Annotated in this window: 52 protein-coding genes (2 of these 52 running past the window's edge); 17 read left to right on the top strand and 35 right to left on the bottom strand. The window is 50.1% G+C overall.

The features are described from left to right. From secA2 to CMUST_RS07665, 5 genes are all read left to right on the top strand, one after another. Nucleotides 1-1,203 carry the 3' portion of an accessory Sec system translocase SecA2 gene (gene secA2, locus CMUST_RS07645; RefSeq protein ID WP_047262017.1) on the top strand. It extends 1,089 nt beyond the left edge of the window, so the window shows 1,203 of its 2,292 coding nt (coding positions 1,090-2,292); its start codon lies off the left edge, out of view; the stop codon is at nucleotides 1,201-1,203. A 238-nt stretch (nucleotides 1,204-1,441) separates the two neighbouring features. Then, complete coding sequence (odhI, locus tag CMUST_RS07650; protein WP_047262018.1) at nucleotides 1,442-1,873, top strand: oxoglutarate dehydrogenase inhibitor Odhl; 432 nt, start codon at nucleotides 1,442-1,444, stop codon at nucleotides 1,871-1,873. Between the two features lie 180 nt (nucleotides 1,874-2,053). Next, nucleotides 2,054-2,803: a transcriptional regulator FtsR gene (gene ftsR / locus CMUST_RS07655; protein WP_047262019.1), complete on the top strand. Its 750-nt coding sequence runs from the start codon at nucleotides 2,054-2,056 to the stop codon at nucleotides 2,801-2,803. A 24-nt stretch (nucleotides 2,804-2,827) separates the two neighbouring features. Further along, the gene (locus CMUST_RS07660) at nucleotides 2,828-3,415 is read left to right on the top strand and encodes a bifunctional nuclease family protein (RefSeq protein ID WP_047262020.1); all 588 of its coding nucleotides are present in this window, start codon (nucleotides 2,828-2,830) and stop codon (nucleotides 3,413-3,415) included. A 215-nt stretch (nucleotides 3,416-3,630) separates the two neighbouring features. Next, on the top strand, nucleotides 3,631-4,179 hold the full coding sequence (locus tag CMUST_RS07665; protein ID WP_047262021.1) for a MerR family transcriptional regulator: 549 nt from the start codon (nucleotides 3,631-3,633) through the stop codon (nucleotides 4,177-4,179). Nucleotides 4,180-4,290: 111 nt separating this feature from the next. On the opposite strand, the gene CMUST_RS07670 is transcribed toward CMUST_RS07665, so the two are convergent. The 6 genes from CMUST_RS07670 to gndA form a co-directional block, all read right to left on the bottom strand. Then, a complete protein-coding gene (locus tag CMUST_RS07670; protein ID WP_047262022.1) occupies nucleotides 4,291-5,742 on the bottom strand; it encodes a vWA domain-containing protein in 1,452 nt (483 codons plus the stop codon). A 68-nt stretch (nucleotides 5,743-5,810) separates the two neighbouring features. Next, nucleotides 5,811-6,674, bottom strand: coding sequence for a hypothetical protein (locus CMUST_RS07675; protein WP_047262023.1), 864 nt, complete (start codon nucleotides 6,672-6,674; stop codon nucleotides 5,811-5,813). Beyond that, entirely contained in the window at nucleotides 6,671-7,744 is a 1,074-nt protein-coding gene (locus CMUST_RS07680) for a hemolysin family protein (RefSeq protein WP_047262024.1), read from the bottom strand. Before CMUST_RS07680 ends, CMUST_RS07675 begins: the two co-directional genes overlap by 4 nt. Next, the gene (locus CMUST_RS07685; protein WP_047262025.1) at nucleotides 7,744-9,150 is read right to left on the bottom strand and encodes a hemolysin family protein; all 1,407 of its coding nucleotides are present in this window, start codon (nucleotides 9,148-9,150) and stop codon (nucleotides 7,744-7,746) included. The genes CMUST_RS07680 and CMUST_RS07685 overlap by 1 nt, the downstream gene beginning before the upstream one ends. Nucleotides 9,151-9,236: 86 nt before the next feature. Continuing rightward, nucleotides 9,237-10,586, bottom strand: coding sequence for a DEAD/DEAH box helicase (locus tag CMUST_RS07690; protein WP_047262026.1), 1,350 nt, complete (start codon nucleotides 10,584-10,586; stop codon nucleotides 9,237-9,239). Nucleotides 10,587-10,882: 296 nt separating this feature from the next. Next, entirely contained in the window at nucleotides 10,883-12,337 is a 1,455-nt protein-coding gene (gndA, locus tag CMUST_RS07695) for an NADP-dependent phosphogluconate dehydrogenase (protein ID WP_047262027.1), read from the bottom strand. Nucleotides 12,338-12,481: 144 nt separating this feature from the next. Between gndA and CMUST_RS07700 the strand changes: the two genes are divergently transcribed. Continuing rightward, complete coding sequence (locus CMUST_RS07700) at nucleotides 12,482-12,967, top strand: PaaI family thioesterase (RefSeq protein WP_236690183.1); 486 nt, start codon at nucleotides 12,482-12,484, stop codon at nucleotides 12,965-12,967. 80 nt (nucleotides 12,968-13,047) lie between these two features. On the opposite strand, the gene CMUST_RS07705 is transcribed toward CMUST_RS07700, so the two are convergent. Further along, entirely contained in the window at nucleotides 13,048-14,160 is a 1,113-nt protein-coding gene (locus CMUST_RS07705; protein WP_052844588.1) for a magnesium and cobalt transport protein CorA, read from the bottom strand. A gap of 50 nt (nucleotides 14,161-14,210) precedes the next feature. Here CMUST_RS07705 and CMUST_RS07710 point away from each other — a divergent pair, with 50 nt between their 5' ends. Continuing rightward, on the top strand, nucleotides 14,211-14,792 hold the full coding sequence (locus CMUST_RS07710; protein ID WP_047262028.1) for a class I SAM-dependent methyltransferase: 582 nt from the start codon (nucleotides 14,211-14,213) through the stop codon (nucleotides 14,790-14,792). A gap of 220 nt (nucleotides 14,793-15,012) precedes the next feature. Here the strand turns inward: CMUST_RS07710 and CMUST_RS07715 are convergent, their stop codons facing one another. After that, the gene (locus CMUST_RS07715; RefSeq protein WP_047262029.1) at nucleotides 15,013-16,428 is read right to left on the bottom strand and encodes an NAD(P)/FAD-dependent oxidoreductase; all 1,416 of its coding nucleotides are present in this window, start codon (nucleotides 16,426-16,428) and stop codon (nucleotides 15,013-15,015) included. 436 nt (nucleotides 16,429-16,864) lie between these two features. Between CMUST_RS07715 and CMUST_RS07720 the strand changes: the two genes are divergently transcribed. After that, nucleotides 16,865-18,088, top strand: coding sequence for a class I SAM-dependent methyltransferase (locus tag CMUST_RS07720; RefSeq protein WP_083987717.1), 1,224 nt, complete (start codon nucleotides 16,865-16,867; stop codon nucleotides 18,086-18,088). 139 nt (nucleotides 18,089-18,227) lie between these two features. Further along, nucleotides 18,228-18,533: a hypothetical protein gene (locus tag CMUST_RS07725; protein WP_144414151.1), complete on the top strand. Its 306-nt coding sequence runs from the start codon at nucleotides 18,228-18,230 to the stop codon at nucleotides 18,531-18,533. Between the two features lie 505 nt (nucleotides 18,534-19,038). Here CMUST_RS07725 and CMUST_RS07730 read toward each other — a convergent pair. Genes CMUST_RS07730 through CMUST_RS07740 form a run of 3 tightly spaced genes read right to left on the bottom strand, consistent with a single transcriptional unit; the run spans nucleotide 19,039 to nucleotide 20,269 of the window. Continuing rightward, nucleotides 19,039-19,227, bottom strand: a complete 189-nt coding sequence (locus CMUST_RS07730; RefSeq protein WP_047262032.1) for a hypothetical protein — start codon at nucleotides 19,225-19,227, stop codon at nucleotides 19,039-19,041. Nucleotides 19,228-19,232: 5 nt separating this feature from the next. Further along, nucleotides 19,233-19,925 carry a YceI family protein gene (locus tag CMUST_RS07735; protein WP_047262033.1) on the bottom strand — a complete coding sequence of 231 codons (693 nt, stop codon included), beginning with the start codon at nucleotides 19,923-19,925 and terminating at the stop codon, nucleotides 19,233-19,235. Between the two features lie 11 nt (nucleotides 19,926-19,936). Then, nucleotides 19,937-20,269, bottom strand: coding sequence for a hypothetical protein (locus CMUST_RS07740; RefSeq protein ID WP_047263478.1), 333 nt, complete (start codon nucleotides 20,267-20,269; stop codon nucleotides 19,937-19,939). A gap of 280 nt (nucleotides 20,270-20,549) precedes the next feature. Between CMUST_RS07740 and CMUST_RS07745 the strand changes: the two genes are divergently transcribed. Beyond that, nucleotides 20,550-20,954, top strand: a complete 405-nt coding sequence (locus CMUST_RS07745) for an RNA polymerase-binding protein RbpA (protein WP_047262034.1) — start codon at nucleotides 20,550-20,552, stop codon at nucleotides 20,952-20,954. A gap of 128 nt (nucleotides 20,955-21,082) precedes the next feature. Here CMUST_RS07745 and CMUST_RS07750 read toward each other — a convergent pair whose 3' ends face one another. The 4 genes from CMUST_RS07750 to cobN form a co-directional block, all read right to left on the bottom strand. Continuing rightward, nucleotides 21,083-21,871 (bottom strand): polyprenol monophosphomannose synthase, encoded by a 789-nt coding sequence (locus tag CMUST_RS07750; protein ID WP_047262035.1) that lies wholly within the window; start codon nucleotides 21,869-21,871, stop codon nucleotides 21,083-21,085. 14 nt (nucleotides 21,872-21,885) lie between these two features. Then, nucleotides 21,886-23,481, bottom strand: coding sequence for an apolipoprotein N-acyltransferase (gene lnt / locus CMUST_RS07755; RefSeq protein WP_052844589.1), 1,596 nt, complete (start codon nucleotides 23,479-23,481; stop codon nucleotides 21,886-21,888). A gap of 36 nt (nucleotides 23,482-23,517) precedes the next feature. Continuing rightward, a complete protein-coding gene (locus CMUST_RS07760; RefSeq protein ID WP_047262036.1) occupies nucleotides 23,518-24,024 on the bottom strand; it encodes an FxsA family protein in 507 nt (168 codons plus the stop codon). A gap of 75 nt (nucleotides 24,025-24,099) precedes the next feature. Next, nucleotides 24,100-27,735, bottom strand: a complete 3,636-nt coding sequence (gene cobN, locus CMUST_RS07765; protein WP_047262037.1) for a cobaltochelatase subunit CobN — start codon at nucleotides 27,733-27,735, stop codon at nucleotides 24,100-24,102. Between the two features lie 395 nt (nucleotides 27,736-28,130). Between cobN and CMUST_RS07770 the strand changes: the two genes are divergently transcribed. The 4 genes from CMUST_RS07770 (at nucleotide 28,131) to CMUST_RS07785 (ending at nucleotide 32,051) form a co-directional block, all read left to right on the top strand. Continuing rightward, on the top strand, nucleotides 28,131-29,315 hold the full coding sequence (locus CMUST_RS07770; RefSeq protein ID WP_047262038.1) for a precorrin-3B synthase: 1,185 nt from the start codon (nucleotides 28,131-28,133) through the stop codon (nucleotides 29,313-29,315). Beyond that, complete coding sequence (locus CMUST_RS07775) at nucleotides 29,312-29,989, top strand: precorrin-8X methylmutase (protein WP_047262039.1); 678 nt, start codon at nucleotides 29,312-29,314, stop codon at nucleotides 29,987-29,989. The genes CMUST_RS07770 and CMUST_RS07775 overlap by 4 nt, the downstream gene beginning before the upstream one ends. Before the next feature lie 37 nt (nucleotides 29,990-30,026). Continuing rightward, the gene (cobJ, locus tag CMUST_RS07780; RefSeq protein WP_047262040.1) at nucleotides 30,027-31,571 is read left to right on the top strand and encodes a precorrin-3B C(17)-methyltransferase; all 1,545 of its coding nucleotides are present in this window, start codon (nucleotides 30,027-30,029) and stop codon (nucleotides 31,569-31,571) included. Nucleotides 31,572-31,640: 69 nt separating this feature from the next. After that, complete coding sequence (locus tag CMUST_RS07785) at nucleotides 31,641-32,051, top strand: hypothetical protein (protein WP_158408211.1); 411 nt, start codon at nucleotides 31,641-31,643, stop codon at nucleotides 32,049-32,051. A gap of 113 nt (nucleotides 32,052-32,164) precedes the next feature. On the opposite strand, the gene CMUST_RS07790 is transcribed toward CMUST_RS07785, so the two are convergent. From CMUST_RS07790 to CMUST_RS07810, 5 genes are read right to left on the bottom strand one after another with little or no spacing between them, the layout of a single operon-like run. Beyond that, nucleotides 32,165-32,890: a cobalt-precorrin-6A reductase gene (locus CMUST_RS07790; RefSeq protein WP_047262042.1), complete on the bottom strand. Its 726-nt coding sequence runs from the start codon at nucleotides 32,888-32,890 to the stop codon at nucleotides 32,165-32,167. Next, nucleotides 32,878-33,651, bottom strand: coding sequence for a precorrin-4 C(11)-methyltransferase (cobM, locus tag CMUST_RS07795; protein WP_047262043.1), 774 nt, complete (start codon nucleotides 33,649-33,651; stop codon nucleotides 32,878-32,880). Before cobM ends, CMUST_RS07790 begins: the two co-directional genes overlap by 13 nt. Further along, nucleotides 33,648-34,940 carry a bifunctional cobalt-precorrin-7 (C(5))-methyltransferase/cobalt-precorrin-6B (C(15))-methyltransferase gene (locus tag CMUST_RS07800; RefSeq protein ID WP_047262044.1) on the bottom strand — a complete coding sequence of 431 codons (1,293 nt, stop codon included), beginning with the start codon at nucleotides 34,938-34,940 and terminating at the stop codon, nucleotides 33,648-33,650. The genes cobM and CMUST_RS07800 overlap by 4 nt, the downstream gene beginning before the upstream one ends. Nucleotides 34,941-34,963: 23 nt before the next feature. After that, nucleotides 34,964-35,761, bottom strand: coding sequence for an SDR family NAD(P)-dependent oxidoreductase (locus tag CMUST_RS07805; RefSeq protein WP_047262045.1), 798 nt, complete (start codon nucleotides 35,759-35,761; stop codon nucleotides 34,964-34,966). After that, entirely contained in the window at nucleotides 35,758-36,891 is a 1,134-nt protein-coding gene (locus CMUST_RS07810; protein ID WP_236690090.1) for a M24 family metallopeptidase, read from the bottom strand. The genes CMUST_RS07805 and CMUST_RS07810 overlap by 4 nt, the downstream gene beginning before the upstream one ends. Nucleotides 36,892-37,054: 163 nt before the next feature. On the opposite strand from CMUST_RS07810, the gene CMUST_RS15975 reads away from it, so the two are divergent. After that, nucleotides 37,055-37,657 (top strand): trypsin-like serine protease, encoded by a 603-nt coding sequence (locus CMUST_RS15975; RefSeq protein ID WP_144414153.1) that lies wholly within the window; start codon nucleotides 37,055-37,057, stop codon nucleotides 37,655-37,657. Here CMUST_RS15975 and CMUST_RS07820 read toward each other — a convergent pair. The 11 genes from CMUST_RS07820 to CMUST_RS07870 form a co-directional block, all read right to left on the bottom strand. Beyond that, the gene (locus tag CMUST_RS07820) at nucleotides 37,626-40,370 is read right to left on the bottom strand and encodes a DEAD/DEAH box helicase (protein ID WP_047262047.1); all 2,745 of its coding nucleotides are present in this window, start codon (nucleotides 40,368-40,370) and stop codon (nucleotides 37,626-37,628) included. The genes CMUST_RS15975 and CMUST_RS07820 overlap by 32 nt on opposite strands. A gap of 12 nt (nucleotides 40,371-40,382) precedes the next feature. Further along, the gene (tatC, locus tag CMUST_RS16540; protein WP_047262048.1) at nucleotides 40,383-41,354 is read right to left on the bottom strand and encodes a twin-arginine translocase subunit TatC; all 972 of its coding nucleotides are present in this window, start codon (nucleotides 41,352-41,354) and stop codon (nucleotides 40,383-40,385) included. Between the two features lie 9 nt (nucleotides 41,355-41,363). Next, on the bottom strand, nucleotides 41,364-41,615 hold the full coding sequence (gene tatA, locus CMUST_RS07830; protein WP_047262049.1) for a Sec-independent protein translocase subunit TatA: 252 nt from the start codon (nucleotides 41,613-41,615) through the stop codon (nucleotides 41,364-41,366). Between the two features lie 32 nt (nucleotides 41,616-41,647). After that, nucleotides 41,648-42,622 (bottom strand): helix-turn-helix transcriptional regulator, encoded by a 975-nt coding sequence (locus CMUST_RS07835; RefSeq protein ID WP_047262050.1) that lies wholly within the window; start codon nucleotides 42,620-42,622, stop codon nucleotides 41,648-41,650. Continuing rightward, a complete protein-coding gene (locus tag CMUST_RS07840) occupies nucleotides 42,609-43,622 on the bottom strand; it encodes a helix-turn-helix transcriptional regulator (RefSeq protein WP_047262051.1) in 1,014 nt (337 codons plus the stop codon). The genes CMUST_RS07835 and CMUST_RS07840 overlap by 14 nt, the downstream gene beginning before the upstream one ends. Continuing rightward, nucleotides 43,622-45,082, bottom strand: a complete 1,461-nt coding sequence (gene pafA / locus CMUST_RS07845) for a Pup--protein ligase (RefSeq protein ID WP_047263481.1) — start codon at nucleotides 45,080-45,082, stop codon at nucleotides 43,622-43,624. The genes CMUST_RS07840 and pafA overlap by 1 nt, the downstream gene beginning before the upstream one ends. 29 nt (nucleotides 45,083-45,111) lie before the next feature. Further along, nucleotides 45,112-45,297, bottom strand: coding sequence for a ubiquitin-like protein Pup (locus CMUST_RS16545; protein ID WP_047262052.1), 186 nt, complete (start codon nucleotides 45,295-45,297; stop codon nucleotides 45,112-45,114). After that, on the bottom strand, nucleotides 45,298-46,776 hold the full coding sequence (gene dop, locus CMUST_RS07855; protein WP_047262053.1) for a depupylase/deamidase Dop: 1,479 nt from the start codon (nucleotides 46,774-46,776) through the stop codon (nucleotides 45,298-45,300). Between the two features lie 5 nt (nucleotides 46,777-46,781). Next, a complete protein-coding gene (gene arc / locus CMUST_RS07860; protein WP_047262054.1) occupies nucleotides 46,782-48,326 on the bottom strand; it encodes a proteasome ATPase in 1,545 nt (514 codons plus the stop codon). 86 nt (nucleotides 48,327-48,412) lie between these two features. Continuing rightward, nucleotides 48,413-49,249, bottom strand: a complete 837-nt coding sequence (locus tag CMUST_RS07865) for a tRNA (adenine-N1)-methyltransferase (RefSeq protein ID WP_047262055.1) — start codon at nucleotides 49,247-49,249, stop codon at nucleotides 48,413-48,415. Nucleotides 49,250-49,353: 104 nt separating this feature from the next. Continuing rightward, a complete protein-coding gene (locus CMUST_RS07870) occupies nucleotides 49,354-50,619 on the bottom strand; it encodes a M18 family aminopeptidase (RefSeq protein WP_047262056.1) in 1,266 nt (421 codons plus the stop codon). Nucleotides 50,620-50,653: 34 nt separating this feature from the next. On the opposite strand from CMUST_RS07870, the gene CMUST_RS07875 reads away from it, so the two are divergent. Next, nucleotides 50,654-51,445 (top strand): RecB family exonuclease, encoded by a 792-nt coding sequence (locus CMUST_RS07875; RefSeq protein ID WP_236690091.1) that lies wholly within the window; start codon nucleotides 50,654-50,656, stop codon nucleotides 51,443-51,445. A 102-nt stretch (nucleotides 51,446-51,547) separates the two neighbouring features. Further along, nucleotides 51,548-51,790, top strand: coding sequence for a HigA family addiction module antitoxin (locus CMUST_RS07880; RefSeq protein ID WP_047262058.1), 243 nt, complete (start codon nucleotides 51,548-51,550; stop codon nucleotides 51,788-51,790). Between the two features lie 139 nt (nucleotides 51,791-51,929). Here the strand turns inward: CMUST_RS07880 and CMUST_RS07885 are convergent, their stop codons facing one another. The 4 genes from CMUST_RS07885 to hisG all read right to left on the bottom strand — a co-directional run. After that, nucleotides 51,930-53,567 (bottom strand): formate--tetrahydrofolate ligase, encoded by a 1,638-nt coding sequence (locus CMUST_RS07885; protein ID WP_047262059.1) that lies wholly within the window; start codon nucleotides 53,565-53,567, stop codon nucleotides 51,930-51,932. A gap of 132 nt (nucleotides 53,568-53,699) precedes the next feature. Then, complete coding sequence (gene aspA, locus CMUST_RS07890; RefSeq protein WP_047262060.1) at nucleotides 53,700-55,133, bottom strand: aspartate ammonia-lyase; 1,434 nt, start codon at nucleotides 55,131-55,133, stop codon at nucleotides 53,700-53,702. Nucleotides 55,134-55,281: 148 nt separating this feature from the next. Continuing rightward, the gene (locus CMUST_RS07895) at nucleotides 55,282-56,589 is read right to left on the bottom strand and encodes an anaerobic C4-dicarboxylate transporter (RefSeq protein ID WP_047262061.1); all 1,308 of its coding nucleotides are present in this window, start codon (nucleotides 56,587-56,589) and stop codon (nucleotides 55,282-55,284) included. Between the two features lie 458 nt (nucleotides 56,590-57,047). Then, on the bottom strand, nucleotides 57,048-57,671 hold the 3' portion of the coding sequence (gene hisG / locus CMUST_RS07900; RefSeq protein ID WP_047262062.1) for an ATP phosphoribosyltransferase. The gene runs 222 nt beyond the window's last position; the window shows 624 of its 846 coding nt (coding positions 223-846); its start codon lies off the right edge, out of view; the stop codon is at nucleotides 57,048-57,050.

The raw sequence follows: 57,671 nt of genomic DNA on the forward strand, positions 1-57,671 counted from the left end.
ATGGTTTGTGGCATGACAGGCACTGCGGTTGAAGCAACCGATCAGCTGCGTAGCTTTTATGATCTTCGAGTAAGCGTGATTGAACGAAATAAACCATTGGCGCGATTCGACGAGCAAGATCGGGTGTATGCGACTATTGCGGAAAAAAATTCTGCAATTGTGGATGAGATTCGACGGATTCATTCAACAGGCCAACCCGTGCTTGTCGGTACCCAAGACGTAGCGGAATCCGAGGCTTTAGCCGACGCTCTTCGGGAATTCGATATTGAAGTTAATGTGCTAAACGCAAAAAACGATGCTGAAGAGGCTCGAATCATTGCAGAAGCTGGAGACGTTGGTCGAGTTACAGTTTCCACACAAATGGCCGGTCGCGGCACGGACATCAAGTTAGGTGGTGCGGACGAAAAAGACCACAGCAAGGTAGTTTCCCTCGGCGGATTGGCCGTAATAGGAACTGCACGGCATCGAACGGCGCGCCTCGACAACCAACTGCGAGGTCGGGCGGGACGGCAAGGCGATCCAGGCTTTTCGCTATTTTTCGTATCGCTGGAAGACGATATGGTGGCTGTAGGTGGCGCTGGCGAAAATGTATCAGTTCGTCCAGAATCAGATGGAAGTATCGAATCCAAACGGGTACGGGATTGGATTGAACATTGCCAACGCGTGACAGAAGGGCAATTGCTTGAAATCCATTCTCAGACGTGGAAATACAATAAATTACTGGCAGATCAGCGGGATATTATTGATGAGCGTCGGGCAATATTGCTTGATACCGATCAGGCATGGAAAGAAATTCACGCCAGGTCCGATAAAGCCAAGGAGCTTTCCCAAACTCTAGATCTCGAAGTTTTAATCAAGGCTTCTCGTGAAATTATGTTGTATCACTTAGATCACGGGTGGAGCAGCCACTTGGCCCATATGGATGACGTGCGTGAATCAATCCATTTGCGGGCAATCGCCAGGGAGACACCAATAGATGAATTCCACCGTATTGCAGTTCGCGAGTTTAAAAATTTGGCACAAAAAGCAGTCGATGATGCTGTCCAGACCTTTGATTCTATTGTTATCGACTCGAATGGTGCACACCTAGCGGATCAAGGACTCGCACGACCGTCTGCAACTTGGACGTATATGGTTTCTGATAATCCATTGGCTGGGTCGGGCAACTCGGTTATTCAGGGAATCGGAAGCATTTTTCGGTAGAATTAGCCTTTGTCTTTTCACGCTGTGAAAAATAGGCAAATTACAGGATTGTAATTTACCTGGCCTTGGTCAAATCAAGTCTGTGGGCTGGATATTTAGTGGAAACACGCCTTTGGCGCAACAAACCGCTATCATGAAAGCATTGGCTGAAACATGGGGGCAGTTGCTCGTTACGATGTTTCAGTGACCACATTAGCGGCTATTGCAAGCCAGATCTTCTTACATGGAGGGTTTCACGATGAGTGAGAACAACGGTACTCAAGATGTTCAGGTCGAGACGACTTCGGTCTTTCGTGCTGACTTACTGAAAGAAATGGAAAATGGTGCGGGAGCGAGTTCCAGCACAAGTGCCGATGTTGCTCCTCCTGCTGGGGCTGGAATGCTCATTGTTAAACGCGGTCCCAATGCTGGCGCACGATTTTTGCTAGACCAAGCGACAACAACCGCTGGTCGGCATCCTGACTCCGACATTTTTCTTGATGACGTTACGGTGTCTCGTCGTCACGCGGAGTTTCGGTTGACAGATGGTTCTTTTGAAGTCGTTGATGTTGGTTCTTTGAACGGAACTTACGTCAATCGCGAACCTCGGAATTCTGAGATTCTTTCCTCTGGGGATGAGATCCAAATTGGCAAGTTCCGATTGGTATTTCTCGCGGGATCAACACACTAATAACAGCTAAGTGTAAAGCCGTGATCCCTCATTCGATTGCTTCAGGTCTTAGCAGCAAAAGTCAAGGATAAATTGTTGACAAAAGGTGCTATCCTGGGATCATCAAGTCCCGTCGTTGGCTAATGGCGGGAATTTTAAAATGTCAGTCCTTAATACATAAAGAAACGGAAAGCTTTGTCCATGGGCGCCCTATCGCATTCGGCATCACCAATGTCTAGTCGTTCGCAATCGGCAACCAAGCCAAATAAAACGATGGGTATCGGTGTTGTGCTTAAGCAGCTTCAAGCCGAATTTCCGGATGTCACGCTTTCCAAGATTCGATTCCTGGAATCCGAAGGGCTCATTTCTCCACAACGTGCGAGCTCTGGTTACCGCAAGTATGTTCAGGCCGATATCGATCGGTTGCGTTACATACTTACTACCCAGCGAGATAACTACTTGCCACTAAAAGTAATTCGTGAGCAATTAGACGCAATGGACTCCGGCGCGATTACGCCAATCATGAAAACCGTAGACGCACAACCGATGATTAGTCCTGAGCAATTCCGAAAGCCAGTGGTTACAAGGTTGACAGACACGGATGTAGCGGAACAAGCTCATGTTGACGTGGATTTCGTCGCGGAATTGGCCAGCGTCGGCATTATTAAGCCTGATCCTGCTGGTTTTTTTACTGTAGATGACGTCAGAATTGTATCGACGGCAGATGCGTTGGGCGAATTTGGATTTGATGTGCGACACCTCAAATCTCTAAAAAACACCGCGAGCCGCCAGGCCTCACTTATCTCCCAAGCCGCTACACCGGTTGCCAGGTCCAGGGGTGAGGGAGCGAAAGAGCGCGCCGAAGAAATGAGCCAACAGATGACCGCTTTGGTTGTTTCCTTGCATGCTTCTTTGGTGAAAAACGAGCTTCATAGTCAGCTGGGTTATTAAAGTCGGTAATGGAAGTCTAAATTTATGGCGTTTCATGTTGTTGAATACCTTCAAGTCTCGGTTTTCCCGGAGAGTCACAGTTGCTTGGTCTTTCGGTGGAACGAAAAGAAGCGGATTCTTCCGATATGGATTAGCCCGGTGGATGCCATTGCTCAGCAACGCAGAGAAGCGGAGATACCCCCGCGTCGCCCCCGGTTTGAAGATTTGTTCCTATCGGTTAGCTCAATGGGGGAAATAGGGTTCAAAGAGCTTCGCATTACGTCCTTCTATGAAGGAGAATTTATTGCAGCGTTAATTACTGAATCCGATTTTGAAATCGATTGCCGACCAAGTGATGGTATTGCAATCGCGCATTCCCTGGATTTGCCAATTCTGGTTGACGAAGAAGTATTAATGCAGGCTAGCGTCTATGTTTCGGAAGCGGACATGCGGCAATGGTTTGGATTGGATTTCGGAGAAGATATAACGGAAACCGGATGGGAAGCATCTGCTTCTGGTGACGCTGCCGCCGATGCTGATTTTTCGGCATTGATGGAGAGCATGGGGGTGCGCGAGTCGGATCTTCTTGGAAAAAAGAGTGATACCGACACGGAAAAGGACGGGGGATTGTAAGGCTTTCAGTTTTGAGGCGAGTGATAATTAGAATTATCGATGTGAATGAAGATGACAGCGGTGCGTTTTAAGTTTAAACTTCAAGTTGAGGTTTAAGTTAACGGCGTGTCGCAAGTTAAATTCTTGACGCTTCGCTAACCTTGCCTAAGAATAGTAAATAGTACTTGCTTGTAGCATGCTGTTTCGCGATACCAGAGAATGCAAGGAGCGCACTCATGAGTGATCGACCAATACAAGAGTCGTTGTTTGACATGGGGCCCGACGAGGAAGTCGGTTACCGTGTGCCCATCGCCTGTCAGGTGGCTGGAATAACGTACCGCCAGCTGGATTATTGGGCACGTACAAAGCTGGTGGAGCCCAGTATCCGGACCGCTCGTGGTTCTGGTTCCCAGCGGCTTTATTCTTTTAAAGACATATTAGTATTAAAGATTGTCAAACGACTTCTTGATACCGGGATTTCCTTGCAGAACATACGTCAGGCTGTTGACAAACTTCGAGATCGCGGTGTTGATGATCTTGCAAAGATCACCTTAGTCTCGGACGGCTCTACTGTCTACGAATGCCGTAGCGCAGAGGAAGTCATCGATCTGCTTGGTGGCGGTCAGGGAGTCTTTGGTATCGCGGTGCCGGGAATCATGAAGGAACTGACCGGAACAATCTCTGCGTTCCCGTTCGAAAAGGTTGCCACGAATATAGAAGAACCTGAAGCGAAAAGCGTAGCTGTTGATGAGCTCGCTGATCGCCGTCGGCGTCGTAGTTCTTAGCTGCTTTCCTTCAATAGCTTTTAAGGCTATCTACCATGGTAATCTCTGGGCCATGGCAGATAGCCTTTTACAATTTGACCCTTTCGGTTGATTGATTTAACGCCAAGACCGCTAGATCCCGGAAAGTTTATCGAGCGTGGCCTGCAAATCAGCGGGAGAAGAAACTGTTTCAGAACGAGTAGCAATCGCAGCAAGTTCCTTATCCACGTTTCCGGAGCCGACATGTATCACACTCAGTTCAGTGTTAGTTCCTTGCGCATCAGCCATCAAGGCTTGTAATGCGTCAAGATCGCCTTGATCCGCCGTGCCAGTGGTGATTACTACGATACGCACAGGCTCATGGGCTTCCTTAGCATATTCCACCCCGTAGCGTACGGCAGCTAAAGTTGCAGATCGGGTTTGTGGAACGCCACCGGTTCCGAATGCAATGGCAGTTTGACCTATCTTAGAAGCAGTTGCCTGATTGCTGAACATGATGTTGGTGCGCCATCCGCGGGTAACTCCTTGATTAAGAGGGGAGGAGTAGTTCCACAAGGCTAACGACCGGTTCTTCTGTGCAATTTTTTCGGCAGTTTTAGCTATTGCATTGGAGGTAGCCTGGAACCAGGTTGTTGCGTTGCCCGAATCGTAGGACATTTGTTCCGAGGTATCAAATAAGAACAATGTATTTGCGGCGGTAAGGTCATTGTTGGGCTGTGCTGTGATGGATTCTGTAGTTTGTGGTGGCGCGGTGTGGGAAGCGTCGAACGCATGTAGGGCTTCTACTGCAGCTAAAGCGGAAACAGTTGTTGCTGACTTTGCTGCATCAGCGTTGGTTGCTGCTGCGCCAAAATCCGCACCGGCGCGAATGACCTCTTCACCAGCGGAATTAGTAGCGTTAAGTGCAACTACTCGGACGGGCTGCCGTAAGTCGGCAATGTCGGTGAAGCTATATCCAGTGGGAACAGCTTTTTCATTGGTGGCAATAATCTCTGCACCTGACTCAGCAGCGCTTGCTAGAGTAACGGTCTTGTTTTTCTCCAAAACCTCAGATACTTTTTCTTTTGCGTTTTTATTTACCGCCGCAGCAACCAAGGCCGAAGCAACCGAATTGTCAGCAACAGGGTATGAAACATCTACCAGAGAATCTGCCGCAACTTGTTTAGTACTAGCTACGCCTACCTTAAGGGTCGATGCAGTGGGCCATTCTAACGTAGCTGGCGAGCGACCGTGTTCCGCAAGTTCTGCGGTGATTGCCCCGTCGGATTGGCTGGAAATAAACACGCCTGCTTCCGCTATGGAAGGTGTAAGCATTGCGCGGACACAGTGGTCGCGCACAATTGGGGAAGCAGCATTGTAGTCATCGATAAGCGTCTGGGCAATATCCTGGATTGAACTTTGAGCAGCGACTGGGAGGGTGAGGTTGCCGGCCATACATTTTGCAGTATCTATGGTTTCAGAATCGTCTTTAATTGCCCGAAACCATAAGGACACGACTATTACCGCAATGAGTAGGCACGCAAGAATTGCGTAGACTCCACCAGAAATTTTGTAATTGCTTTGCCCATCAGAATGGCGACCCATAGCACTAAGGTCCTCTCGTTCAGTGTTTTGGCATTACATGCGCGGTTAATTGTCGTTTCTTTAAAGTTCTAGTGTAGTGCGAAAACGTGGTCGATGGCCGAGACTAGCCGATCGCGAAGCTTCGTTGCATCATAAGATAACGCGCGTTGCCGTTCCACGTATTCTTGTTTTCCCGCTGTAGTCTCTATTGCGACAACGCCTAGCCCAAATTCGCGGCAATCATACGGGGATGCTTCCATGTCTAAAATACGAGCGCGTTGCGCAAGCTCAAATGTATCTAGCCAGAGGGAACCAGCTATTATAGGCCCTAATTTTGCAGCCCACTTATACAGGTCCATTGTGGCATGGACACAACCGCGCTGCTCCGTTTCGGGCTGTTTTTCTCGGCTTAACACGGTTAGATTTAAAGGCCGAGCAGAAGGCGTGAAAAATCGGAAGGCGTCAAAGTGCGTGCATCGCAGTGAATTTTCTTCCACTACTCGCTGGGTATCTATGGCGCCTAATCGAAGTGGAAGTGAGTGGCGAGGAGAGTCTGTTTGATAGACCATCGCCCATTCATGGAGTCCAAAACAATCGAATCGAGCCTGATTCTGTTCAGTTTTGCTAAGTAGATCTCGGATGAAGGTGAGCGTCTGCCGACGCGCATCACGGTAATGATCGATATCGATGCAGGTGTATTGATTCTTGTTGTGATAATATTTCCATCCTGCTTGTTGACTTGCTGTAACAGGGTCGAAAATTGCTACACCTATGCCAGGATGCCAGCGTTCTAAATGTGCTGCACGAATGGGATAGTATTCGAAAAGGAAATCAAAGACCGGATGTTTTTTGCCTGCTTTTCGACGCTCAAGGTGTGCAGCGGTAAAAGATTTAGCCCGAGCAATATGCTCAGATTGCAGTGTTGTCCATTCTGCGGTATCGAGATAGATCATGATTCTGGTGATTGATTTTGCTGGTGAGTCCAGTCGCTAAAAGTTCCTACATATTCCTCAATGAGATCTTCAAGAGTGATCACACCAATCAACGTTCCCCGATCACGCACCTGTGCCATGTGCGCCGAACGTTTGTGGAGTAAATGCAATGCCTCATCAATTGTTCCTGCCGCGTCGACATTGGTCAGAGGCCGGATTTCGGCGCGATGCACAATTGCGTCTGGCGTATTTTCGGCCTTGCCATCAAACCGATCAAGGACGTCTTTGATATGTACGTATCCGAGATAAGACCCGTTTGTCGCCATAACTGGGAATCGAGAAAAGCCTGTTTCAGCAGCGGCAGTTTCGAGATCTGAAAGCAATGGGCCGCGTGTACCAAACGATACTGTTCGTACTTTTTCGATGGGAATCATTACTTCGGTGAGACTGCGATCGACTCGGAGTGCTTTATTTAGCCGTGCGTGTTCTTCTGCATCAAGCAGACCCTCGGATCGCGACTCTGAAATCATTGTCTTCAGTTGGTCTTCATCAACCGTTGAATCAAGCTCATCGCGTTGTTCGATGCCAAAAAGCCGAAGCGTCATACGAGCGATCATATTCATAAAGGAAATGAGTGGACGTGTAACCGTAGTAAATCCCAATAAGGCTGGCGTTAACCACAGAGCCAACGTTTCAGGCCCAGCCAAGGCGATATTTTTTGGAACCATTTCACCGAAAAGAATATGGAGAAACGTTATCAACGCTAAGGCGATGATAAATGAAATAGGGTGTAAAAACTGTTCTGGCAATCCGAAATGGAGAAACGGTCCCTCGATGAAATGAGCGATCGCGGGTTCCGCAACTTTACCCAATATCAGTGAACATATAGTTATGCCGAACTGGCACGCAGCCAACATGATGGAAAGGTGCTCTATCGCATATAGCACACGCTTAGCACCTGGTCGTCCTTGTAAAATAAGGTTATCTATTCGATCCCGGCGCGATGAAATTAATGCAAATTCAGCGGCTACGAAAAATGCGTTTGCAGCTAGTAGGGCGATGATCATCAATACTGTGGTTATGATTCCCATCAGTTGCCCTCAGCTCTCGTAGTTTTAGCGACAATTTCTTTGTATTCTTCTTCGGTTATTGGAGTGATTATAACTTTGTCTACGCGTCGGTCTTCCATGGCGGATACCTTGGCCAGCCATCGACCGCTGAAACCAGAGGTAAATTCCGCTAGGGCTGGATGGTCGGATTCTGGCAATATAACCTCGTCATCCATTGTTGGAATCCTCCCCAACTGGCTCATAACGAGTCCACCTAGGGTTTCGTAAGGCCCATCAGGGGCTATGTAACCAACTTTTTCCGCCAATTCATCTATCCGAACGAGTCCAGATACAGCCCATGACGTACCGAACGGTTCGAAATCTTTGTCCGCGTCCGCGTTATCATGTTCGTCATAGACCTCACCAAGGATTTCTTCGATTACATCTTCGATTGTGATGATTCCTGCGGTTCCACCGTATTCGTCAGCGACAAGAATTACTTGGGAGCCTGCGGATCGTACCGCGTTGAGTACGGCATCGCCGTCTAAGGATTCGGGGACGACCGGGATGCTTCTGGCGATTTCGGATAGCAGGGTAGTACGGCGCTTTTCTGGCGGTAGCTCAAAAGCATCTTTGTAATGAACCACACCTATGGTTTCGTCCAGGTCTCCTCGGACCACAGGGAAACGTGAGTGTCCGGTTTCAATTGCTAACGCTATAAGGTCTAGCACTGTGTCGTCGTGAGACAACGTTTCAATCGTTGACCGGGGCGTCATGAGTTCTTCTGCGGTTGTTTCGCCGAAACGAAGTGACCGATCTAAGAATCGAGCGGTGGTGGCATCAATATCGCCAGATTCGGCGGAGTTGCGCACAAGGGCAGTGAGCTCTTGGGCGCTACGGGCAGTGGCGAGTTCATCAGCTGGTTCAATACCTATCTTGCGAACGAGAGCATTTGCGGAGCGATTGAGTAAATTGATGAACCCCCTAAACACGGAATTGAATACGTGCACGGGGCCTACCACAAATCGTGCGGTGTTCAGTGGGTCAGTGATAGCGATGTTTTTGGGAACAAGTTCTCCAAATACCATGGATAAAAAGGTGGCGATGATCAGCGCGAGGATCAAGGCGATGGTTGTGGTCCAGGTAGCTGACAACCCAGCGTATTCGAGTATTGGTATCAAGAATTTAGCCAGGATTGGCTCAGCCAGAAAACCAGTTGCAAGGGTGGTGATAGTGATGCCTAGTTGTGCGCCGGATAGTACGAACGAAAGATTCTGATAGTCGCGTTTTACTGCGTGAGCAGATTTGTCGTCTCGCTCAGCCACATCTTGATCGATGGTGGCACGCTCTAATCCGGTTAAGGCAAACTCGACAGCAACGAATAAACCAGTGCTTGCGGTGAGCAAAATGAAGCCAAGAAGTGAAGCAACTGAGATAACTATGTCCATTAGTTGTAACCGACAGCCGAGTGAGCTGCTATTTTAAGCCTTTCCTGCGTTTCTAAAGATTCTAGCTGATGACTTGGGTATAGGAATCATCGGTTGCGTTTTTTCTGTGCACCATGCCTGGATACTGAGACGGTTCCGCCCCATGGTTTTTTCTTTTTCCGCGGTTTCGTTTGACGTGGTTGTGCGGCGCTTTTCACTGTATGGGGTTGCGATTTGGAAGTGTTTGTCAACGCGTGGGTCTCGATGGGCTGAAAATCTCCCAGAGTTTTTCCAGATGGTGTCTTCGCGCCGGTAATTTGCTTCAGTCGCGGGGAAAGTGCATGTATATGTAGTACATCCAACGTGACGCCCGCCTTGGTTAGCACTGATTCAACAGCATCCTGTTGATCTGGAAGAAATAGCGTAACGACGCTTCCCGTGCTGCCCGCCCGAGCAGTGCGTCCCGCCCTATGAACGTAGGATTTAGGTTCGACCGGAGGGTCGATGTGCACGACAAGATCAACCGTGGAGATGTCGATTCCTCGGGCAGCAATATCAGTTGCCACTAATACATTAATTTTTCCGTTAGAGAAAGCATCAATGACTGCTGTGCGGCTGGTTTGCCCTTTGTTTCCATGTAATCCGGCTGCATGTATGCCAGCCCTACGCAGCTTCCGCACCCATTTGTCCACCGCATACTTGGTGCGTGTAAACATTATCGTTTGACCTTTTCTGGCGCCGATGTGAAGTACTACCTGGGTTCGGTCATCTTTATTAGTGACGGCAAATTGATAGTGCCTCATAGTGTCTACCGCCGCCTCAGGTGTACTCGTTGAGTGGAGAACCGGATCGGTTAAAAACTCGTCGATAAGCGTGGAGACATCGCCATCAAGTGTCGCTGAAAATAGCAGTCGTTGGCTGGTCGGCGGGGTTTTGCGAAGAATCTTCTGCACCTGTGGCAAAAATCCCATATCCGCCATTTGGTCAGCCTCATCTATAGCGGTGATGGAAACATCACTTAAATCTAGGTGTTTATTATGTATCAGGTCTAGCGTTCGGCCCGGAGTGGCCACCAAAATATCGATTGGTGCCGCAAATTGGCGAACTTGTTTAGAAATGGCGACACCGCCAACGACATCAATAATTCGAAGCCCTTGTGCATGTGCGATGGGGGATAGCCGTTGTTGAACCTGGGTGGCTAATTCCCGGGTTGGTACAAGAATTAGAGCTCGGGGTCGCCCGGGAATCGAATGTCCGTGTTGTGACAGCCGTGCGACCATTGGGATTCCAAAGCACAAGGTTTTTCCGGAACCAGTGGGGGCTCGCCCCAGGATGTCTTTTCCGGAAAGCGCGTCTGGAATGGCAGCAGCTTGAATGGGAAAAGCTTCGTGCATTCCCTCGCCGTTGAGGCTATAAACAATGGAATGGGGTAAACCGAGTTCGGCGAAAGTAGTCATCACGTCTATGCTACACAGCTTGATCCGTACTGCCCTAGTTGGGACAAGTGATTTAAGGTGGCGGTATATTCACGTACTGGAATGAGGTATCTGTGCGCTAGATCTTAAAAAAACAACAGACGTTATTTATCGCGTGACATGTATTTTTAGAATAGAACTGCTGTGAGTTAAGTGATATTTGTTGCATATGGAAAAAGACAGTGCGCGGGTACAACTGTCGATAGTAGCGATCCCGTGCACTGTCAATACACCCGGTTTTCCTCTCAGAAAAGGGAAGTGGGTAACAAGCGATTATTTTATATTTCGATTTCGGTGCGATCCCCGGACCAGAGGGTGTGGAAGGTGCCCTCCTTATCGACGCGTTGATAAGTGTGAGCACCAAAGTAGTCGCGCTGTCCCTGAATCAAAGCGGCCGGAAGCCGAGGAACCCGCAGGCTGTCATAGTATGACAAGGATGAAGCGAATACTGGAATAGGCTGGCCAATATGTGTTGCAATAACGACGATACGGCGCCAGGAATCGATTAGGTCAGCGAGTTCATTCTTGAAGTATGGATCGAGCAGAAGCGTTGGCAGATCTGGGTTGGCGTCGTAAGCTTCCCGAATCCGGTTGAGGAACTTAGCACGAATGATACAGCCACCACGCCAAATGGTCGCCAGATCACGTGGATCAATATTCCAGTTGTATTCCTCAGACCCTGCGTTTATCTCGTCGAAACCCTGGGCGTATGCAACAAGCTTAGAAGCGTACAAAGCTTGGCGTACATCCTCTATGAAAGTTTCACGAGAGATCCCGAGCTCCTCAAGGGTCTGTAGTTTACCTGATGGTAGGTTATCAATGGTTGCGGTGCGTTGAGCGGTGGCGCCAGATAGTGCGCGGGCAAAGACTGCCTCGCCGATGCCGGTAACGGGAATACCTAGATCTAGAGCAGACTTAACAGTCCAACGACCGGTACCCTTTTGACCCGCAGAATCAACAATCACATCAATAAGCGGTGTTCCAGTTTCTGCGTCAACTTGAGCAAGAACTTCGGCCGTAATCCCAATGAGATAGGAGTCTAGGTCACCGGCGTTCCATGTGCGGAATACTTCCGAGATTTCCGCAGGTGTCATGCCTGCGCCGTATCGCAGCAGTTGATAAGCTTCTCCGATGACCTGCATGTCTGCGTATTCAATGCCATTGTGAACCATTTTGACGAAATGTCCAGCCCCATCGGGGCCAATATGGGTTACGCAAGGAACATCGTCAACAACTGCAGCGATAGATTCCAAAAGCGGCCCTAAAGCTTTCCATGACTCCGCTGGGCCACCTGGCATAATCGACGGTCCGTTAAGCGCGCCTTCTTCGCCACCAGAAATCCCAGCACCAACGAAGTTTAGCCCGCGAGCAGAGATTTCTTTCTCGCGACGGATGGTATCAGTGTAGAGGGCATTACCGCCATCAATGATGATGTCTCCCTCCTCCATGGCATCGGCAAGTTGCGAAATGACAGCGTCGGTTGCCGCTCCAGCTTGAACCATAATTATCGCGCGGCGGGGTTTCTCCAGGCTTGCGACGAATTCGTCAATGGTTTGTGCAGGAACGAAGTTGCCTTCGTTACCGTGGTGCTTTATTAGGTCTTCGGTTTTTTCAAAACTACGGTTATATACCGCAACTGTGTGTCCATTACGAGCGAAGTTTCGCGCGAGGTTTGATCCCATTACGGCAAGACCAACGACGCCGATCTGTGCCAGGTTACCTTGTTCAGTCATGTTTTCCTAGTCTACTCACCCCACTCGGAGGGTGGTATTTCTGCCACGAAAAGCCAGCTAGAAACAGGGGTTGAATGTTGAATGCTTAATCAAGAAGATGATCGTCTGTTGGTTTGTTTGTTCAAGAGCAGTAGTGTGGGGCTTATGGCTTCTCATACTGAAATTCCCGATACAACAAGACCATTATTCGAGCTCCTGGCGGGGATGGGCGAGAACGGGTTGCATATGCGGGAATTGGCACAATTAAACGAACTCAATGGTGGCTTTAGTTCCCGGCTAGGCATGCGATTCACAGAAGTAAACAAGGATCTTGTAGCCGCAGAGATGCATGTGACACAAGAACACCTCCAAGTTTCTGGAATCGTTAATGGCGGCGTATTTTGCGCAATTGCGGAATCAGTCGGTTCAGTAATGGGAGTTGTAGCCGCAAAAGGCAAGCTGGTAGTCGGAGTAAACAATGACACTAATTTCATCGCTTCAGTTGCTGCAGGTGTGATCTCAGCGGAGGCTCGAGTCATCCACGGTGGACGTCGTACCCAATTGATTGAGATTGAAATGTTTCATCGGGATCACTTGTGCGCCAAGTCTGCCTTGCGGACAATGGTTATTGAGCCGCCACAAGACCGATAATATTGCGTGAGTTCTTCCGCCAGCTTTTCGATGTTTCAAGTAGTGTCCTGGAAGATTGCGGCGTCGAAAAGCTGCTAGGGCTATAACCAGTTCCATTTTTTGAAAAACCACCACATGCCAGCGACGATAAGGACCATGATACCCAGAACAATAAAATACCCATACTGGGTTTGAAGTTCTGGCATGTGTTGAAAATTCATCCCATAAATCCCGGCAATTAACGTCGGAACCGCTGCCATTCCGACAAATGCTGATATTGCGCGCATATCCTCATTTTGTTGTAGGGTAACTTTCGCAACGGCAGCACTAATCAAATCGGTAAGCCTCTCGTCAAACCCCCGGATGGTGTCCTTTGCGATGATCTCATGGTCGAGAACATCGCGAAAGTACCGTCGGATGTGCTTGTTCAGTAGCTGGGAATCATTGGAAAGAATCAAACGTAACGCTGGATCCAGCGGATCAATGGCGTGCCGCATCTCCAGGATTTCTCGCTTTAGTAGGTAAATCTGCTCCACATTAAAGCGCGAGTTTGGTGTGAATACTTCTTCTTCAAGTGCATCAACATCATCGGATAATTCCGCAGCAATTTTGATGTAATCGTCTACGATCCAGTCGGTTATCGCCCACGCAACTGACATCGGTCCAGCTTGATTAACCAAGGTGGATTGCCCTGCACGTAGTGCTAACCGGTCCGAAATATCAGGTAGGGTAGTGCCGTGCCGGATGGTTATGATGAAGTTTTTCCCAACAACCATTTGCACTTCACCAGTTTCGATCACCTGCCGGGATTGCTGAACTGAATTTTGACGGCGATCAAAATCTAAGTAACGCACACTTCGTGCCACCAGAAACAACTGGTCATCATATTGTTCAACTTTTGGGCGTTGTCGTGCAACAACCGCATCTTCGATGATCAAGGGGTGCACACCAAAAGCTTGTGCAGCGTCATGCATTTGTTGCACGGAGGGCTCATTTAGGCTTAACCAAACAAAACCCCGCGATGAATCAGACTCATGGCGTGCTTGAAGTTCACCCAATCTGCTGTGCAATAGGCCCAAAGCGGAGTCAACCTTAATCTCACCTGGAATCCGCACTCCATCAATATACAAGCGACAATGATCCACGAAACCTGAAGCCTGCTCTTTGGGCGGCTGTGGCTGATTTTCCAAGCGGTCTGTGTTGCTAACTGTCATAGTAAAATACGCAATTTCTAGTTCTGAGTATCTGGTTTAGACTAAAGGACATGCCTACGTGGAACGAACTCATCGCTGCCAATCCTGCACACTCTATCAATTACGCAAATCGTTGGCGACGCTTCGAGGAAAATGGTGATGACATCTACGGAGAAGCGCGTCTCATTGATGCGATCGCTGCGCGCGGATCAGTCATCGTCGACGCAGGATGTGGTCAGGGCCGATTAACCGGCTATTTGGGTAAACAAGGGCACCACGTGATCGGGACCGATCTTGACCCAATTTTGATCGATATAGCGCGGGCTGAGAATCCTGATCTCGACTTTCATGTCGGCGACCTGTGTAAAGATCCATTACCAGTTTCTGACGCTGACATTGTGTTCAGTGCTGGAAACGTCATGGGTTTTCTCCCAGCTGAGGGCAGAAGGGACGCCCTAAACCATATATTCCGCGCACTTAAGCCCGGTGGTCGAGCCATTATCGGATACGGTGCTGGGCGCGGCTGGGATTTTGGGGATTTTCTCGACCTTGCAACTGATGTTGGATTGACGTTAGAACATAAGTTTTCGTCATGGGAACTCGCCCCGTTTGCCGATGAATCAGATTTTTTGGTGGCATTTTTCCGAAAATAATTGGCTTAGTCAATTGCGGGGACAAGAAGTGCACATGTTGCCAATTTTTCATCTACCTAAGTGTAGATTGATGCCCCTCGCAGCGGACAAAGCACGTGTGAACAGCGGAAAAATATAACGCCATGGAGCCGGAAGTAGATATAGATATAGGCAAAGCCGTGTGCAATCACCTAGGTTTTTTAAATCCAAGGAGAAAACACACGGCAGCGACTACAGCCTACTACTTAGTGGACTTGCCACCGCTAAAACGCTCAGTGTCGAGTAACTCGATTGGTTTTTCTTCATCATGAGTAATCCGATCCGACAGCTTCTCAATCGCTGTGCGTGCATGTAGTTGTTGGCGAGTAACCGCCAAGTGCCACCGTTTCCGAGAAATTGCGTTGATGCCCCATGAAACGAGTGCCGTGAATCGGTTGCGGAAACCTACCAAGAACATGACATGAACTACTAGCCATAATAACCATCCGATAAAGCCGGTGATCTCCACATTTCCCATCTTCACTACAGCGTTAAAGCGGGAAATCGTCGCCATGGATCCCTTGTCGTAGTACTCAAAGGGTTCACGCTCGTCTGCAGAGCGGCCAGCAGCTTCAGCAGCGATCTGCTCTGCAACATACTCACCACCTTGGATTGCGACCTGTGCAACTCCTGGAAGATTTTGGTAGTTCATCATGTCGCCAATGACAAACAAGTTTTTGTCATCACCTACACTAAGATCAGGATTTACGTGAACTCGACCAGCCCGATCAAGTTCCACACCAGTCTGGTCTGCAATGAGCTTGCCAAGCGGGGAAGCAGCGACACCAGCGGACCAAATCTTGCAGAATGACTCGATGGTGTGTTCCGAATCATCCACGGTGGATTTGTAGGAAACAGAATTTTCAGTCACATCGGTCACGATGGAATTGAGTTTGACCGTGACACCAATTTTTTCGAGGGAGCGTTGTGCGTTGCGGCCCAATCGCTTTCCGAAGGGCGGCAATACCTGGGGTGCCCCATCAAGCAGAATAATCTTAGCGTTAGCTGGATTACATCGGCGGAATGATCCGGCGAGGGTACGGTGCGCCATTTCTGCCACCTGTCCAGCAAGTTCAACACCAGTTGGGCCTGCGCCCACAATAACGAATGTTAAGAGTCGTTCACGTTCAATTGGATCATCGCAAAGTTCTGCTCGTTCAAAAGCGCCTAGAATCCGGGCCCGTAGCTCCAGAGCGTCATCGATGGTCTTCATGCCAGGCGCATATTTAGCAAAGTGGTCATTGCCGAAATATGACTGTCCGGCACCGGCGGCCACGATTAATGAATCGTAGGAAATAAGTTTGGTTAAGTGGCCCAATTGAATAGAGACCGTCCGGCCTTTGGTGTCGATATCGACTACCTCGGCCTTCATAACCTCGACATTATCCTGTTGGCTCAAGATTTGACGGGTGGACGGGGCGATTTCTCCGGAGGCAAGAATGCCGGTGGCCACTTGGTAAAGCAAGGGTTGGAACAAGTGGTGGTTGGTACGGTCGATCAATGTAATATCAACATCTGCATCTTTTAGGTTGTGGACAGCGAACAGCCCACCGAAACCTGATCCAATAACAACCACGTGGTGCCGACCGCCTTCAGGGCGGAATGGGGTTTCAGACATGAATGTGTTTTCTCCTACTGCTTGAGTACCGTCGCTCAAGAACTAAACGATAGCTACCACCCTATCAAGAGTGTGATTTTTAACATGGTAGCGCCAAACTGGTGGTAACACATAGTCTTGCAATGTACGAAACCAAAAAACCGGCCGGATGAACCGCATAAAGTATGTGGGAATCAGCTGAGCTAAAACTTAAAATGTGGGAGTATTCAGCTATTTCCTTCGATTAAAAACTTAACCATGTCGAATCTATGGGGGTAGCTCGGTGTGGCGTCTGAAGCCAGTGTGAATGCGACCATACACTGTGAGTTGGCAAAAACCAGAGTTTGACGAGAGAAAATAAGGAGTGTTTGTGTCGTCACTTGCGCCGCACATACCTGATTACCTCAGCAGTGTTGACCCACAGCAGTGGCCGGGGGTAGCTACGGTTCCGGGTGGAATGCTGAACGCAGCAAAAGCTCGGCGTGCAGAAGCGGAGTTTGCGGTTGTTTGTGAAAAAGCTGATATTCGTTTGGCTGGAGATGAACCTGATCTCCGAATCCTTCGGGAGGAGCTTTTTAAACGGATAGCGAAATCTGGTTGGTTGGGTCTTGCTGAAGGTTACATGGCAGGAGAGTGGGAAAGCGGGCAATTGGTTGAAGTGCTGGCTAAACTGCTGGAGGCTGGCTATTGTCCGCGAACCTCTCGCACCCATATTCGTGAGCTGGCGGGGCAGTATAGCGGTCTGGAATTGCCTCAAGATTTGATCCAGCTGTTTAGCGGGAACGGGATGAGTTATCACGGTCCGATTTTTTCTTCAGGCGTACCAACCACACAACGAAACCAATATAAAAGTTACGTGCCAGGTGCCGGGAAGGGCAGGGAACCGGCTAGCCATTTTGTGGATGTAACCGAGCTTGAGGAGCCAACACTTGTGGAACGCGTTGACTTTTCCGACGCGCAGTTACGGGCTGCCGCACAGCTATTAGAATCGGCTCGGGTTTCGGCGGGTACACACGTTGCTGATTTTCCGAGTTCGGGTCCGCTAGTGCCAATTATCGCGGCACATAACGCGGCAGTAGCTGATGTCTACACGGCTGACGTGGATCATGCGAACTGGCTGCAGGAGGTTTTTCAAAAGGCGAAAGTTAATTTGGACATCCATATCAATGTCACCGATGGGGTTTTTCCGGAGCTACGGCGGTTATCTCGGATGTATGACGCGATTACCAGCGTCGAAAAGCTCGAAACGATGCCATTGGAAACACAACGTCATTATGTGTCGGCGTTAGATAGGATGCTTGTGCCGTATGGCTTCGTTTCGATGCAGACGGTGGTTAAAACACTTAACTATACTGAGGCAAGTGAGCGTGCGCTTGACGTCCTTCGAGCATACGTGTGGCCTGGATTGACCATGTCCTCGCCGGAGGACTTGCACCGGCTTTTCGACGCCAATAGCAATCTACGGATTGTCGCCCAGAAGTGTTTTGGAAAGCATTATAATCATGGGTTGCAGATGCAGCGCGAGCTGTTCGAAGGGAATATGCGGGAAGCTGCTGCTGATGGCTTCGACGTAACTTTTCGACGGTTATGGGTGTTCCAACTGGCATTGCGGGAAGCCTTGTTCCGACTGGAAATGATTGATGCGGTACAGTTAACGATAACGACCCGGCAACGGCGATAATTGTAGTTAGGATGCAATGAAAAAGCCCGTATTACCGCCTGTAAATAGTCAATTTCTTAAACTTTGTCGAGAGTATGTAGCAATAACGCGGCCTGAAGATGTTGCGGACTATGATTACATCGCGAATGTCGATCTCAGTATGGCACCTGACATTGATTGGGACAGGCTTTCTGTTGCGGTTATCGAGCTCAATGAGTCAGGCTTGGTTTATTTTTGGAACGCAGCGAAATGGTATTACCGTAATCAGCCAATGAAACAAGAAGACATTGCGGATTTTCTTAGCAGTGCAATCGAATCTATTACGTTGACGGCTATCGATCCGGAGCAATTGGATCGGGAGTTTCTTTTTCAGCTCCGCAATGATTGGTCGGCGGGGGATGTACACGAGCGTTATGATCGAGAAGTTGGAGTCTTAAGTAGGTGGCTTGGGGAACTAACTCGATAAATCTTACTTGACATAATGTACATTATCGGAGATTTTCTAGCGGGGATTTTTGTGTTATCGGTTGAGATTCTTTTCCGACCTATGGCTGTTTAAGGTTTTCGTATATCACTTATGGTCGGTTCGTTGGTTGGCTGAATGTGCATTTCAATGCCATAGGTGTTTGAGTCGCAACCATGATGTTTCACTTGCGCGTGATTCTGTGGCGCTGTGCGATGTGTGGAAACGTAAATCGTGCCTCCGTTCACCCGATTGTGCGGCTACCGGCCGGATGGATCATTCGACTTGCGGGTGTGTCGAAAAGTTAAGCATGGCGCTTTGAGTCTGTCTCTGGGTAGGCGATTTGAAATATGTTCTTGGCTAAAATCTTTAACCGAGTGATTTGTTACATAATTGACCTTCCTAGCCCGCCCAAATCCTCCATCCTCCGGTCGGGATATTTACGTCACTGTGACTAAAATGGTGCGGTCTAATTGCGAATTGTTTCGCTAATAAAAAGTCGCCAGCTTTAGTTTTGATCCTGCTCTTCGGAAAGTCGATTACGGTACGCCGAGAAGATTTGAAATCCTGTCAGTAGTGCCAATCCGATTCCGACAACCGCCAAAATGGTGATTGATTGATAAAACGCAAAAACAGTAAATCCCAGTACGATAACAAGCCGAATCCATAAAAAAGGAAGCATTCGTTCAGCAAGCATGAGTGTTAGTCCTTCATCATGGTGATCAGAATATTTAACTCGCCATCTTCGGCAATTTTCGCTGCAACAAATTCCGGAGTTTCAACGCCAAAATCAAGACGATTGATCGGGATCGTCGTGCTTAGCGTGAGTTTATTACCATCACGCAATACTTTGTATTGCGAGGTTACAGTATTTGTTTTGCCTTTGATCGTCAGATCGCCAGTGACTGTGACCTCAGCAACCGTGGCGTCATCCGGTATGTTCGACAAATCAACGTTTTCCGTGACTTCAAAGTTTGCTGATGGATAGGAATCAGTTTCAAAAATCTTTTGACGCACATTGATGTCCCGTCGCTCCGTGTCTGTGCTCAACGATGTCATATCGACTTCAATGCGACCCGAAGTTAATGTGGCATCGGATATAGTTGCGTTTCCGCGAATGCCCCGAGTTGAGCCTGACGTGGTTCGCGCATCTGATGGCAGCAATTCTTTAAACGTGAAACCCACTGAAGAGATATTGGGAGCATCGCCATAAACCACTTTCCAGGCACCATCAATTTCAGTCGTTGCTGCTGTGGCGTTACGCGGATCAAGCTCACCAGTTTTGACGCCGGGACCTTGGAAAACCGGAATCAATACGGTCGCAACTGCAAAAGTAGCTAATAAAATCACTGCGGCTACGGTGCCGATAATTAATGGTTTACGTTTTCTGTCCATTTGAAGCACACTCACCTTATTCTGAGCTTTTCAATACTACGTGCTAGTTCCACCAGTTCATCGCATAGTGGAGCTAACTCGTCCGCGGACGCCCCGTCGGTGAGCGCTGTCCTAATATCTTCAGCTGCACACCGTAATTCAAACAATGAATCTTGGAGGCGATCCACCTTTTCGGGCTGGATTATGACAGCAGATGCGGGAATGCCGGTGCCGTGAACCGCATTTCGTTGTTCATAGGCCCGTTGGCGACACGACTGGCTACAAAACTTTCGTGGCCGCCCCCGTCCAACATCGCCGAGCTCCGAACCACACCACTGACATGTGGGTTGGCGTTTAACTGTCATTGCCACTAGTTTAGTCTTTTTTCGGCCAGACCCAAGTTTCACTTAAGTCGGATACAATCTTTCAACGGTTTGATTCCCCCTTTTATGGTGGGCATTACCCCAAAAATACTCATTGGTTAGCGGTTGATATACCCATTCCTAATCCGCTCGGGAACCAAAGTCATCGATTATGCGTTATAATCAATGTCTTTATGGGAGTTGTGGGCTTGCGCTAACGTGAAAATAGCGTATCTGTGCAACAACTTTCGGCAACTTAAGCAATGAAAGGAATGGTCAGCACATGGCAGATCGCGTTCTCCGGGGTTCCCGCATGGGTGCCGTTAGCTACGAAACCGACCGCGACCACGATCTCGCACCGCGACAGATGGTGCGATATCGGACTGAAACGGGTGAAATCTATGAGGTTCCATTCGCTGAAGATGCTGAGATTCCTGGTGAATGGCTATGTAAAAACGGTCAGATCGGTATCCTGGTGGAAGGCGAAGGCATTGAAACCAAACCGGCGAAGCCACCCCGGACTCACTGGGATATGTTGCGGGAACGTCGCAGCATTGAAGAGCTAGATATCCTTTTGGAAGAACGTATTGAACAATTGCGCAAACGGCGTCGTAACGCAGCCCGACTTCTGAAGCAGCAACAGGAAGAAGAGGCGGCAGCCGCAGCTGCTGCCTCTGAAAAAAAGTAAATCAGCTGCAAAAATACGCCATGAACGGTTAAGGGAGCTAAGGGTTCTGAATGGAATTCCTTAGCTCCCTTAATCGTTGATGTTTTTCCTAGCTCGGTTGAGAAGAATTCTGCTAGGTTGTTTTAGGATCATAGGTAGTGCTTCTTACGCCATTTTTTGATTGCATGTTTTGCCATGCCGCCAAATTCGGTTTTTAGATCCTTGATCTGCATACTTCTATGCTTAATACCCCATTTGGTTACCTCAAGCAATGAATCCTTAACAAATGATCCGTCGAGCTTCGATTCACCGATTTCACGTTCTGTGAAGGTGATTGGTACTTCCCGCACATCAAAACCGGCCTTTACTACACGAAACGCCATGTCGACTTGGAATATGTAGCCAGCATTGGAGAGCTCATCTAAATCAATGGCTTCTAAAACTTCGCGTCGAAATGCGCGGTAGCCTGCTGTCATATCAGATAGTCCGGCGCCCAATGCGAGTGAAATATAAATATTTCCCCCCTTGGACAAAATCCAGCGATTCTTTGGCCAATTGACAACTTTCCCGCCAGGAACGTAACGCGAACCGATAACTAGGTCGGCTCCCCGTCCGATTTCGTCAAGTAGTAAGTGAAGCTGTTCAGGAGCATGGGAACCATCAGCATCCATTTCGCACAAGACATCATAGTCCCGGTCCAAGCCCCACCGGAACCCTGCTACATAGGCACCGCAAAGACCACCTTTGCCTTCTCGGTGTAAAACATGAATGTTTGCGTCATTTTTCGCTAACTCATCGGCAGCCTTACCCGTTCCATCGGGACTATTATCATCGACGATGAGAATATCGACCTTAGGGGCTGCTGACCGAACCCGACCGGTTATCAATGGGAGGTTTTCCAGTTCGTTATATGTTGGGATGATGACCAGTGTTTTCATAAGGCGATAAACTCCTAGCGGTTTTTCTTCTTCGCAGTAGACGATGTGGATTGAGAAGGTGATTTCCGGTTTGGCTTCGTCGCCGAAGCCGGTGCGGCAGATGTGTTATTAAACCGCCACAGTGCAAAGATCATTGCCAACCACCCAATGATAACCAACGTGTATTCAATTGTAGAACCGTATCGCACTGCAATCGTTGAACTGTTACGCAACGGCAACGTTTCAATCAAAGTTTTAGCTTCAAAGATCCCGGTATGCTGGGTAACCGTGCCGTCAGGTTGAACAATGGCGGATACCCCCGAAGTCGCTGCAACTACCACTGCCCTATCAACTTCGATCGCGCGCATACGGCTCATAGCAAGCTGCTGGTACGTCATATCAGAGAAGTTAAAGGTTGCATTGTTTGTGGGGGTAGTCAGGATTTGTGCATCAGCTCTAACTGCATCGCGTGCGGCCGCGTCGAAGGCCACCTCGTAGCACGTGGCAATCCCGACTGTGACTGCCGTTCCAGATGTTGCGGCTCGCATTCGCACAATTCCTGTGCCATTTCCTGGTTGGAAATTTCCTGCTAAGTCAACTTTTTCCGAAAATAAACGGAAGAACTTTCGCATCGGCATGTATTCCCCAAATGGCTGGAGAAACTTTTTGTGGTGAAACTCCCCTGGTCCGGTTTCCGGGTCAAATACAACCATAGTATTGCGGGGCCCTACTTCGTCATGGGTAATGGTTCCTACCAAAACTGGGGCGCTAGCGGCAGCTACCGCTTGGCTTATCAATTCCTTTGCCTCTACATCTGAAAACGGATTCACATCTGAGGAGTTCTCGGGCCATATAACTAAATCAACCGGTTCACGTTCTTTTAGTTTTGAGGTCTCTGCTACATGGTTGGCCAAGACAGCGCGCCGTTGGGCGTTAAATTCCAACCCTAACCGCGGTACGTTACCCTGAATCGCCGCTACAGACACCTCGCCGATGCTTTTCGACGACCCCATTGTTACAGTAGTCCAAGCTGTTCCGGCAGCGATAATAAGAAAACAAACCACAATGATGGTCATGTGACGTCGAAAAGCAATCGTGTACGACCCGGTGGCTAAAACGACAGTGACGAACGTTACCAATGCTGGCCCACCGATACTTGCCAAATTAGCTAAAGGACTGCCCACTTGCCCCCAAGCCAAACGCACCCAGGCGAATCCACCAAAGGGAAAATGTGAACGCAGCCACTCCACCGCCAGGTATAAAAATGCAAACCACAACCAGGGGTAAGGCACTCGCTGTAATGCTGCCGCACCGACCCCAAGGATAATGCCGTAAAGGGAGAGAAAAACTGCCAACGATATGTATGGGAAGTTTCCGACAAACTCACCGATCCACGGCAATAGCAACATATACAGTACGAAACAATGGCTAGCTGCTATGGCTGCGCCTAACCGCAACGAAACGTATTGCCCTTTAATCGGTGAAAATCCAGCATATAAGACAGCGACTCCGACTACGCCAGCCACACTGAAACCTTGTGGCTGGTAGGAGGCGTAGACCAAGACACCGGATAGCAATGCTAGGCATATTCGTATAAGTGCATGCATATTACGCGCGCGGATACTCAACATTAATTACGACACTTCCATCAGCACTGATATTGCTGGCTATTTGGAAAAATCTTCCGGCTTAACGTCTTTTGTCCAATCCCGAATTTCCTGTTCATCTATAACAATCGGATTCGATTGGTTACTACCTGTGCCAAAACTGCCGTAAGAAGTGCGTTGGCGATAGGTGTTTGTCATCTCAAAACTACGGATGCCTAGGTTCTCAATGCTATGACGCATTTTGCGTGCCAATACTGTGCGTACAACCGCACGTGTTGGAGGAAAAATAAATAGCAAACCCACAACGCTTGACGCGAAACCAGGCAATGCTAACAACACCGCTCCCGCCGCAACAAGTCCGAAATTTCCTGCAATCTTAGCCGAATTTGTTGACGTCTTGTTCAATTGGGCAGAGATCCGCCGCATTTCCCACGCGGCAACGATAATGCCGATGAAAAACACCACAAAGAGACCGACAAGAGCTTTCCCGACGCCTAACCATGAAGCCACAGCATAAAAACTCAGTGCTTCAATAAAAAAATATGGGATAGCAAAGATTAACGGCATGCCTTAACGATACCGTCCCAGCAGTAAAAAGACATTATCGCTGGGACGGATGATCGCTCAAGGCGTAAATACTTTTTAATTCTCCGAGCGGCCCTCCACATTCCCTTCCATTTCAAGGAACGTAGAACGCAAAGTTTCTAGCGCCTCTGCGGATGGGTTTTCCCAAAGATTTCGATCGGCAGCTTCCAACAGTCGCTCTGAAATATCACGCAACGCCCATGGGTTAGATTGTTCAAAGAACTGACGGTTAACCTCGTCTTTAACGTATGTATCCGTTAGGGTTTCGTACATCCAATCTTCCATGAGCCCTGTCGTGGCGTCATAGCCGAAGAGATAATCAACTGTGGCAGACATTTCGAATGCGCCTTTATAGCCATGATTTCGCATGGCTTCGATCCAGCGCGGATTCACCACGCGCGCACGGAATACCCGCCTTGATTCTTCATGCAGCGTTCGGGTTTTAACAGTTTCCTGACGGGTGGAATCACCAATATAAGCTTCGGGGTCTTTACCGGTAAGGGCGCGTACGGTGGCGACCATTCCACCATGGAATTGGAAATAGTCGTCAGAATCTGCGATGTCATGTTCTTTCGAGTCTACGTTTTTCGCTGCCACCTGGATTCGCCGATATGCGGTGCGCATATCATCGGCCGCTTCAACACCATCAAGGTTGCGTCCGTAGGCATAGCCACCCCACGTGGTATATACCTCAGCAAGATCTTTGTCGTCTCGCCAATTCCCAGATTCGATCAACTGCAATAAACCAGCCCCATAGGTACCCGGCTTAGATCCGAATATGCGGCGCACATGGGACTTGGGGCTTTCGTGCTTGTCGACGCGTGCATGGGCTGCGACATAGTTAAGCTCATCAGGTTCATCGAGATTGGCAACAAGCTGTACAGCATCGTCAAGCAATGCGAGTACATGTGGGAAGGCGTCTCGGAAAAATCCAGATATCCGGACGGTAGTATCAATACGAGGTCGTCCCAGTTCTTCCAACGAGATGATTTCAAGATCTATGACTCGTCGCGAAGCTTCATCCCACACGGGTCGTACGCCAAGCAGAGCAAAAACTTCTGCGATGTCATCCCCTGAGGTTCGCATGGCAGAGGTTCCCCACACGGACAGCCCCACAGACTTCGGATAGTCACCATGCTCCTCCCGGTACCGGGTGACCAGCGATTCAGCAAGTAGCTGGCCCGTTTCCCACGCAAGACGCGATGGCAGAGATTTTGGATCGACCGAGTAGAAATTTCTGCCAGTTGGCAGCACGTTGACCAAGCCGCGCATCGGGGAACCGGAGGGACCTGCCTCAATGAAACGACCGTCCAATGCGCGCAGGATTTGGTCAATTTCCCGACTGGTTTCCGCCAACCGCGGGATGATTTCGTTGCAAGCGAATGTAAGAAGCGTGGTCAACTCATCTCTATCTGCATCCGCTGGCAAGTAATCAGCTGCCGCGACAATTTCTAGCACTGCGTTTTGATCCCAGTCACGGTTTTCCAAGCTGGTTAGAAGCTGTTGTGCTATGCCTTCTATCTGATCAACTCGGTTTCGGGTTTCATCGCCGGACTCAGAAAGACCTAGAGTTTCCCGCAGGCCCGGTACTGCTGTCTCACCGCCCCAAAGCTGTCGGGCCCGCAGCATCGCCAGAACAAGCTCCACCCGCACATCACCGCTGACAGTTTCGCCTAAGATGTGAAGCCCACCCCGGATAGCCACGTCTTTGATTTCGCACAGCCAGCCGTCGATTTCCATCATTTTGTCATCAAAGGCATCTTCGTCAGGCCGTTCGGCCCAGCCAAGATCACGGTCCATTTTTGCGGCTTGAAGCAGCGTCCAAATTTCTTGACGAATGGCAGGTAATTTAGCCGGATCCATCGCAGAGATTGTTGCATGCTCGTCAAGAAGCTGCTCAAGACGGGTGATGTCGCCGTAGGATTCGGCACGTGCCATTGGCGGAATCATATGGTCAACAAGCGTGGCATGAGCGCGTCGTTTCGCCTGGGTCCCCTCACCTGGGTCATTAACAAGGAAAGGATAAACCAGTGGCAGTTCATTGATCGCCTGATCCGGATAGCATTCCGAAGAAAGCCCAGCATTTTTTCCAGGCAACCATTCCATATTTCCGTGTTTACCCATGTGAACGATAGCGTCAGCACCAAATACTTCCCTGATCCAAAAATATGTACCCAGGTAATGGTGGTTTGCTGGCAGGTCGGGGTCATGATAAATGCCCACCGGGTTTTCGCCGAAGCCCCGCGGAGGTTGCACCATGACAACGACGTTTCCGAAGGTCAAACCCGCAATATAAAGTTCATTGGTTTTTGGATTGACGTAATGGGTACCTGGGGCCTTATCCCAGTGTTCCTCCATTTCAGCCTGCATCCCCTCAGGCAAGGATTGGAAAAACTGTTGGTAAGTAGCGGCAGACAGTTTCAGCGGATTGGAAGATAGCACCTCTTCGGTTAGCCATTCAGGGTCATGCCCACCTGCAGCGATGACAGCGTGCATTAGGGCATCGCCGTCAAGTTCGCCAGCAAGACTGAAACCTGGAATCTGATCGATATCACCAAGATCGTAACCTGCGCCATGAAGCGCGCGTAGTACCCGTAACGTTGACAATGGGGTGTCCAAGCCGACTGCGTTTCCGATCCGAGCGTGTTTCGTCGGATAAGCCGAAAGCATAAGGACGATTTTCTTGTCGGAAGCCGGGATGTGCCGCAGTCTAGCGTGGCGGTAAGCAATACCAGCTAGTCGGCGGCATCGATCGTGGTCTGGGACGTAGCAGATAAGCCCGTCGGCATCGTATTCTTTGAACGAAAACGGCACGGTGATCAGGCGACCATCAAATTCCGGAACCGCGATCTGTGAAGCTACATCGACTGGATTGAGGCCTTCATCTGATTCTTCCCATTCGGCACGGGAATTGGTTAGCGCGAGGCCTTGAATAATAGGGATATCCAGGGCCGCTAATTGAGCAACATCCCATGCCTCGTCATCACCACCAGCTTGAGCGGTGGCTGGTTTTGATCCCCCTGCGGCCAAAACTGTAGTGATCAAAACATCACAAGTGCCTAGTTCAGTAAGCAACTCTGGTGGGGCCTGCCGCAGTGACGCCGCGAAAATGGGTACGGCGGTGGCACCTCGTTTAAAGATTGCATCAGCAAGAGCGTGAATGTAGTGGGTATTTCCTGCCAGATGTTGAGCGCGATAGTAAATTATACCAATGCGGGGCGCCTCCGGATCTGCCTGCCATGTTGGATCGACACCGTCGCGCTGCAAATGTCCCCAGATCGGCATGTGGGCCGGTTCTTCAAAACCTAGGCCGGTGAGAAGAAGGGTGTCGGATAGGAAATTATGGAGATTGACCAGATTATCCCTGCCGCCCTCAGCTAGGTAAGTATGTGCGGTTGTTACAACTCCAGCTGGCGGTGTAGAAAGTTCGGTGAGTTCGGCATCGACAGCCAATTCACCGGAGACCACGACAACATGAGTGCCAGAAGCTAAAAGTGCTTCTATCCCCCACTCCCATGCTCGTTTTCCACCAAGAAGGCGGACGACAAAAATGTCCGTTGTTGAAATGAGTTTGTTGAGTGAATCTTCATTAAGGAAATTTGGATTTGCGTATTGGTACTGAACATCGGCCATTTCTGCTGCTTTTTGGGCAGAAAGCAAATCAGTGTCTGAGGTAGACAGCAAAGTTATCATGTATGTTGGTTCCTTTCCAAGCCTAAAGTGACGCGCCTTAGTGCAAGGGCCAAGACAAAAGTGTGTAACTGGCATGCAGAAAATCCGCACCTGGTGTTGAGTTTTTTAGAAGCTGCACCATAAGCAGTGGTCTGACTGTAACAGTGGCGCGACCGCCCGGAATTGCACCGGATTCACCATTTACAATGCAATAGACTTACCTTAACTCATACCCTGGGGAAGTTAAGCGTTTAATGCGATTATGTTTTACCCGCCGCTGCGTCACAGGACGGGAACGAGTGTTTCTGCTTGGACTTGGCTTGGAAGCTACAGCTTCTAGTCTCCCAAAGTCTCATCGGACACACTCTTTTTAGCCAGTTCGGTAGTTGCTGGTACAGCGATTAGGATGTGATCTTATGACCACCCTTAATGAAAACGCTGACATCAGTGTTTTGATTACATCGCCGGATCGTTCCAGAAATGACATGTGTCCAGGAGCTATCAGGCTCCATAACGCACAAGATGGAGCGATTGGCCGCGTGCGGTTCCCTGGCGGCAGAGTTCTTGCGCAACAATGGCAAGACATCTCGCGAATCTCAACCAACCTCGGCGACGGAACAATCCACATCACCACCCGAGGAAATTTACAATTCCGGGGTGTCTCAGATGATGCGAAATTTCTCGCCGCGGTCGAAGACGCAGGATTTTTACCGTCCCGCCCCCACGACAAGATCCGCAACATCTTAGCGTCGCCATTGGACCACGACTTGTGGCCGTTAGTAACCGCCCTTGATAACGCGCTTTTGGCGAATGATACCGTCACAGGACTCTCCGGACGCACACTATTTGGCATTGATGGTGGTTCCGGTGATGTGATGAGCAGGCGCCCAGACTTCGGAGTTCGTCGCAGCGAAGAAGGCTTTCAATTAATATTGGCGGGCCAATTACAACCCTATATCATCACAGATGACAACCAAGTTGCACCCCTTCTTACGAAAGCCGCCGCATTATGGCAAACATCAAGGGGCAACCACTGGCGGTTGCGTGAAAATCCTACAATTATTGCATCAATCGTTTCCGCTATCGCAGATGCGCCGGGCGTCGAAAAGCACGATTCTATTGACATCCAGGAATCACCTCAACGTCAGTTCCGCCCTATCGGTTGGATCGAAACCGGCAACCCCGAAAGCCGGACTGTATCACTAGGGGCAGGTTTGCGATTCGGGTTTACATCGGCAAAAGTTGCGAAAATTTTATCGGTTATCGGAGCAACCACCACGATCACGCCATGGGCGTCGCTGGTAATCCATGACATACCAGAACACGACGCCGACGCAGTGCTTCGCGTACTCGCACCAATGGGTCTGATATTCGACGAGCGTTCGCCATGGCTGCGCATAACAGCGTGCACCGGATTGCCGGGGTGCGCAAAATCGCTGTCACACACCCAACAAGATGCCGCTAACCTAGCGCAGTCCGAAAAAATTCCAGCCGGGCTTATCCACTTTTCCGGCTGCGAACGTCGTTGTGGTCACCCATTATCATCGCACACAGAATACGTCGCCACCGGTGACGGTGAATACGAGGTCACATTACGATGAATACCTTTGAATCCGATTTTCCGTTCTCCTACATCACCAATGGTGACGAAATTTACAGACGTTCGTTCGCCACGATCCGCGCTGAATCTGACCTATCTCGCTTCGATGACCAACAAGCACAAGTTGCCGTCCGGATGATACATGCCGCAGGCCAAACCGACCTCGCTAGCGACATTGATTTTTCACCGCAGTTGGTTCCTGCTGCCCGTGCAGCTTTCGACGCAGGAAAACCAATTCTGACTGATGTACACATGGTGCACTCAGGGATCACCCGTGCCCGCTTGCCTCGTGATAATGAGGCATTGTGTTTTCTGCGAGACCCCCGTACCCCAGAACTAGCAGCGAAAATGAATACCACCCGCACTGCAGCCGCAGTCGAATTATGGGAACCACAATTACAAGGCGCGATCGTTGCAATAGGTAACGCTCCTACAGCACTATTTCACCTATTGAATTGGCTACATGAAGATCCAACGCGACCCCGACCTGCCGCGATTCTCGGTATTCCAGTCGGCTTTATTGGCGCTGCCGAATCAAAACTAGCATTAGCCAGCACAGCAGAATCATTAGGAACCGAGTTCCTCACCGTTCACGGACGCCGTGGCGGTTCTGCGATCACCTGTGCCGCACTCAATGCGCTGGCGACACGCCAAGAAATCCTCGAAACCAAATAACACATACGCAGCAGAAGGCTAGTTTCCCGTTCACACCATGCATAAAACTGAACCCTCTTCACCCGCAGCAACCACAGACAACCGCCCCATTGGAAAACTCATCGGAGTTGGCGTCGGTCCCGGTGACCCAGAGCTACTGACACTTAAAGCAGTTTCTGCCATTGAAGAAGCCGACGTGGTTGCTTTTCATGCACGCAAAGGCGGCGATTCTACTGCGCGCCAAATCGCTCAAGCTCATATCCGTTCTGACCACATTATCGAACTACTCGAATACCCAGTAACCACCGGAATAACTGACCACCCAGGAGGCTACGCTGGAGCCATGGCCGAATTCTACTCGGCCGCAGCCAAACGGCTAGGCGCCCACCTAGAATCAGGAAAGACCGTCGCCATACTCGCGCTAGGCGACCCGATGCTCTACAGCTCATACCAGCATTTACATCGCATGTTGGCCGAGGACTTCCCTGCCGAGATCATTCCAGGTATCCCCTCGATTACCGCCGCAGCCGATGTTTTAGGTATGCCCCTATGTGAAGATGAAGAAACACTCACGGTCATACCCGGAACCCTTAACGAAGCAACACTGACTGAAAAACTTCGCGACACAGACTGCGCAGTAGTGATGAAGCTTGGCCGGACGTTCTCCAAAGTAAAACAGGCAATGATCGCCGCAGGTGTTGCCGATCGTGCCTTTGTTGTTACCCGGGTCGGCATGCCTGGCCAAACCCACATGCCACTCTTGGAAGCCGAGCCTTCAGAAATCCCATATTTTGCAGTCGCAGTAATACCATCGGATAAGCAACAAGCTCCATCAATCTCTATGGGGCATACCTCCGCCATAGGGGAAGTCGTCGTTTTGGGGCTAGGGCCTGGCGCACCACGGTGGACCACCCCAGAAGTGCAAGCAGAACTCAAACGAGCTACGGACATTGTCGGCTACTCGACCTATATCAATCGAGTACCGGAACGCGCCGGGCAGCGCCGCCATCCCTCAGATAACAAAGTGGAAGCAGAGCGTGCCGCAATGGCCTTAGATATGGCCAAAGCCGGACGGCGTGTTGCCGTAGTTTCCTCAGGTGACCCCGGGGTTTTCGCCATGGCTGCTGCGGTAATAGAGACGGCTGACGACGACTTATGGCGTGATATTCCCATTCGGGTGATACCAGGAATGACGGCTGCACAAGCCGTTGCTTCTTGTGTTGGTGCTCCACTAGGTCATGATTTTGGGATGATTTCGCTATCCGATCGACTCAAACCGTTTGATATCGTCGAAAAGCGAATCCGTGCCCTTGCGGGAGCTGATATGGCTTTTGCTGTTTATAACCCTGCATCGAAAGAACGCAGGTGGCAGATCGCTCGGATGCGGGATATCGTTGCGGAGTATCAATCCCCCACCACTGCTGTGATAGTGGCCCGAGCAGTCGGCAGTGAGCAACAAAAAATCACCGTAACCACCCTTGCGGATTTCGATCCAACGATCGTTGATATGCGAACAATGGTCATCATTGGGGCTTCTACAACCAGAGTGTATGAAACCACTCGGGGGGAGAAACGAGTTTTTACCTCTCGCCGATATGACTAATGAAACTAAGATGTATTAATCTCAGTTTAATAACAAGACACATCGAATTAATTGAGGAAGGCCTCTGTTTTGTCTCGCATGACTTTTAAACGCGCACTTGCCACGGTGACGACGACCGCAGTACTTGCAAGTGGCTTGGGTATCAACAACATCGCCGCTGCAGAAGAGGCTAGCTCGCAGAGCTCTTCCGACACTACCCAATCCGCCGACATCAATCTCACCGCGAACAGCAATTCTTCAAACAATTCTTCTAATTCCAAGAACTCCTCTGATAGCTCCTCAAAGTCAAAGATCTCTTCCGATATGAAGGACCGGGCTTCAAAGGTCAAAGTCAGCGAAGGAAGCTCTAAGGCGGAACGATGGTTTGATGGACAAAGCCCTGCCGTTCAAGGCATCCTGATTGCGCTGAGTGTATTTGGTGTTATTGGTGTTCTCCTAGGTCCTCTCCGTGTGGCGATCTTTAATCTTTTCAAAGTCTAAACACGCAAGATCCCCCAACACCCAATCAAAAACACACCGCTGGCACTTTCAGTAGATATTTTTGATTGGGTGTTGGTGTGGTTTCGGCGATGTTACTGCACTAATGTCACGTATCAGTGCAGCGCCGCTATAACTTCTTCGGGGCTGTGGACAATAGTTGCAACCGTGGGCAATGCTGGGCGCTGCACCATGATGACGGGAATCCCCAACTCGCGTGCAGCAATAAGTTTTGCTTCGGTCATTGCCCCACCCGAGTTTTTAGTGACCAGACAATCAATTTGATTTCCTCGCATCAGCTTCTTTTCGTCCGCGACCGTAAACGGTCCTCGGGATTGGATTATCCGGTGTCGTGCAGGTAACGGTGTATGTGGTGGTTCAACTGTGCGAATGACATACAAGTTATGCGGATCAGCTGCAAAAGGGGTAAGCTGTTGTCGGCCGATGGTTAAGAAAATATGATGAAATTCCCTCGCCGCAATCTGTGCGGCCTCTGCCATGGAAGATACTGGAATCCACTTATCCCGCGCCTGCGGTTTCCATTCTGGCCTGTGCAAAGCTAATAATGGGATTCCTGTCGCACGAGCCGCCTCTGCAGCCGAAATTGAAATACGTTCGGCAAACGGATGAGTCGCGTCAATAACAACTTCTACCCCATTGTCAATTAACCAGGTTGCGAGTCCCGCAGGGCCACCAAAGCCACCAATACGTACCTCTCCCACAGGTAACCGCGGATTATCTACCCGTCCGGCCAAGGAGCTGGTGACATGCCAACCGCGTACGACCAATTGTTTGGCTACTTCCCTACCCTCGGCAGTTCCCCCCAAAATTAATGCGCGCATGGAATGGTTCTTCCCTCAGCATCTCGTGGCCGGTCATCTGAATACAAGAAGGAATCCGGAAAACCCTCTGCAGCTAACACTTCACCGACGAGGATGACCGCTGTGCGGGTAATTCCGTGATGATGCACTTTCTGAGCTATATCGCGCAGAGTTCCTCGCACAATCACCTGATCTGGCCGGGAAGCGAACGCAACAACTGCAACCGGACAATCCGCGCCGTAATTCGGTTCAAGTTCTGATACCACACGAAGAATATCGTGTGCTGCCAAATGAATACACAGCGTTGCTTTGCTAGCCCCCAGCGTTTTTAGATCCTCCCCCGGCGGCATTGCTGATGCCCGTCCCGAAACGCGCGTGAGAATTACCGTTTGGCCCACTGTTGGAACCGTCAGCTCGTGACCAAGTGCTGCCGCTGCAGCCGAGAACGAGGCTACGCCGGGTACGATCTCGTAATCAATCCCTAATTCCGTCAATCGACGAGCTTGTTCAGCTACTGCCGAGTAGATCGAAGGATCCCCTGAATGTAGCCTAGCAACATCTATTCCCGACTGATGCGCCCGGTTTATCGTCTCGGTTATCGAATCCAGCGGCATTCGTGCGGTATTTATCAGTTCCGCTTGCGGCGGAACATTGGCTAGTACCTCCTCCGGAACTATAGAACCAGCATATAGGCACATTCCGCAGCTACGAATCAGCCGATCCGCACGTAACGTTAAAAGATCCGGGGCACCTGGGCCAGCGCCAATAAAGTACACGGTCATTCGTTAAATTCTTCCAGATAATCAGAGTCCGCTTTGGTTACGACCCACTGCGTTACGGGCAATGCAGGCTTAAAAGTGCTGAAACCGCCAACGGAGTGCTCTTTGGCGATATCAAACCTAGTTAGTAAGCCGCCATGTCGTTTTTTCAACTTCCACAACATTTGTTCTGATTCGATAGTGACAGCATTCGCAACAAGCCTACCGCCGGGTTTGAGTCGATCCCATGCACCAGTGAACACTCCAGGTGCAGTAATTCCGCCGCCGATGAATACGACATCAGGATTATCCGGCACGGAGGTGTAGTTATGTGGTGCCTCCCCCTGTACCGCCAAGCGGTGTGCCACACCTAACGTGCGAGCATTCTTCAAAATCCGCCCCCGGCGAATTTCATCAACTTCAAAACACACAGCGCGAGTGGTGTTCGTAGCACGTAAACACTCAATAGCGACACTGCCCGCTCCACCTCCGATATCCCACAGGATTTCCCCCTCGGAAGGAGCAAGCGCAGAAACTGTTAAGGCCCGAATATGCGATTTCGTCAACTGACCATCGTTTTCAAACATGGAATCAGGCAAACCCGGAGTTCGCGGATTTCCGCTTTTCGACGGCACAACAGCGATCACATTCAGTGCGCTAACAACCGCGGGTGGGTGAAAAGCATATCCAATACAGTGTGCTTCATCCACAGAACCTAGATCACTTAAGACTTCAACCCGCGCATCACCTTGGTGCATATCGACTAGCAATTGACATACTTCAGCGGGGGTCTTTTCGTCACGTCCCAAGATAAGAAACGGTCGTCCCGATTCAATCGGTAGCACCAACGATTCCACTACCTGGGTAACAAGGGAATAGACCGGCGTTTTATCAACCGCCCACCCCAGTCGGGCGCAGGCAAGCGAAGCTGAAGAAACATGTGAGTACACCGTCATCCGCATATTCGGGAATTTTCGTCTGAGCGTCGAGCCAATCCCATGAAACATTGGGTCGCCGCTAGCAAGGACAGCAACCTTTTTCCCGTGCAGTTCAGCAAAGATATCGGGCAAAGCTGGAATCATGGGTGATGGCCAGGGGCGTCGATCGCCAGAAATATCGTCTGTAAGGAGATTCAATTGCCGCCATGACCCCAAAACCACGTCGGCCTCGTATAGCGCTTTTGTCGCAGCGGCGCCCAATTCGCTCATGCCAATTGCGGGCAACCCAATAACCGATACCGTTGTTTCCATTGCACGTGCGTCACCAGCGTCGCTAGGAATACTTTGCGGAAGTGTGGCTTTTGCTTCGGTCATGTCACCTTAGTGTAGTCGGTAATCTAACGAGGCATACGGCGCCAGACTGGGCGTGGCACTAACTTCATAATCCACGCAAGTAACCGCAATCTACCCGGAATCCACACGGTGACACCACCGCCGGTTCGCGGGTCTTTTAGAAGAATCTCTGCTAGCGCATCCGCAACGTGATCTGCGGTTACGGACATTGGTGCAGGTTTCATGCCTGTGGTCATGGAGCCAATAACAAATCCAGGCCGGGCAATGATTATTCGAGTGCTAGTACCATGCAATCGATCGGCTAGTCCTTGGCAAAATGCATCTAGCCCGGCTTTGGTTGATCCATAGACATAGTTGGCCTTCCGTGCCCGCCACCCAGCAATGGAGGAAAACGCAGTTATGGTGGACACCGGCGAGGTAGCCGATTGCTTGAGAAGAACGTCAACGGCAACGCTCAAACTCACTAACTGAGCGGTGTAATCAATAGTTGCAATTTCACTGGTGTGCTGCCAGTCTGTTTCCGCGCGGCTTTGATCGCCCAAGATACCAAAACACACGATTATGTGGTTAATATGAAACCTTTCCGCCACAGATTTAATGATTTTCTCATGGCGGCCAAGATCGGTAGCATCGAAAAACACTGATTCGACGGAAGACGCCCCCGCTGCGATTAATGCCGAGTGCAACTTGTCCTCCGTATCACCAGGCCGACGACTTGCCAACACCACGTGGTGGCCGGAAGCAATTCGAAGCGTAAGTTTTGTTCCGATCTCACTGGTTGCGCCTAGCACAATAATCGCAGGTGTATTTGCGTATTGGTGGCTGGATGATAGGTGTGTCATTGCAACTGCCTAGGTTGATTATTAAGCAGTTGACATCCGGATTCAGTTACAACAACAATATCCTCAATACGTGCACCAAATTTCCCGGGAAGGTAGATACCTGGCTCGACAGAAAAAGCCATACCTGGTTCTAAAACTAGGTCGTTTCCAGCCATAATAAACGGCTCTTCGTGGGTGGATAGCCCAATTCCATGACCAGTGCGATGAATGAAAAACTCACCGTAGCCTGCCTCAGAAATAATATCGCGAGCGACTTTGTCGATTTCAGCAGCCGTAACAGTAGGGCGAACCGCTGCCACTGCGGCCCGTTGGGCGTCGAAAAGCACATTGTACATGGCTGCCATTTCTTCTGAGATTTCAGCATCAGCGCCACCAACTATGTAGGTACGTGTGCAATCGGAGTGATATCCGGGGCCGAAAGTTCCACCAATATCCACTACCACCATGTCACCGGCTTCTAGGCTCCGATCGGAGAAGTCATGATGTGGGTTTGCACCGTTTTCCATGCTGCCGACGATGACAAAGTCAACTGCGGTGTGCTCGCGCAAAATTAATCTTTCTAGTTCCTGCGCGACTTCACGTTCGGTTTTTCCGGGTTGTAACAATGCTGGTACTTGAGAATGGACCACATCTATTGCGGCGCCAGCGCGGCGAAGTTCAGCTATTTCCGCATCGTCTTTGCGGGTAAACAACTCCGCCAACACCTCGGTGGCTAGAATCGTCGATGATTGTGCACCCAACAAGGTTTGAATCGGCAATAAATGGTCTGCGGTTATAGATGCGCCTATGCCTACATGGTTATTTTCTTCGGTGGGCAACGCCAATGCGTTCACAGCGATTGCGTGTGGATTCTCGCCATCAACCCAGCCGATAACCGATACATCCAGTTCACCTAGCACTGATCGGTTGATATCTCCGCGATCAACCGCAGGCGCAACAACGCTAGGCTTGCCAGTTGCCGGGATAACCACAGCTGTAAAACGCTCATGAGTGCTAAGCCACGAGCCGGTTAGGTAAGCAAACTGCGGCCCGGTTCCGACGATTAGGCCAGAAATTTTACGTTCAACACATAGCCGCTGGGCTTCAGCGAGACGACGCGAATATACTTCAGGAGAAAAGGTTGCAACCATAACAAACATCTTAAACCTAGTTTTTTACCTCACGGTCTTTCGCTCCCACTAACACCTAACCACAACGGCTTTCCATTGGGGACTGGCATAAGGATAACCAAGACTAAACAAACCTGAAAAATATCTCGTTATTGTTTGATGAGCGACTAGAATTAGGCCCATTATGCCTAATGGATTAGTGAAATTAAGTTCAGGCACTGGATTCTGTTCCGGGGTAAGAATCGCCCCCACCATTGTGTTAAGTGCGAAGCATTTTTTGCGCCATACACTGCCACGTGACATTCGTATTTCCGCCCCCTTTGATAACGTCGATTCGTTCTGCACAATTTCCGGGTGGATCGGCATACCGCACACAGATATCGCAGTCGTAGCAGCCCCGCTTCCAGATGACCACAGTTTTACCAATGTCGCTACCGTTCCTATTAGTTCAACCAGCCTTAGACTGGCAGATCGAACCATTAGCGTCGGGTTGGGTGGTGGTGCATCGGTTATAAAACCCGGCTGGGTAATTGGAACTCTTCCCTTCGCATGCGGCAAAAACATACACACCAGGGTGCGCCATGCAGCTGTGCTGGCTCAACGAGATCCTGCCGTGCGTGGTGATTCTGGCGGTCCGATACTTATCGACGGGAAGGTTTATGCCCTACAATCCATGATCCTTGAACCATTCGGTCACAACATTGGTTGCGCTACTGTTGCTCAAATAGCTCCGGTAGCGAGAAAAATCTATTCTGCTATGAACCAATTGCAACAACGCCTCGCCTAATCGCAGAAATGGCTTGGCGAGCCGCATAAGCGGTGTCGTCGTTGTACGCAGTATCACGTATCTGTTCTAAAAGGTCAATCACCTGGCGAGCTTGCCGAACAAAATCACCTGGCGTCAACTCAGCGCCTGATTCCGCAGCAGCGGCCATGCAATAGCCCAATGGTGCTCCTGCGGCCCATTGATGAATCGCCAATGCGAAACCACCTTCGGGATACCGAGTAATAGGTAACCTATGGCGACGTTCATCAAAACTCAATTCGTCCCAAATGCGCAGCGTCGCATTCATCGCATCGACCATTGGATCGGTTGCACCTTCAGGTTCGCCGTGCGTCTCCCTGCGGTTTTCAAAAGTACACATACTGACAACTCCAGCCAGCTCCGCAGGATCCAAACCATCCCATATTCCGCGTTTCAAACACTGTGCGACTAGCAGATCACTTTCATTGTGAATTATCGCAAGTCGTTCACCTTCATCTGTAATCTGCGGGTTGCCATCTACGAATTCGACGTAATCCAATTCAGCCAGTAAATCCAGGATTCGATCGAATTGTTTGCCCAGCGTGTCCGTAGCAGCACTGACGCGCTGCTTCAACCGCTCAACCTCTTCGCGGGCGCGTATTAATTGCTCACCAACGCGTGCAAGATCTTCTGTATCAGGCCAGTAATGAGCCGGATGATCCCGCAGTGCTGCCCGCAATGCGTTGATCTCCTTGGTTGGCCGGTTTCGTGGGGTTTCCCGTAGTTTTTTGGGCCTGCGGTAATGAGCTTTGGCAAATAAATTAACCACCCGCCCGCTGTTTCGATGGGGCTGAGCAATAACACTGCGTGGCAGTTTCATAGTCCCAATGACCATCGGCGGCACGGCAAAAGATTGAGTATCAACGCGGCCGCACCAGCCGCTTTCCATAACGATTAATGGTCGTGGATCGCGTGGGTCGCTTGCTGGTTGAACAACGACCGCTAGCACGGGGTGACGTTTAGTCGGCATGGCAACAACATCGCCGAGTTGGAGCTTTTTGAGGATCGCGGTTACTTCTTTTTCGCGTTCTTCAATGGCAAATCGCTTCGCACGGCGCTCTTCGTTGCTTAGGTCGCGTCGAAGCTGCATGTATTCAATAAATTCTTCAAGGGGGTTTTCGCTTGGAACACTGCGACTGGAAAACTCGCCGACAAGCTGTTGCTCCGTTGCCTGAACGTGGCGTTCTGCTTTCTCAATCTCCCGGACTTCGTCGACGACACTGCCATCAGCTTGGAACTGCGCAAATGATTTTTCTAAGAGTCGATGTGCAGGGTGAAAGCCTATAGTCTTTAACAAATTCACGCTCATGTTATATCCCGGTGTAAACGTGGAAATAAGCGGATATGTGCGTGTAGATGCGAGTCCGGCGACCCGAACCGGATCCATGGCTGGAGACCACTGCACCACGGCATTACCGATCACGTCAATACCGCGCCGCCCAGCCCTACCTGTTAATTGGGTGTATTGACCTGGTGTAAGTTCAACATGTCCCTCACCGTCGAATTTGACCAATTTTTCCAAAACTACCGTGCGCGCTGGCATGTTGATGCCCAAGGCGAGCGTTTCCGTAGCGAAAACTGCGCGTAGAAGTCCGTTAACAAAAAGCTTTTCGACGACGTGGCGAAACGCGGGCAACATACCTGCGTGATGCGCAGCGAATCCCCGCATCAATGCTGCTCGCCACTGACGGAATCCCAAAACCTTCAGATCTTCATCGGGAATACCCGCCACGCCTTCATCAATTATTGATGCGATCTCGTTAGACTCCTCTTGTGTAGTCAGCACCAGGCGGGATCGGAGACACTGAGCCACAGCAGCATCGCATCCGGTACGGGAAAAAATAAAGGTGATAGCAGGCAACATGTCCTGGCTCGCTAGAATGTCGAGTACTTCCGGACGGCCTAGTGGGCGATATTTATCCTGCGGGCGGGGTTTTCCGCTGCGTGATTCGCCCTTGGCCCGGGAGCGAAACCCCTTTCCTGCTAGATAATCAGCGCGCCCGCGCTCTAGATTGTCGCGGTCGATTTTTTCGATCCGGGCAACCAGTTCGTGATTAACCTCGCCGGTGGTGCCAGGGGAAAATAAACTGTAGATTCGCCTGCCCACTAACATCCACTGATCTAATGGAACCGGTCTGTGTTCAGAGACGATTACTTCAGTATCGCCGCGAACGGTACCTAACCACTGGCCGAATTCTTCCGAATTACTAACGGTCGCTGAAAGCCCAATGATGCTTACCGAGTCATCGAGACCGAGAATCACTTCTTCCCATACCCCGCCGCGACTTTTATCGGATAGAAAGTGAATCTCGTCCATCACCACGTGGCTAAGTCGGTCTAGTGTCGCCGATTGCGCGTAAATCATGTTTCGCAGCACTTCGGTGGTCATGACTATCACGTCAGCGTTGTGGTTGATGGATACATCTCCCGTAAGTAATCCCACCGTGTCTTCGCCGTGCTCTTTGACCAGGTCGTGGTATTTTTGATTGCTCAGTGCCTTGATAGGGGTTGTGTAGAAGCACTTGGTTCCCCGAGAGAGCGCAAGACTAACCGCAAATTCACCAACAATAGTTTTCCCTGCTCCTGTTGGTGCACAGACTAAAACCCCTCGATCCTGTTCAACAGCAGTGCATCCGGCCAATTGAAAATCGTCGAGGGGGAATTTTAGTTTTGCAACAAACTCATCAAGGTGCATGCCTTAAGAGTACTAGATGATGTCATCATAGTTTCTGTCTACGCTTGCTGCATCTTTAATATTTGCAAGCGAGGAGGAAGGGGTTATTGGCGCAGAAGGAGCAATAGGGGTTGCCGTAGTTGCTAGTGGTGAAGCTTGTTCGTCTTCGGTATCAAGCCAGTCGGGGCGTTCAACTTTTCGGCGTTTGTCATTTAACCGAGTGAACTGAATGGCAATTTCGACAAGCAAGGTTAAAGCCAAGGCTAGAACCAGCATGGAGAACGGATCTTGTCCCGGAGTCATTACGGCTGCAAAGATAAACAGCAACATGATGATTATGCTGCGTTTATCCTTGATCGCTTCATAACTGAGTACCCCAGCAACATTGAGCATGGCGATGATGAGCGGCACTTCGAAGCTGACACCGAATATGGCCAGTAGTGCCAGTAAGAAATCAAAGTACCTGCCACCAGATAACGCTGTTACTTGGAACTCCGCACCGATTCCTAAGAGGAATTCCAGGCCAAACTCTACAACAAAATATGCAAGAACCGCACCGGAAACAAAAAGCAAAACCGCAACAGATACGAACGTAAAAGTCCATTTGCGTTCGTTTTTCATCAGGCCGGGCGTGATGAACGCCCAAATTTGGTACAGCCAAACCGGAGAGGCGAATACTGCACCTGCTAATGCGCCGACTTTAAGTCGAAGCAGTAGCGCTTCAAAAGGAGCAGTAGCAATGAGCCGACATTCGCCGTCGAGAGTGAACACTGCGCGTTTTTCTGGCGGAAGTGAACAATAGGGTCCTCTGAGGATGTCACCTAAGGATGAGATGCCGAAGACGCTATGCTGATACCAGATAAATCCGACTACGGTGCCTACTGCCAGCGCGATCATGGATATAATCAACCGGCGCCGTAGCTCTTGCAGGTGCTCCACTAAGGACATCTGCCCTTCTGGATTAGCTTTCTTACGTCGAAGAAGCTTTTTGGGAGATGAACTCATAACAGATTTTTAAGGCTGCTGTTGGGGCTTATATTGCTCGGGCTGCGCGATAGGTTGCGGCTGGATTGTTTGGGTTTGTTGCGCTTCCAGTGCGCGTTGTTCTTCAAAACGCTTATCGTCATTGCTCATTTCTTTTACTTCGGATTTGAAAATCCGCATGGAACGACCCAACGAGCGTGCTGCGTCAGGAAGTTTCTTTGCGCCAAAAAGCAGAATTAATACGACAATAAGAATGCCGATCTCTAAAGGCCCAACGCTCATGAGATTCCTTTCAGGAGGTTATGTGTAAGCATTTAGCTAAGATCATACGCGTTAAGTGCCATTTTAGCCCTTTCACGCACGCTACCAGCGATATCTTCCGGAGAAAGAACTGCTACCCGATCTGCGTTACTAAGCGCGAATGTCAGTAACCATTCTCGGGATACCAAAGGCACCGTAACAATGACAGAGCCATCCTCTGCAATAGTGGTAACTTCACAAGGAATAGTGTCCGCCAGCCATGCCGCATCCTGCGTGATTTTAAGTTCCGCATGCTCTGTAGCTTTACTTAGTTTAAACGGATCTTTCGGATCGAAATCAAGCTTCGATAATTGCGGCTGGGCTGACTCTTCCGTGACGGTCAACGCCCGGATCCGGTCAATACGAAAAATTCGATGCTCGTGTGTTAAATCGTCGAAAGCGTTGAGATAAGTATGACCTTGGTTGGAAAACAGTCGGGCTGGCGATACCGTCCGGTGTTTGCTGTCCTTTACTCCTTGTGAATGGTATGCAAAGGATATTTTTTTATTCGACAGCATTGCTTGTCGGAGTTTTTCGACGACTGGCTCGACGTCGGCCTCGGTTTCAGCGTCGGAAATCGCCTGGGAATCGAAAACCCCATTTGCTTCATCCGCCATCAGGGACCGCAACTTAGTAGCAGCTGAACGAACCGCAGTCTTATCTACAAGGCCTGGGATTACATCCAACGACTCTAGGGCAAGCAGCAACGCACCGGCTTCGGTTCGGGTAAGCCGAAGTGGTTTGTCCATTCCCTGGCTGTCGAGCACTTGGACACTGGTGAATCCGTGTTCTAAGTCAACTAATTCATCCGGCATGACTCCAGGTCCGCAGCAAAATAGCCGATTGAGATCGTCCATAATGGTGGCGGGCTCTAAACCTAGGTCCTGGGCGGCCGCCATGATTGAACGCCCTGGATGCCGTTCAAAGTATGGAAGTAGATTGAGCATCCGCACCATATCAGCGATGCGTTCGTTCTTAATCGGTGTCATGTGCTGCCTTTCGCAATAATTTCACCACGCTGTTGACAATTTCCTTCGGTTCAAGCACAAGGACATCAGGTGCAAGGGCTGCCGCTTGCCGCACCAACCATCCAGCATCAATGTCAACGAGTTTGTATAAGCCGTTATCTGGGTCAATTGCTAAAGCACCAGGTTGAATATCTTCTGCTTGTTCCTTCGTGGCGCGTATTGTGGCGTCGACAAGCGTTTTGCCGTTTCTCAGCTGCGCCAACACAAGTTCGTGAAGATCCACGGCCGGATCCATACCATGAAAGCTGCCGTAGACTTCTTCGTCATCGTGTTGAGGCGATAAAAAAGCTATATCGGAAACGCGCGTGATGCGGAAGCATCGTGGCGCCTGACGGTCTAAATCAAAACCGACCAGATACAATCGGTCACGATTGGCTACTATCCCCCACGGATCCATCCACCGTTCAACGTAATCACTTGTGGATGTGCGCTGGTAATAAAAACTTAACCGCTTGCGATGAGTACAGGCTTGCGTGATCAAATCCAAATCTTGCGCCTGAAGCGAGCTCCAATCATTTATCGGCGTAAACGCGACAGCCGGTGCCAGCGAGGATTCAACACCGCTAGCGGCAATTTTGGTCCACCCTGAACGGGAAAAGGCAGCGAGCTGGTCGCCAGTTCCCATTTTTCCGGCAAGACCTAAAACTGTGGCTTCATCAGGGGTAAATTCAACTGCGGGTAACTCGTAATTTTCTGGTTGTAACCGCCACACTATCTGGCTGCCAAGTTTAAAAGACTCCAGCGGCACACCCGCGCGAATAAGGTTGCGGCAATCACGTTGAAACATGACGTGAGCTGCGTCAATTTTTCGGATGTTCTTTTTATCATCAAACTTATAGCCTGGAACGTTTTTATAAACGTGATCAAAAGTTACGTACTCAGTTCCCGACTTAGCGGCGGAAAGAAAGCTAAAAGTGAGATTGGTGACACGCTCCAATTGAGCGTCGTTGCGATTAGCCATTACCCCTCCTGCTGGGCATAAGTTTCCTGATGTAGGTGCATATAGGAGATCAGATCATCTACCCGAGGATCGTGAGCCGCAAATGGATTATTAAGCTCAACAATCTGCGGATCTGGGCGGTTGACTTTCAGCCTCATCCAATCCACCGAAAATGGTGCTGCGACCTTCTCTGCAGCAGCAAGGAACTTTCCTCGAAGCGCCGCGCGAGTAGTTGTCGGCGGATTATTGACCGCATCATCTACAGCTTTGTTAGTGATCCACCTATTAACCACGCCCCTGGCTTCCAGTTGCGGGAATATTCCTCTCCCACGACGGATGTCATGGTACATGAGATCCATGTATTGAAGTTTAGGGTGGGAAAAATCGGTCGGCTCTACCCCGAGTTTGTCTTGGAATTGCCGCATCAATGTTAATTTGATCGCCCAATCTATATCGCGGGAAATGAGCGAATAATCCCCTGTCCGAATAGCTTGAAGCGTACGCTGCCATAACTTAACAACACGGCTAAGTTCTGCTGTGGAAGTTCCGGCTGTTGCCGTTTCATTCTCAGTGTAGTTTTCCCGGACGTCCAACCACCGGTGTGCGGCGTCGCAATACGCTTGTTGAATTTCCAGTGCCGTTGGGTTCGCAGCCATTGAACTTCCCGAATTGGCTAGAGGATCGTCCTCCGATTCTGGCTTAAGTAACGGCACTTCGGTGCGACCACTCAAATCAGCCGATATGTCTTTGATCGCAGCGATTTCGTTTGCCAGCTCGAACGTTGGTAGCTCGAAACCTGCTTCGATCATCTCTAAAACCAGGAGAGTTGCCCCTACTTTCACTGCGGTTGTTGGTTCCGCCAGATTAGAATCGCCGACAATAACATGCAACCTACGGAACCGATGGGAATCTGCATGTGGTTCATCTCGAGTATTGATGATCGGTCGGGAACGGGTAGTTGCGCTAGAGACTCCCTCCCAAACGTGATCTGCACGCTGGGAAAAATGATATGCCCCGTCTTTGATCGCCCCCGCACCGCACACGAGTTGGCGGGTTATAAGGAAGGGCAGCAACTTTCTTCCTAGCGACCTAAGCACTACGTCCCGCGCCACCAAGTAGTTTTCGTGGCAGCCATACGAGTTTCCCGCCGAGTCCAGGTTATTTTTAAATAGATACACATTCCCGGAAATACCATCGGAAGCCAACTGGGCTTCCGCTTGCTGAGCAAGTCGATCAACAATGACGTCCCCGGCGCGATCATATGCTATGAGCTGGGATACGCTGTCGCATTCGGCGGTGGCGATTTCGGGGTGTGATCCGACGTCGAGGTATAGGCGGGATGCGTTGGGGATGAAGATGTTGGAGCTCGCCCATTTTTCTACTACTGGGCGGAACATGAATCTGGCGATTTCATCGGCGTTGAGTTTTCGGCTTCCTGTGTTGGTGACGCAGGTGATGCCGTATTCGGTTTCTATGCCCATGATTCGGCGGGTGAAAACTTCCACGGAAGTTACTGGCCGCCTTTCTGTACGTAGGAGCGGACGAATTCTTCGGCGTTTGTTTCTAATAGGCTGTCTATTTCGTCGAGGAGGTCGTCGACTCCTTGGGTGTTGAATTGCACTTGGCCTGATGCGGTGGTGTCGGTGTTGTTGTCGTCGTCGGGTTTTCCGCTGCCGGTTGTGAATTTTTGGGGCATTTATTCCATGAGTCCTTTCGCGCGCATGTCGGCTAGAAATTCGGTTATGTTAGGCAGAATACTCAAAGATGTTTCGGTGTGCTGCTTTGTGTGGGTTGTGACTTCTGGCATGAAGATTCGTTGGCCGAAGATTGACATTACTTCCCAGCTTGCGGAGTCGATGAGGTGGGATACGCGTTTAATTAATTCACCGCGAAGGTAGGCGCGGGTGTCTGTTGGTGGGTGCCATGCTGCGTGTTCGATCATGTCTGTGGTTACGAGTGTTTGCATTGCTGAGTTTCGTACTAGTGCATGGTACAAGCTTTTCGACGGGTCGATGTCTGCGTATTGTAGGTCGATGAGTTTGAGTTTGGCGTCTGTGATGCCGATGCCTCGGTTGGTGTATGAGGAAATCAGTGCCCATTTGGCGCACCAGTCTAAGGTGTCTGCGCAGGCGTGTGGTCCGCCGGTGTGGAGTTTTTCTATGGTTTCCGCCCATAGTGGGTGCACGGTTTCGTCGGCTTCGACTCGGTTGTGGTATTCGCGTAGTAGTTCAAGTGCGGTGAGTTGGCGTCCGTCGACGAGTGTGAGTTTGTGGGTTAGTGATAGGTCTCGGGAGACGTGTTTGAGTTCGGCTACGGGGGTTTTTAGGGTGAGGTCGTTGAAGTTGGCGCCTGCTTCGATTGCGTCCATGACTAGTGATGTGGTGCCGAGTTTGAGCAGGGTTGACGTGTGGGACATGTTGGCGTCGCCGATGATTATGTGTAGTCTGCCGAAGCGTTTTGCGTCTGCGTGTGGTTCGTCTCGGGTGTTGATGATTCCGCGGTTAAGTGTCGTTTCTAGGGAGATTTCTTGCTCGATGTAGTCTGCGCGTTGGGAGATTTGGAATCCGGGTTCTTCGCCGAACATGCCTAGGCCTACGCGTCCTGCTCCGGTGAGTACTTGGCGGGCGACGAGGAATGGGATGAGTCCTTGTGCGAGGTGGTCGAATTCGGTGTCGCGGGAATAGAGGTAGTTTTCGTGGCTGCCGTAGCTTGCGCCTTTGTTGTCGATGTTGTTTTTGTAGATTTTTAGCGGTGGGCACGGTTGGTGGTGTTCTAAGATTGAGTGGTTGCGTGCGCTGAAGGCCGCTACTCGTTTGACTGCGGTGTTCATGATGACGTCGCCTGCCAGGTCGTAGATCATCGCTTGCCACGGGGTTGTTGTTTCTGGGGCTGAGTATTCTGGGTGTGCGTGGTCGACGTAAAAGCGGCCGCCGTTTTCTAGAACGACATTGGCGATTCCGAGTGCGTTGGGGTCTACGACGGGAATGGTTTGGTGGCGTTTGAGGTCGAATCCGCGGCTATCGCGCAGTGGATGTTCGGAGGAGAAATCCCATCGTGCGCCTTGTCCTTGGCTGAAGGCAACGACGGCGTGTGTTGAGGTTATTATGGGCGATAATGTGGGGTCGGTTGGTGTTGCGATTCCGTATTCCGTTTCGGTTCCGATGATGCGTGCCATGGTGTTTAACTCCGGGTTCCGATAACGCGGGCTACTGCTACGCGAGCGCCGCTGCGGCCTAGGATTCGGGACCATTCGTCGGGGTTTGCGGTGTTGGGCATGTCTTCGCTTTCGCTGTTTTCGGCGTCGATGGCTGTAATTAGGTGCTGTGTGGTGATTCCTTGTTGGTCGCCTTGTAGATGTGCTTTGATGGCGTATTTTTTGGCACGGTCGACGACGTTTGCGATCATGGCGCCGGAGACAAAATCGCGATAGTGGATGATTTCGGTTTCACCGGTGACTAGTCCTAGTTCAACATAGGGTCGGGGTGCAAACATGTGGTCGACTGCGGCGTTGATGAGGGTGTTGATGTCTTCGGCTAGTGGGACGCGGTTGGTGAGGTGTCGGCTGAAGATGTCGCGTGCGTTTTCCTTGGTTGGTCTTTCTACCCGAATTTTTACGTCTAGTCGGCCGGGGCGCAGGAGGGCTGGATCAATGAGTTCTTCTCGGTTAGTTGCACCAATTACGATAACGTTACTTAGGGATTCGACGCCGTCAAGTTCGGTTAGCAATTGTGGCACAACGGTGGTTTCCATGTCAGAGGAGACTCCTGATCCTCTTGTTCGAAAGATTGACTCCATTTCGTCAAAAAATACAATGACGGGACGTCCGTCTTCGGCTAGTTCGCGTGCTCGTTCAAAAATTAGCCGAATGCGTCGTTCCGTCTCTCCTACAAATTTGTTTAGTAGTTCGGGGCCTTTGACGTTGATGAAGTAGCTGGCCGAACCGTCCCCGATCCTGCTGGATAGGGAATTTGCGACTGCTTTTGCAATTAGTGTCTTTCCGCAGCCGGGTGGCCCATAAAGTAGTACGCCTTTAGGTGGCTGTAGGTCATAGCTGTGATATAGGTCGGGGTAGGTAAAAGGTAGTTCTACCGCATCTTGGATTTGCTCGATTTGGCTATCAAGCCCTCCGATGTCTGCGTAGGTGACCTGTGGAATTTCTTCTAAAGCTAGGCGTGATACCTCGGTTTTGGGTATTACTTCAAAAACGTAACCAGCTTTTGCATCTAGTAATACGGTGTCACCGGCGCGGGGAATTTTTCGCTCACCACTTAGTAGTGGCTCCGCAAGTTTGACGATGCGTTCCTCGCCATTGTGATCAGATACTAGGGCTCGATCGGCACCGATCATTTCCACCATTATGCCAAGCTCCCCGGTGGTGTTGAAGCCACATGCTTCAACGATATGATTAGCTTCGCCTAGTCGAACTTGAACACCTGGCACCAGTGATGATGGATCTACTAGAGGGGAGACCAAAAGACGCATGCGTCGGTTAGTGGTAAAAACTTCTGCGCATCTGACCTGCTCCCCCGGCGCGTCGGTGCTAGTGGGGTGGGAAAATTCTAGGAAGGTGCCATATGTTGATGGCGGTGCTGCCATTTGCTCCAACTGCTGATGTAGGACCTGAAGCTTTGTCCGGGAGGATTGTAGCAGTTCCGCCAGTTTGGCGTTGCGCTCGATCAGTTCCGAATGTGCTTTAGATGGTTGCGCAGTTTCAGAAGGATGCATGTTCACAACATTACTAATGAACGCCTAAAAAGTGTTCAATTTGCCGGTGGTTCGCCCTGAAACTGCGCCGTGGTGGTTTTTGGCCGCTATTTCCGTGCGCGGCGTTGCGGCCGTGGCGGGGTTACCCCGTCTGCTAGGCGTCTGGTCCATACGAGAAATGCGGTGTGAGCGTTCATGCGATGTTCCGGTCGGGTCGCTAGTCCCTCGACTCGCCAATCTCGGATTAGGGATTCCCAGGCGCGTGGTTCGGTGAAGCATTTTTGTTCCCGTATGCCCTCCATGACTTTCATAAGTTGCGGTACGGTAGCTACGTAGGTCATGAAGACTCCGCCGGGCAGCAGGAGGTTTTTTGCGACTTCTAGGCATTCCCAGGGTTCGAGCATGTCAAGAATGATCCGGTCGACGGGGCCGCCGATATCGTCGAGAGTGACTTCTTTAAGGTCGCCTAGGCGTGGGCTCCAGTTTTCGGGGCGGTGGCCGAAGTATTCGTCGACGTTGTTCTCGGCGTATTCTAGGTGGTCTTGTCTGATTTCGTAGGAGATGACTTCACCTTTGTCACCGACTGCCCGTAGTAATGCCATGGAGAGTGCGCCTGAGCCTGCGCCTGCTTCCAAGACGCGCGCGCCGGGAAAAATGTCGCCTTCGACGAGGATCTGGGCGGAGTCTTTCGGGTAGATAACGGCTGCGCCACGTGGCATGGATAGTACATGGTCGACCATGAGGTGCCGGAAGCAGAGGTATTCAGTGCCTTGTTCGCTTTTGACGACGGTTCCTTCATCGGCGCCAATGATGTCGTTATGTTTAATGACGCCTTTGTGGGTGAAAAACTGGCCATCTTCTTCCAAGATGATGGTGGAATGTCGTCGTTTGGGGTCGGTTAATTGTACGCGGTCGCCGGGTTGAAAGGGTCCTGAATATGCCATGAGCGTTTAACCTACCAGAAAGGTCTTTAGAGACGTGTTTTTGTTGTAATAGGCAGCCAGTGGAGATGAGTCGTTGGGGAAATGATACTCCTGTGTTGACTCGATCAGATGACAAAGAATGTGGTTAGCGCACTGGTGAATTGTTCGAGGTCAGTTGTGTGGCATAGCTCTCGTGCGGAGTGCATGCTTAAGAGAGGGATTCCGACATCGACTGTAGGGATCCCGAGTCTTGTTGCTGTGATTGGTCCGATGGTTGAACCACATGGTACTGAGTTGTTGCCGACGAACACTTGTGAGGTTATTCCGGCAGCTGCGCAGGTGGATAACCACCGCTGTTGTGTAGGGGCAGTCGAAGCGTATCGCTGATTTGCGTTAATTTTTAAAACTGGTCCGTGTCCAAGTATTGGGAAATTCTCGTGATCGTGCTGGGAAGAATAGTTGGGGTGGATGGAATGTGCAGCATCAGCGGAGACACAGAAGGAGCGCTGTAGCATTTGTTTGTGTTCGTCTGTATTAGCCCCGAGTTGAGTGGCCGTTCTAAGTAGTACATCCTCCAATAGTGGACCGCCAGCACCGGTTGCAGACTGGGATCCGACTTCCTCATGATCGAAGCAGGCTAAGACGAGTACATCGTCCCCGCCGCTGCCGTCAATGACAATATCCTGAGCCGCTTGGATCAAAGCGGTTATTCCCGCGAAAACGGAGCTTAGGTTATCTAATCGGCCAGCCGCGACTAGCTGTGACTTAATGCCAAAGCATTCTCCGGGTTGTGCGTCTGTGGTGATTAAGTCGTGGCTTAGGATTTGGTTGTGTCCCACTCCTGCTGATTCGGCGACGATGTCCATGAGGTTAACTGTTGGGTCGACTCCGAAAATTGGCATGAGGTGGCGTTGTCTATCCGGGCTAAAAGATTCATTAGCACTGCGATCTAGGTGGATGGCCAAATGCGGAATGCGTAGTAGAGGTGGTGTTGCAACCAGTTTTGTTGTTCCGTCTGCCAAACATACTTGGCCAGCGAGTACCAGTTCCCGGTCAAACCAGCTCGGTATGATTGGGCCGCCATATACTTCGACGTTTGCTTGGTTGAAGCCAAAGGCGGTGGAGTTGCCGTTGAATTTCAGTTTGAATCCGGGTGAATCAGTGTGTGCGCCGACAATCCGAAATCCTGATTGTGGGCCAGCGGTTTCGGGAACGAACCACGCCATGAGGGCGCCGTCACGGATCAGATAGTGTCCGCCTGGTTCAGCGTTCCATTGCTCAGTTTCTACCACAGGGCTAAACCCTGCGGCCCTGAGAAGTGTGGCACCTTGGTCGGCAGCGTGGAAGGAGCTGGGGCTTGCTGCGATGTAACTGATGAAATCCCAAATCATGATTCATTAGTGTATTCCGATAAGGTGGGTTGATGTGAAACTAGCATTATCCCCATCCCGCGCGAGTGACTATCAACAATGTCCCCTCCTGTATCGCTTTCGGGCAATCGATAAATTACCGGAGCCCAAAACAGTTGCTCAGGTAAAAGGAACACTAGTCCATGCTTGTTTAGAGGACATGCATGGGTGGTCACGGGAGGATCGCACGTATCCAGCGGCAGTTAAACGATTGAAGCCAAATTGGGCGATGATGTGTGCCAAAGATCCAGAATTAGTTGAGTTAGTTCCGGATGTGTTGGAGTTTTTGGTTGAATGCCGCTCGTTATTGCGCGGGTATTTTGAAATGGAGAATCCACAGGGTTTCGATGCTCATGCGTGTGAAATGTACATTGATACCATCCTGCCTAATGGTGTGCCGGTACGTGGTTTTATCGATCGGGTTGATATCGCCCCAACAGGGGAAATTAGGGTTGTTGACTATAAAACTGGCAAGAAACCTTTGCCGCAATATAGTGCGCAGGCGCAGTTTCAAATGAGGTTTTATGCCCTAGCGTGGTGGCGGATTCATGGTGTGATACCGCACCAATTACGACTCATGTATTTAAAAGTGGCTGATTCGCTTTTTCTTGTTCCCAGTAAAGAGGAACTAGAGTTTTTTGAACGCGATCTAGCCGAATTATGGTCAAAGATCCTCATGGATGTTGATAGTGGGTTTTTTCGGACGAAGAAGTCGAAGCTATGTGGTTGGTGTCCGCATCAAAGTCTTTGCCCAGAGTTTGGTGGCACTCCCCCAGCTTTGCCTTACCTAGCACAGAAACAGGAGTAAAGCCTAACCTTGCTGGTATGACGCAGTTTCTCCACTTACTATAGTCCCTAGGTTTAGGTAATTAGAAGAAGTGTTACCTTAGCAAGGGAGGATTTTGTTTTCATGTCAGCTCCGCGCCACCCTGGCATTGTGTTAAAAGAGGATTATCTCGATCCACAGGGCATTTCATTCTACGATGCCGCAAAGAAGCTCTATGTCGCGGAAGCCATGTTGGTACAGTTCGTTGCTGGTAAGCAATCAGTTACTTGGAATTTATCCAAAAGGCTAGCTGCTGTCTTCGATCAAAATCAGAGTTTTTGGTTAGAGGCGCAGCGAAATTGGGATAAATACAACGCGGAGTCTTAAAAACAACAACTAGGTGTGATAACCCGCCGCCATCTCATCCCTGATGGATTGGTGTTTGCTGACTGAGGATTGTTTTTCATATGGGGCACCCACCGCCCATATTGATGGTGCCCCATATGAAGGTTTTAACCACCTAGGCCTAAAATAAGCCGACTATTTTTTCATCGCGCACCGCAATGTTTTCGGCGGCTGGTTTCTTTGGCAGTCCGGGCATTGTCATGACATCGCCGGTTAATGCAACAACGAAACCTGCACCGATGCGAGGTAAAAGCTGGCGAACATGGAGGGTATGCCCTGTTGCAGCACCAAGTAGTGTCGGGTCATCACTGAAGGAATACTGGGTTTTTGAGATACAGACTGGAAGGGTGTCCCAGCCATTTTCCTGTAAAAATGCCAGATCTTTTCGTGCTTGTTTAGACCATACGACGTCGTTGGCACCATAGATTTCCGTGGCTATGGTGCCAATTGATTTTTCAATACCGTCTTCTGGTTCGTACAGTGGATGTGCAGTGCCACCACTTAGGGAGTTGACCACCGCCGCCGCTAGATCGTTAGCCCCTTCACCACCGTTTTGCCATACGGACACTGGAACCAGTGTCACCCCGAAGTTCTTTGCCCACTGGGTCATCCAGGCTATATCCGCACTGCTGTCACCGGAAAACTCGTTGAGTGCAACGATTGGTTCGATTCCAAACTTCCGAATATTAGCCACATGGCGTTCAAGGTTACAGATGCCTTGTTCTAAGAGCTTTTCGTCATCGGTTCTGTCGACGGCGTTGTGTTTAAGGGAACGGATAGTCGCCACGATAACGCAGCTATCTACGTTAAGCCCACCAGTGCGGGCTTTGATGTCGAAGAATTTTTCAGCTCCCAAGTCGGAGCCAAATCCAGCTTCCGTCAGCACGACATCAGCAAAAGTCAATGCGGTTTCTGTCGCGATTAACGAATTGCATCCATGGGCTATGTTTGCGAACGGGCCGCCGTGCACAAACGCAGGTGTCCCGCCTAAGGTTTGAACCAGATTGGGATTGATCGCGTCTTTTAATAACGCAGTTAACGCGCCATGGGCGTTGATGTCACGAGCTGTAATCGGTTTTTTGTCGTAACTTTGTGCCACAACAATGTTTCCGATCCGCAATTCCAGATCAGCAAGAGAGGTGGCCAGGCACAAAACGGCCATTATTTCACTGGCGGCAGTGATGGTAAAACCTGTCTCTGTTGGCACCCCATGTGCCATACCGCCTAAACCGGTCACGACATGACGCAAACTGCGGTCGTTAACATCTAGACACCGTTGCCAGGTGATCGAGCGGGGATCAATACCAAGAGTGTTACCGTGATGAATATGATTGTCAATCATTGCGGCGAGGGTGTTGTTCGCTGCAGTAATCGCATGAAAGTCGCCTGTGAAGTGAAGATTAATGTCCTCCATTGGGACTATCTGCGAGTATCCGCCGCCGGCGGCACCTCCTTTGATTCCCATAACCGGGCCTAAAGACGGCTCCCGGATTGCTACTGCTGTTTTTATTCCGGTGAGTCCAATAGCATCTGCCAGACCAATAAGTACCGTGGATTTTCCCTCCCCTGCTGGTGTCGGCGAGATTCCAGTGACTAACACCAGCTTTCCGCGAGGTGCGGGTGATGCGGCCGTGATATCCACTTTTGCTTTGGTTGTGCCGTAAGGAATGAGGGCGCTGGTTGGGATCCCGATTTTCTCGGCTATGTCACTGATGGGTTGAAGGACATGCGCTTGGGCAATTTCGACGTCGGTGGCCATAAGTGGTGGTGACCTTTCGATAGAGAGTGGATGACAGTTTAAATGTACCGCGTCAAAGACTGCATGCATGTGGAAAACCGGCCCAACCAGTTTTATTCACTGATTAGGGCCGGTGTGCGAATGCTATGACTTTTAGTCTTCCGCGTACAACGTGCCGTGGAAGGTTGGACGCATCAAGTTTTCTGGGGAGAGAACTTCATTGAGCGTTTCCTCGTCCATCAGGCCTTTTTCGAGCACAAGCTCACGTACTGACTTGCCAGTTTGAGCTGCTTCTTTACCGATGAGATCCCCGTTGTGGTGGCCGATAAATGGGTTGAGATAGGTGATAATGCCAATCGAGTTTTCCACATAGCCACGGCAGACCTCTGGATTAGCAGTTATGCCGATGACGCATTTTTCCCGAAGCGTATCGACTGCGGTTCCCAGGATAGTAATCGACTCGAACAGCGCCTGCCCGATGGCTGGCTCCATGACATTCAGCTGCAGCTGGCCCGCCTCAGCCGCCATTGTAACAGTCACATCGTTTCCGAAAACCTTGAAACATACCTGGTTTACAACCTCCGGAATCACGGGATTAACTTTGGCTGGCATAATGGACGAACCCGCCTGCCGCTCTGGAAGATTGATCTCATTAAGTCCTGCCCGCGGACCAGAGGAAAGCAAACGTAGATCGTTGCAAATCTTAGACAGCTTCATGGCGGCACGCTTCACAGCAGAATGGGTAAGAACGTAGGCACCGGTATCACTGGTCGCTTCGATAAGATCTGGAGCCGGTTGAATATCAAGTCCAGTCACCTCAGTCAACGCTTCAATTACTGCATCCCGATAACCTGCAGGAGTGTTAAGCCCAGTGCCGATTGCTGTTGCACCGAGGTTAACTTCAAGTAACCAACTAGCTGCATTTTCCAGAACCTTGCGCTCCTCCCCTAAGTTAAGAGCGAAAGCCTTGAATTCACCACCCAAGGTCATTGGTACCGCATCCTGCAGCTGCGTTCGCCCCATTTTGAGAATGTCAGCAAATTCATCAGCCTTTGCCATGAATGCCGCTTCCAGAGCATCAATTTTATCCATGAGCTGCGTCATGCATTCGTACAGGCCAAGCCTGAAACCTGTGGGATAGGCGTCGTTGGTCGATTGCGACATGTTGACATCATCGTTGGGGTTGATGACATCATAATCGCCCTTTTCTTTCCCCAAATGCTCAAGAGCCAGGTTTGCGACAACCTCGTTGGTATTCATATTCAACGAGGTGCCAGCACCACCCTGGAATACATCAATGGGAAACTGATCCATGCAGCGGCCATCATTCAAGATTTGATCACAAGCCCAAATGATCGCATCACGCTTCGTTTTAGGCAAAGCCCGCAACTTGTGATTGGCAATCGCAGTTGCCTTTTTGACTTGAACCATTCCGCGGATGAACTCAGGAATGTCGTTGATCGTGGTTCCTGAGATCGGGAAATTATCAATCGCGCGGAGGGTGTGGATGCCGTAGTAGTGAGAGTTGGCTACTTCCATTTCGCCAAGCAGGTCAACTTCGATACGAAATTCCGGTGACTGTGACATGTGTATGTAGTGTCTTTCTACTTTGGTGGGATGGGGTGTAGGGTGAGCCACACGACCCAAGGATACGTCAGTTTCATCGAAATGTTTTGCAGCATCAGCAAGGATGCTTAACGACGTATGAAGGCCGTGCAACTAGCAAACATGCTGGCTATAATCCGGCGAGCTTGCCAAAAATGAAACCAAATATAACCGCAAGGAAAATACACACAGTTCCAGGGATTATGAACGAGTGGTTAAAGACATATTTACCAATCTTTGTTGATCCGGTATCGTCCATCTCCACCGCAGCAAGCAACGTTGGGTAAGTTGGCAACACAAACAGGGACGACACCGCAGCAAATGCAGCGATTGCGGTTAACGGATTCACACCAACGGCAAGCGCGGCAGGCATTAATGCTTTGGTCGTTGCAGCTTGCGAGTACAGCAACGCTGCGGCGAAGAAGAGAACAACTGCCAGTAGCCACGGATACTGATTAAGAACGTCGCCAGACAACGCCTGAATATCCTCAATGTGCGCATTCACGAGCGTGGTGCCTAGCCAGGCGACGCCCATAACACAGACGCACGCGGACATACCAGACTTAAACACCTGGGTGCTTAAGATTTCGTCTGGTGGCAGTTTGCACAAGATTGTGATCACAACCGCAGTGCCCAACATCAGCGACATAATCGCTTCGTTACGAGGCAACGTCGGATCGGTAATTAATCCAACTTGCTCGGAAATCAATGTGGCATAGCACATCACCAAAACGATGGCGATGAGGAATAGAACAACTGAAAGCTTTGCTTGCTTCGTTGGAGTATAAGTAGAGATTTTCGGAGTGGATACCAAACCTTTCTCCACCCGAGAACGGTAAACTGGGTCCTCATCAAGATCTTTGCCTAGCCGGTTGGTGATAAAAGCAGTTGGGAAGATGGCAAGCAACGTCGACGGTATGACGATGCTCAGTAACTGCAGATAACCCACCCCCATTGGCTCCAAGATCGAGGCCATAAACACCACCGCAGCTGAAATCGGCGAGGCAGTAATCGCTAACTGGGAGGCAACCACCGCAATTGATAGCGGGCGGGATGGACGCACACGCCCTTCCTTCGCAACTTCCGCAATCACCGGAAGTGTTGAGAATGCGGTATGCCCAGTTCCTGCGAAAAGTGTCATGAAATAGGTGACCAGTGGAGCCAGATACGTGACGTATTTAGGGTTTTTCCGTAATAACCGCTCCGCCAGGTACACCAAGTAATCCATACCACCAGCGCGCTGCATTGCGGCAATAGCCGCAATTACAGCCATGATGATTCCGATAACGTCGAAGGGGATGTCGTCTCGGGTTACTGCAACCCCGGTAAGACCAAGTAGCAACACACCTAAACCACCGGCAAAACCGATGGCTATGGATCCCAAACGTGCACCAAGAACAATAGCAGCTAATACGATGGCAATGTGTAGCACAATCATAAGCAGTGTCCTCCACAAAATTTTGCTGTTACCTGCACCGTAATTTCCACCACGGTTTCTAACGGTCAACAGCGGCAATTTATATTTAGTAGTAACAGCTTTTATGCGATAAATAAATTCACTAATTAAATGTATTGTTGGTTGTTAAAATTATTTTTTATTTATCCTAGGTACCAACTACTACTATAACCATAACCCATAAATTTGGCATGTGATTTACGCCAAATTAGACCACAATCTATATACGACGCCGTCCGGAAAATTTTCTCCTATTTATCACCGATAAACCTGTTTTAAATAAATATTTTTAGGTACACGGGTTTATTTCACATCGCCGAATAAAACGGCTTTTAAAACCTTTAAATAAATACCGACGAAACTCCCGGGTCGTCGAAAAGCGAGGGTGCTTTACGCCACCAAATCCACCCCGTGGACTACAAGTTACAACGCACTGATGCCTAGATCCGGGCAATCCTTATCTCAGAAGCGAGAATAGCTTGCGCACCGATATCCGCCAGTTGATCCATGATCGAATTGGCGCGCTTTTTCGGCACCATCGCGCGTACCGCGACCCACTTGTCATTAGCTAGCGGAGAAACTGTTGGTCCCGAAATCCCAGGAGTAATTGTGGTTGCCTGATCGAGAAGTCGACGCTCAACGTTATAGTCAAGCATGAGGAAATTTTGCGCATGCAAAATTCCTTCTATCCGTCGCAACAACACCTGCATATCCGGCGAGATCACCGCATCGCGCCGGACGACCACAACTGCTTCGGAATCAACTAGCGGTTCCCCAAAAGGCGCTAATCCTTGTTTACGCAACGTGCGACCAGTAGAAACGACGTCGGCGATCACATCAGCCACCCCGAGTTTGATGGAAATTTCAACCGCTCCATCAAGACGAATCACCTCAGCGCTAATCCCCCGCCGAGCTAAGTCACTGCGAACGAGATTAGGATACGAGGTAGCAATGCGCTTGCCTTCAAGCTTATCGACGCTCCAGTCTTCTGTCGCCGGTGCCGCATACCTAAAAGTGGATGATCCAAATCCAAGCGTAAGAACTTCTTGTACTTCGGCTAACGA

This window comes from Corynebacterium mustelae (assembly GCF_001020985.1).
Taxonomy (GTDB): Bacteria; Actinomycetota; Actinomycetes; order Mycobacteriales; family Mycobacteriaceae; genus Corynebacterium; species Corynebacterium mustelae.

What these genes read in the sequence shown, in the direction of transcription:
- CMUST_RS07870 (WP_047262056.1), bottom strand. Translation starts at nt 50,619, where the DNA reads ATGATTTGGGATTTCATCAGTTACATCGCAGCAAGCCCCAGCTCCTTC.
- cobJ (WP_047262040.1), top strand. Translation starts at nt 30,027, where the DNA reads ATGCATAAAACTGAACCCTCTTCACCCGCAGCAACCACAGACAACCGC.
- tatC (WP_047262048.1), bottom strand. Translation starts at nt 41,354, where the DNA reads ATGAGTTCATCTCCCAAAAAGCTTCTTCGACGTAAGAAAGCTAATCCA.
- CMUST_RS07725 (WP_144414151.1), top strand. Translation starts at nt 18,228, where the DNA reads ATGGCACCTGACATTGATTGGGACAGGCTTTCTGTTGCGGTTATCGAG.
- CMUST_RS07800 (WP_047262044.1), bottom strand. Translation starts at nt 34,940, where the DNA reads ATGACCGAAGCAAAAGCCACACTTCCGCAAAGTATTCCTAGCGACGCT.
- CMUST_RS15975 (WP_144414153.1), top strand. Translation starts at nt 37,055, where the DNA reads ATGCCTAATGGATTAGTGAAATTAAGTTCAGGCACTGGATTCTGTTCC.
- dop (WP_047262053.1), bottom strand. Translation starts at nt 46,776, where the DNA reads ATGGCACGCATCATCGGAACCGAAACGGAATACGGAATCGCAACACCA.
- CMUST_RS07690 (WP_047262026.1), bottom strand. Translation starts at nt 10,586, where the DNA reads ATGACTACTTTCGCCGAACTCGGTTTACCCCATTCCATTGTTTATAGC.
- CMUST_RS07805 (WP_047262045.1), bottom strand. Translation starts at nt 35,761, where the DNA reads ATGACACACCTATCATCCAGCCACCAATACGCAAATACACCTGCGATT.
- CMUST_RS07775 (WP_047262039.1), top strand. Translation starts at nt 29,312, where the DNA reads ATGAATACCTTTGAATCCGATTTTCCGTTCTCCTACATCACCAATGGT.
- CMUST_RS07710 (WP_047262028.1), top strand. Translation starts at nt 14,211, where the DNA reads ATGCCTACGTGGAACGAACTCATCGCTGCCAATCCTGCACACTCTATC.
- CMUST_RS07670 (WP_047262022.1), bottom strand. Translation starts at nt 5,742, where the DNA reads ATGGGTCGCCATTCTGATGGGCAAAGCAATTACAAAATTTCTGGTGGA.
- tatA (WP_047262049.1), bottom strand. Translation starts at nt 41,615, where the DNA reads ATGAGCGTTGGGCCTTTAGAGATCGGCATTCTTATTGTCGTATTAATT.
- lnt (WP_052844589.1), bottom strand. Translation starts at nt 23,481, where the DNA reads ATGTTGAGTATCCGCGCGCGTAATATGCATGCACTTATACGAATATGC.
- CMUST_RS07705 (WP_052844588.1), bottom strand. Translation starts at nt 14,160, where the DNA reads ATGACAGTTAGCAACACAGACCGCTTGGAAAATCAGCCACAGCCGCCC.
- CMUST_RS07735 (WP_047262033.1), bottom strand. Translation starts at nt 19,925, where the DNA reads ATGGACAGAAAACGTAAACCATTAATTATCGGCACCGTAGCCGCAGTG.
- CMUST_RS07745 (WP_047262034.1), top strand. Translation starts at nt 20,550, where the DNA reads ATGGCAGATCGCGTTCTCCGGGGTTCCCGCATGGGTGCCGTTAGCTAC.
- CMUST_RS07720 (WP_083987717.1), top strand. Translation starts at nt 16,865, where the DNA reads ATGCTGAACGCAGCAAAAGCTCGGCGTGCAGAAGCGGAGTTTGCGGTT.
- CMUST_RS07790 (WP_047262042.1), bottom strand. Translation starts at nt 32,890, where the DNA reads ATGCGCGCATTAATTTTGGGGGGAACTGCCGAGGGTAGGGAAGTAGCC.
- CMUST_RS07840 (WP_047262051.1), bottom strand. Translation starts at nt 43,622, where the DNA reads ATGGCTAATCGCAACGACGCTCAATTGGAGCGTGTCACCAATCTCACT.
- cobM (WP_047262043.1), bottom strand. Translation starts at nt 33,651, where the DNA reads ATGACCGTGTACTTTATTGGCGCTGGCCCAGGTGCCCCGGATCTTTTA.
- CMUST_RS07885 (WP_047262059.1), bottom strand. Translation starts at nt 53,567, where the DNA reads ATGGCCACCGACGTCGAAATTGCCCAAGCGCATGTCCTTCAACCCATC.
- CMUST_RS07740 (WP_047263478.1), bottom strand. Translation starts at nt 20,269, where the DNA reads ATGACAGTTAAACGCCAACCCACATGTCAGTGGTGTGGTTCGGAGCTC.
- cobN (WP_047262037.1), bottom strand. Translation starts at nt 27,735, where the DNA reads ATGATAACTTTGCTGTCTACCTCAGACACTGATTTGCTTTCTGCCCAA.
- CMUST_RS07835 (WP_047262050.1), bottom strand. Translation starts at nt 42,622, where the DNA reads ATGACACCGATTAAGAACGAACGCATCGCTGATATGGTGCGGATGCTC.
- CMUST_RS07715 (WP_047262029.1), bottom strand. Translation starts at nt 16,428, where the DNA reads ATGTCTGAAACCCCATTCCGCCCTGAAGGCGGTCGGCACCACGTGGTT.
- CMUST_RS07660 (WP_047262020.1), top strand. Translation starts at nt 2,828, where the DNA reads ATGGCGTTTCATGTTGTTGAATACCTTCAAGTCTCGGTTTTCCCGGAG.
- CMUST_RS07700 (WP_236690183.1), top strand. Translation starts at nt 12,482, where the DNA reads ATGGCTTCTCATACTGAAATTCCCGATACAACAAGACCATTATTCGAG.
- arc (WP_047262054.1), bottom strand. Translation starts at nt 48,326, where the DNA reads ATGCATCCTTCTGAAACTGCGCAACCATCTAAAGCACATTCGGAACTG.
- CMUST_RS07880 (WP_047262058.1), top strand. Translation starts at nt 51,548, where the DNA reads ATGTCAGCTCCGCGCCACCCTGGCATTGTGTTAAAAGAGGATTATCTC.
- CMUST_RS07730 (WP_047262032.1), bottom strand. Translation starts at nt 19,227, where the DNA reads ATGCTTGCTGAACGAATGCTTCCTTTTTTATGGATTCGGCTTGTTATC.
- pafA (WP_047263481.1), bottom strand. Translation starts at nt 45,082, where the DNA reads ATGGGCATAGAAACCGAATACGGCATCACCTGCGTCACCAACACAGGA.
- CMUST_RS07865 (WP_047262055.1), bottom strand. Translation starts at nt 49,249, where the DNA reads ATGGCATATTCAGGACCCTTTCAACCCGGCGACCGCGTACAATTAACC.
- CMUST_RS07750 (WP_047262035.1), bottom strand. Translation starts at nt 21,871, where the DNA reads ATGAAAACACTGGTCATCATCCCAACATATAACGAACTGGAAAACCTC.
- CMUST_RS16545 (WP_047262052.1), bottom strand. Translation starts at nt 45,297, where the DNA reads ATGCCCCAAAAATTCACAACCGGCAGCGGAAAACCCGACGACGACAAC.
- CMUST_RS07810 (WP_236690090.1), bottom strand. Translation starts at nt 36,891, where the DNA reads ATGGTTGCAACCTTTTCTCCTGAAGTATATTCGCGTCGTCTCGCTGAA.
- gndA (WP_047262027.1), bottom strand. Translation starts at nt 12,337, where the DNA reads ATGACTGAACAAGGTAACCTGGCACAGATCGGCGTCGTTGGTCTTGCC.
- odhI (WP_047262018.1), top strand. Translation starts at nt 1,442, where the DNA reads ATGAGTGAGAACAACGGTACTCAAGATGTTCAGGTCGAGACGACTTCG.
- CMUST_RS07770 (WP_047262038.1), top strand. Translation starts at nt 28,131, where the DNA reads ATGACCACCCTTAATGAAAACGCTGACATCAGTGTTTTGATTACATCG.
- CMUST_RS07680 (WP_047262024.1), bottom strand. Translation starts at nt 7,744, where the DNA reads ATGGGAATCATAACCACAGTATTGATGATCATCGCCCTACTAGCTGCA.
- CMUST_RS07760 (WP_047262036.1), bottom strand. Translation starts at nt 24,024, where the DNA reads ATGCCGTTAATCTTTGCTATCCCATATTTTTTTATTGAAGCACTGAGT.
- CMUST_RS07665 (WP_047262021.1), top strand. Translation starts at nt 3,631, where the DNA reads ATGAGTGATCGACCAATACAAGAGTCGTTGTTTGACATGGGGCCCGAC.
- ftsR (WP_047262019.1), top strand. Translation starts at nt 2,054, where the DNA reads ATGGGCGCCCTATCGCATTCGGCATCACCAATGTCTAGTCGTTCGCAA.
- CMUST_RS07895 (WP_047262061.1), bottom strand. Translation starts at nt 56,589, where the DNA reads ATGATTGTGCTACACATTGCCATCGTATTAGCTGCTATTGTTCTTGGT.
- CMUST_RS07820 (WP_047262047.1), bottom strand. Translation starts at nt 40,370, where the DNA reads ATGCACCTTGATGAGTTTGTTGCAAAACTAAAATTCCCCCTCGACGAT.
- CMUST_RS07685 (WP_047262025.1), bottom strand. Translation starts at nt 9,150, where the DNA reads ATGGACATAGTTATCTCAGTTGCTTCACTTCTTGGCTTCATTTTGCTC.
- CMUST_RS07675 (WP_047262023.1), bottom strand. Translation starts at nt 6,674, where the DNA reads ATGATCTATCTCGATACCGCAGAATGGACAACACTGCAATCTGAGCAT.
- aspA (WP_047262060.1), bottom strand. Translation starts at nt 55,133, where the DNA reads ATGTCACAGTCACCGGAATTTCGTATCGAAGTTGACCTGCTTGGCGAA.